Origin of the sequence: Actinoplanes sp. NPDC049316, assembly GCF_040677315.1 — a bacterium.
Taxonomy (GTDB): Bacteria; Actinomycetota; Actinomycetes; order Mycobacteriales; family Micromonosporaceae; genus Actinoplanes.
Genome location: NZ_JBFAQM010000011.1, coordinates 147,483 through 202,797, shown reverse-complemented (window position 1 = coordinate 202,797; position 55,315 = coordinate 147,483). Strand labels below are relative to the sequence as shown.

The 55,315-nt window shown below is 70.2% G+C and carries 58 protein-coding genes and 1 tRNA gene (2 of these 59 only partly in view); 25 read left to right on the top strand and 34 right to left on the bottom strand.

Translation table 11 applies throughout. The features are described from left to right. On the top strand, positions 1 to 47 hold the end of the coding sequence (locus AB0K03_RS19445; protein ID WP_364686781.1) for a cadmium resistance transporter. It extends 523 nt beyond the left edge of the window; 47 of the gene's 570 nt are visible here — the last part of the coding sequence; its start codon lies beyond the left edge, outside the window; it ends in the stop codon at positions 45 to 47. A gap of 48 nt (positions 48 to 95) precedes the next feature. Here AB0K03_RS19445 and AB0K03_RS19440 read toward each other — a convergent pair whose 3' ends face one another. Then, the gene (locus AB0K03_RS19440) at positions 96 to 668 is read right to left on the bottom strand and encodes a VOC family protein (protein ID WP_364686658.1); all 573 of its coding nucleotides are present in this window, start codon (positions 666 to 668) and stop codon (positions 96 to 98) included. Positions 669 to 683: 15 nt separating this feature from the next. Then, positions 684 to 1,073, bottom strand: a complete 390-nt coding sequence (locus AB0K03_RS19435) for a heavy metal-responsive transcriptional regulator (protein ID WP_364686655.1) — start codon at positions 1,071 to 1,073, stop codon at positions 684 to 686. An 89-nt stretch (positions 1,074 to 1,162) separates the two neighbouring features. Between AB0K03_RS19435 and merA the strand changes: the two genes are divergently transcribed. The 3 genes from merA to AB0K03_RS19420 are packed head-to-tail and all read left to right on the top strand — an operon-like array spanning position 1,163 to position 3,496. Next, positions 1,163 to 2,551 carry a mercury(II) reductase gene (gene merA / locus AB0K03_RS19430; RefSeq protein ID WP_364686652.1) on the top strand — a complete coding sequence of 463 codons (1,389 nt, stop codon included), beginning with the start codon at positions 1,163 to 1,165 and terminating at the stop codon, positions 2,549 to 2,551. Beyond that, a complete protein-coding gene (locus AB0K03_RS19425; protein ID WP_364686650.1) occupies positions 2,544 to 2,819 on the top strand; it encodes a hypothetical protein in 276 nt (91 codons plus the stop codon). Before merA ends, AB0K03_RS19425 begins: the two co-directional genes overlap by 8 nt. Next, positions 2,816 to 3,496 (top strand): alkylmercury lyase family protein, encoded by a 681-nt coding sequence (locus AB0K03_RS19420; protein ID WP_364686647.1) that lies wholly within the window; start codon positions 2,816 to 2,818, stop codon positions 3,494 to 3,496. Before AB0K03_RS19425 ends, AB0K03_RS19420 begins: the two co-directional genes overlap by 4 nt. Positions 3,497 to 3,693: 197 nt before the next feature. On the opposite strand, the gene AB0K03_RS19415 is transcribed toward AB0K03_RS19420, so the two are convergent. Together AB0K03_RS19415 and AB0K03_RS19410 are read right to left on the bottom strand one after the other, a co-directional pair. After that, positions 3,694 to 6,108 (bottom strand): tyrosine-type recombinase/integrase, encoded by a 2,415-nt coding sequence (locus AB0K03_RS19415; protein WP_364686644.1) that lies wholly within the window; start codon positions 6,106 to 6,108, stop codon positions 3,694 to 3,696. Beyond that, on the bottom strand, positions 6,105 to 7,304 hold the full coding sequence (locus tag AB0K03_RS19410; RefSeq protein WP_364686641.1) for a tyrosine-type recombinase/integrase: 1,200 nt from the start codon (positions 7,302 to 7,304) through the stop codon (positions 6,105 to 6,107). Before AB0K03_RS19410 ends, AB0K03_RS19415 begins: the two co-directional genes overlap by 4 nt. Positions 7,305 to 7,406: 102 nt before the next feature. Between AB0K03_RS19410 and AB0K03_RS19405 the strand changes: the two genes are divergently transcribed. The 3 genes from AB0K03_RS19405 to AB0K03_RS19395 all read left to right on the top strand — a co-directional run bounded on the left by AB0K03_RS19405 (position 7,407) and on the right by AB0K03_RS19395 (position 10,555). Continuing rightward, positions 7,407 to 8,294: an ATP-dependent DNA ligase gene (locus AB0K03_RS19405; RefSeq protein ID WP_364686638.1), complete on the top strand. Its 888-nt coding sequence runs from the start codon at positions 7,407 to 7,409 to the stop codon at positions 8,292 to 8,294. A gap of 445 nt (positions 8,295 to 8,739) precedes the next feature. Beyond that, complete coding sequence (locus AB0K03_RS19400; protein ID WP_364686778.1) at positions 8,740 to 10,137, top strand: O-antigen ligase family protein; 1,398 nt, start codon at positions 8,740 to 8,742, stop codon at positions 10,135 to 10,137. A 163-nt stretch (positions 10,138 to 10,300) separates the two neighbouring features. Beyond that, entirely contained in the window at positions 10,301 to 10,555 is a 255-nt protein-coding gene (locus AB0K03_RS19395; RefSeq protein WP_364686635.1) for a hypothetical protein, read from the top strand. A gap of 28 nt (positions 10,556 to 10,583) precedes the next feature. Here the strand turns inward: AB0K03_RS19395 and AB0K03_RS19390 are convergent, their stop codons facing one another. Together AB0K03_RS19390 and AB0K03_RS19385 are read right to left on the bottom strand one after the other, a co-directional pair. Next, on the bottom strand, positions 10,584 to 11,081 hold the full coding sequence (locus AB0K03_RS19390; protein WP_364686632.1) for a hypothetical protein: 498 nt from the start codon (positions 11,079 to 11,081) through the stop codon (positions 10,584 to 10,586). 260 nt (positions 11,082 to 11,341) lie between these two features. Then, complete coding sequence (locus tag AB0K03_RS19385) at positions 11,342 to 11,584, bottom strand: hypothetical protein (RefSeq protein WP_364686630.1); 243 nt, start codon at positions 11,582 to 11,584, stop codon at positions 11,342 to 11,344. 181 nt (positions 11,585 to 11,765) lie between these two features. Here AB0K03_RS19385 and AB0K03_RS19380 point away from each other — a divergent pair, with 181 nt between their 5' ends. Then, positions 11,766 to 12,095 (top strand): hypothetical protein, encoded by a 330-nt coding sequence (locus AB0K03_RS19380; RefSeq protein WP_364686627.1) that lies wholly within the window; start codon positions 11,766 to 11,768, stop codon positions 12,093 to 12,095. Between the two features lie 60 nt (positions 12,096 to 12,155). Here AB0K03_RS19380 and AB0K03_RS19375 read toward each other — a convergent pair whose 3' ends face one another. The 7 genes from AB0K03_RS19375 to AB0K03_RS19345 form a co-directional block, all read right to left on the bottom strand. Further along, positions 12,156 to 13,922 (bottom strand): S8 family serine peptidase, encoded by a 1,767-nt coding sequence (locus tag AB0K03_RS19375; RefSeq protein WP_364686624.1) that lies wholly within the window; start codon positions 13,920 to 13,922, stop codon positions 12,156 to 12,158. 246 nt (positions 13,923 to 14,168) lie between these two features. After that, the gene (locus AB0K03_RS19370; protein ID WP_364686621.1) at positions 14,169 to 15,389 is read right to left on the bottom strand and encodes a hypothetical protein; all 1,221 of its coding nucleotides are present in this window, start codon (positions 15,387 to 15,389) and stop codon (positions 14,169 to 14,171) included. A 1,166-nt stretch (positions 15,390 to 16,555) separates the two neighbouring features. After that, positions 16,556 to 16,882, bottom strand: coding sequence for a helix-turn-helix transcriptional regulator (locus tag AB0K03_RS19365; RefSeq protein WP_364686618.1), 327 nt, complete (start codon positions 16,880 to 16,882; stop codon positions 16,556 to 16,558). After that, complete coding sequence (locus AB0K03_RS19360) at positions 16,879 to 17,994, bottom strand: site-specific integrase (protein ID WP_364686615.1); 1,116 nt, start codon at positions 17,992 to 17,994, stop codon at positions 16,879 to 16,881. Before AB0K03_RS19360 ends, AB0K03_RS19365 begins: the two co-directional genes overlap by 4 nt. 108 nt (positions 17,995 to 18,102) lie before the next feature. After that, positions 18,103 to 18,888: a hypothetical protein gene (locus tag AB0K03_RS19355; RefSeq protein ID WP_364686612.1), complete on the bottom strand. Its 786-nt coding sequence runs from the start codon at positions 18,886 to 18,888 to the stop codon at positions 18,103 to 18,105. A gap of 520 nt (positions 18,889 to 19,408) precedes the next feature. Further along, on the bottom strand, positions 19,409 to 20,233 hold the full coding sequence (locus tag AB0K03_RS19350; protein WP_364686609.1) for a hypothetical protein: 825 nt from the start codon (positions 20,231 to 20,233) through the stop codon (positions 19,409 to 19,411). Between the two features lie 37 nt (positions 20,234 to 20,270). Beyond that, entirely contained in the window at positions 20,271 to 21,965 is a 1,695-nt protein-coding gene (locus AB0K03_RS19345) for a major capsid protein (RefSeq protein ID WP_364686606.1), read from the bottom strand. A gap of 377 nt (positions 21,966 to 22,342) precedes the next feature. Between AB0K03_RS19345 and AB0K03_RS19340 the strand changes: the two genes are divergently transcribed. Continuing rightward, a complete protein-coding gene (locus AB0K03_RS19340) occupies positions 22,343 to 23,230 on the top strand; it encodes a hypothetical protein (RefSeq protein WP_364686603.1) in 888 nt (295 codons plus the stop codon). Between the two features lie 79 nt (positions 23,231 to 23,309). After that, the gene (locus AB0K03_RS19335) at positions 23,310 to 23,459 is read left to right on the top strand and encodes a hypothetical protein (RefSeq protein WP_364686600.1); all 150 of its coding nucleotides are present in this window, start codon (positions 23,310 to 23,312) and stop codon (positions 23,457 to 23,459) included. A 116-nt stretch (positions 23,460 to 23,575) separates the two neighbouring features. Here AB0K03_RS19335 and AB0K03_RS19330 read toward each other — a convergent pair whose 3' ends face one another. The 6 genes from AB0K03_RS19330 to AB0K03_RS19305 form a co-directional block, all read right to left on the bottom strand. Then, a complete protein-coding gene (locus AB0K03_RS19330; RefSeq protein ID WP_364686597.1) occupies positions 23,576 to 24,283 on the bottom strand; it encodes a DUF981 family protein in 708 nt (235 codons plus the stop codon). A gap of 72 nt (positions 24,284 to 24,355) precedes the next feature. Then, positions 24,356 to 24,517, bottom strand: a complete 162-nt coding sequence (locus tag AB0K03_RS19325; RefSeq protein WP_364686594.1) for a hypothetical protein — start codon at positions 24,515 to 24,517, stop codon at positions 24,356 to 24,358. Beyond that, the gene (locus AB0K03_RS19320) at positions 24,517 to 26,718 is read right to left on the bottom strand and encodes a phage minor head protein (RefSeq protein WP_364686591.1); all 2,202 of its coding nucleotides are present in this window, start codon (positions 26,716 to 26,718) and stop codon (positions 24,517 to 24,519) included. The genes AB0K03_RS19325 and AB0K03_RS19320 overlap by 1 nt, the downstream gene beginning before the upstream one ends. Next, positions 26,715 to 28,559, bottom strand: coding sequence for a hypothetical protein (locus AB0K03_RS19315; protein ID WP_364686588.1), 1,845 nt, complete (start codon positions 28,557 to 28,559; stop codon positions 26,715 to 26,717). Before AB0K03_RS19315 ends, AB0K03_RS19320 begins: the two co-directional genes overlap by 4 nt. Positions 28,560 to 28,564: 5 nt before the next feature. Then, on the bottom strand, positions 28,565 to 28,879 hold the full coding sequence (locus tag AB0K03_RS19310; RefSeq protein ID WP_364686585.1) for a hypothetical protein: 315 nt from the start codon (positions 28,877 to 28,879) through the stop codon (positions 28,565 to 28,567). 105 nt (positions 28,880 to 28,984) lie between these two features. Beyond that, positions 28,985 to 31,108, bottom strand: a complete 2,124-nt coding sequence (locus AB0K03_RS19305) for a ParB N-terminal domain-containing protein (protein ID WP_364686582.1) — start codon at positions 31,106 to 31,108, stop codon at positions 28,985 to 28,987. A 426-nt stretch (positions 31,109 to 31,534) separates the two neighbouring features. Between AB0K03_RS19305 and AB0K03_RS19300 the strand changes: the two genes are divergently transcribed. Genes AB0K03_RS19300 through AB0K03_RS19290 form a run of 3 tightly spaced genes read left to right on the top strand, consistent with a single transcriptional unit; the run spans position 31,535 to position 34,465 of the window. Further along, positions 31,535 to 32,482 (top strand): ABC-three component system protein, encoded by a 948-nt coding sequence (locus tag AB0K03_RS19300; RefSeq protein ID WP_364686579.1) that lies wholly within the window; start codon positions 31,535 to 31,537, stop codon positions 32,480 to 32,482. Continuing rightward, a complete protein-coding gene (locus tag AB0K03_RS19295; protein ID WP_364686576.1) occupies positions 32,479 to 32,748 on the top strand; it encodes an ABC-three component system middle component 6 in 270 nt (89 codons plus the stop codon). Before AB0K03_RS19300 ends, AB0K03_RS19295 begins: the two co-directional genes overlap by 4 nt. Continuing rightward, complete coding sequence (locus AB0K03_RS19290) at positions 32,723 to 34,465, top strand: ABC-three component system protein (RefSeq protein WP_364686573.1); 1,743 nt, start codon at positions 32,723 to 32,725, stop codon at positions 34,463 to 34,465. Before AB0K03_RS19295 ends, AB0K03_RS19290 begins: the two co-directional genes overlap by 26 nt. Before the next feature lie 157 nt (positions 34,466 to 34,622). On the opposite strand, the gene AB0K03_RS19285 is transcribed toward AB0K03_RS19290, so the two are convergent. From AB0K03_RS19285 to AB0K03_RS19245, 9 genes are all read right to left on the bottom strand, one after another. Beyond that, positions 34,623 to 34,814 (bottom strand): hypothetical protein, encoded by a 192-nt coding sequence (locus AB0K03_RS19285; protein WP_364686570.1) that lies wholly within the window; start codon positions 34,812 to 34,814, stop codon positions 34,623 to 34,625. Positions 34,815 to 35,297: 483 nt separating this feature from the next. After that, the gene (locus tag AB0K03_RS19280; RefSeq protein ID WP_364686567.1) at positions 35,298 to 36,710 is read right to left on the bottom strand and encodes a terminase large subunit domain-containing protein; all 1,413 of its coding nucleotides are present in this window, start codon (positions 36,708 to 36,710) and stop codon (positions 35,298 to 35,300) included. A 17-nt stretch (positions 36,711 to 36,727) separates the two neighbouring features. Further along, complete coding sequence (locus AB0K03_RS19275; protein WP_364686564.1) at positions 36,728 to 37,036, bottom strand: hypothetical protein; 309 nt, start codon at positions 37,034 to 37,036, stop codon at positions 36,728 to 36,730. Positions 37,037 to 37,131: 95 nt separating this feature from the next. Further along, positions 37,132 to 37,275 (bottom strand): hypothetical protein, encoded by a 144-nt coding sequence (locus tag AB0K03_RS19270; RefSeq protein WP_364686561.1) that lies wholly within the window; start codon positions 37,273 to 37,275, stop codon positions 37,132 to 37,134. After that, positions 37,272 to 37,892, bottom strand: a complete 621-nt coding sequence (locus AB0K03_RS19265; protein ID WP_364686558.1) for a hypothetical protein — start codon at positions 37,890 to 37,892, stop codon at positions 37,272 to 37,274. The genes AB0K03_RS19270 and AB0K03_RS19265 overlap by 4 nt, the downstream gene beginning before the upstream one ends. Before the next feature lie 91 nt (positions 37,893 to 37,983). Further along, positions 37,984 to 38,262, bottom strand: a complete 279-nt coding sequence (locus AB0K03_RS19260; protein ID WP_364686556.1) for a DUF7681 family protein — start codon at positions 38,260 to 38,262, stop codon at positions 37,984 to 37,986. A gap of 69 nt (positions 38,263 to 38,331) precedes the next feature. Next, on the bottom strand, positions 38,332 to 39,249 hold the full coding sequence (locus AB0K03_RS19255) for a ParB N-terminal domain-containing protein (protein WP_364686553.1): 918 nt from the start codon (positions 39,247 to 39,249) through the stop codon (positions 38,332 to 38,334). Then, positions 39,239 to 40,591 carry a hypothetical protein gene (locus tag AB0K03_RS19250; RefSeq protein WP_364686550.1) on the bottom strand — a complete coding sequence of 451 codons (1,353 nt, stop codon included), beginning with the start codon at positions 40,589 to 40,591 and terminating at the stop codon, positions 39,239 to 39,241. The genes AB0K03_RS19255 and AB0K03_RS19250 overlap by 11 nt, the downstream gene beginning before the upstream one ends. A gap of 37 nt (positions 40,592 to 40,628) precedes the next feature. Continuing rightward, positions 40,629 to 40,700: transfer RNA gene (locus AB0K03_RS19245), tRNA-Gly, on the bottom strand. 503 nt (positions 40,701 to 41,203) lie between these two features. Here AB0K03_RS19245 and AB0K03_RS19240 point away from each other — a divergent pair. Next, positions 41,204 to 43,234 (top strand): heavy metal translocating P-type ATPase, encoded by a 2,031-nt coding sequence (locus AB0K03_RS19240; RefSeq protein WP_364686776.1) that lies wholly within the window; start codon positions 41,204 to 41,206, stop codon positions 43,232 to 43,234. Between the two features lie 76 nt (positions 43,235 to 43,310). Here the strand turns inward: AB0K03_RS19240 and AB0K03_RS19235 are convergent, their stop codons facing one another. Then, a complete protein-coding gene (locus AB0K03_RS19235; protein ID WP_364686547.1) occupies positions 43,311 to 43,850 on the bottom strand; it encodes a DUF2269 domain-containing protein in 540 nt (179 codons plus the stop codon). Next, positions 43,847 to 44,053, bottom strand: coding sequence for a hypothetical protein (locus AB0K03_RS19230; RefSeq protein ID WP_364686544.1), 207 nt, complete (start codon positions 44,051 to 44,053; stop codon positions 43,847 to 43,849). The genes AB0K03_RS19235 and AB0K03_RS19230 overlap by 4 nt, the downstream gene beginning before the upstream one ends. A 117-nt stretch (positions 44,054 to 44,170) precedes the next feature. Between AB0K03_RS19230 and AB0K03_RS19225 the strand changes: the two genes are divergently transcribed. The 6 genes from AB0K03_RS19225 to AB0K03_RS19200 all read left to right on the top strand — a co-directional run bounded on the left by AB0K03_RS19225 (position 44,171) and on the right by AB0K03_RS19200 (position 49,664). Further along, the gene (locus AB0K03_RS19225; RefSeq protein WP_364686541.1) at positions 44,171 to 44,731 is read left to right on the top strand and encodes a helix-turn-helix domain-containing protein; all 561 of its coding nucleotides are present in this window, start codon (positions 44,171 to 44,173) and stop codon (positions 44,729 to 44,731) included. A gap of 71 nt (positions 44,732 to 44,802) precedes the next feature. Beyond that, entirely contained in the window at positions 44,803 to 45,264 is a 462-nt protein-coding gene (locus AB0K03_RS19220) for a hypothetical protein (RefSeq protein WP_364686538.1), read from the top strand. Positions 45,265 to 45,350: 86 nt separating this feature from the next. Further along, positions 45,351 to 45,995: a DUF305 domain-containing protein gene (locus tag AB0K03_RS19215; protein ID WP_364686536.1), complete on the top strand. Its 645-nt coding sequence runs from the start codon at positions 45,351 to 45,353 to the stop codon at positions 45,993 to 45,995. A 206-nt stretch (positions 45,996 to 46,201) separates the two neighbouring features. Next, positions 46,202 to 46,408 (top strand): heavy-metal-associated domain-containing protein, encoded by a 207-nt coding sequence (locus AB0K03_RS19210; protein ID WP_364686533.1) that lies wholly within the window; start codon positions 46,202 to 46,204, stop codon positions 46,406 to 46,408. A gap of 2 nt (positions 46,409 to 46,410) precedes the next feature. Continuing rightward, the gene (locus AB0K03_RS19205) at positions 46,411 to 47,388 is read left to right on the top strand and encodes a hypothetical protein (protein WP_364686530.1); all 978 of its coding nucleotides are present in this window, start codon (positions 46,411 to 46,413) and stop codon (positions 47,386 to 47,388) included. A gap of 11 nt (positions 47,389 to 47,399) precedes the next feature. Next, a complete protein-coding gene (locus tag AB0K03_RS19200; RefSeq protein ID WP_364686527.1) occupies positions 47,400 to 49,664 on the top strand; it encodes a heavy metal translocating P-type ATPase in 2,265 nt (754 codons plus the stop codon). A 70-nt stretch (positions 49,665 to 49,734) separates the two neighbouring features. Here AB0K03_RS19200 and AB0K03_RS19195 read toward each other — a convergent pair whose 3' ends face one another. After that, positions 49,735 to 50,034, bottom strand: coding sequence for a metal-sensitive transcriptional regulator (locus AB0K03_RS19195; RefSeq protein WP_364686524.1), 300 nt, complete (start codon positions 50,032 to 50,034; stop codon positions 49,735 to 49,737). Positions 50,035 to 50,161: 127 nt separating this feature from the next. Here AB0K03_RS19195 and AB0K03_RS19190 point away from each other — a divergent pair, with 127 nt between their 5' ends. The 5 genes from AB0K03_RS19190 to AB0K03_RS19170 all read left to right on the top strand — a co-directional run bounded on the left by AB0K03_RS19190 (position 50,162) and on the right by AB0K03_RS19170 (position 54,215). After that, entirely contained in the window at positions 50,162 to 50,584 is a 423-nt protein-coding gene (locus tag AB0K03_RS19190) for a hypothetical protein (RefSeq protein WP_364686521.1), read from the top strand. 104 nt (positions 50,585 to 50,688) lie between these two features. Then, positions 50,689 to 51,783, top strand: coding sequence for a sulfite exporter TauE/SafE family protein (locus tag AB0K03_RS19185; RefSeq protein WP_364686518.1), 1,095 nt, complete (start codon positions 50,689 to 50,691; stop codon positions 51,781 to 51,783). 43 nt (positions 51,784 to 51,826) lie between these two features. Then, complete coding sequence (locus AB0K03_RS19180) at positions 51,827 to 52,558, top strand: alpha/beta hydrolase (RefSeq protein WP_364686516.1); 732 nt, start codon at positions 51,827 to 51,829, stop codon at positions 52,556 to 52,558. Positions 52,559 to 52,606: 48 nt separating this feature from the next. Continuing rightward, positions 52,607 to 52,834, top strand: coding sequence for a cation transporter (locus tag AB0K03_RS19175; protein ID WP_364686513.1), 228 nt, complete (start codon positions 52,607 to 52,609; stop codon positions 52,832 to 52,834). Positions 52,835 to 53,111: 277 nt separating this feature from the next. Continuing rightward, positions 53,112 to 54,215 (top strand): YibE/F family protein, encoded by a 1,104-nt coding sequence (locus AB0K03_RS19170; RefSeq protein WP_364686510.1) that lies wholly within the window; start codon positions 53,112 to 53,114, stop codon positions 54,213 to 54,215. A gap of 27 nt (positions 54,216 to 54,242) precedes the next feature. Here AB0K03_RS19170 and AB0K03_RS19165 read toward each other — a convergent pair whose 3' ends face one another. From AB0K03_RS19165 to AB0K03_RS19155, 3 genes are all read right to left on the bottom strand, one after another. Then, positions 54,243 to 54,662, bottom strand: coding sequence for a VOC family protein (locus AB0K03_RS19165; RefSeq protein ID WP_364686507.1), 420 nt, complete (start codon positions 54,660 to 54,662; stop codon positions 54,243 to 54,245). A gap of 104 nt (positions 54,663 to 54,766) precedes the next feature. Beyond that, a complete protein-coding gene (locus tag AB0K03_RS19160) occupies positions 54,767 to 54,961 on the bottom strand; it encodes a heavy-metal-associated domain-containing protein (protein ID WP_364686504.1) in 195 nt (64 codons plus the stop codon). Positions 54,962 to 55,087: 126 nt separating this feature from the next. Further along, positions 55,088 to 55,315: the 3' portion of a metal-sensitive transcriptional regulator gene (locus tag AB0K03_RS19155; protein ID WP_364686501.1), read on the bottom strand. It continues 57 nt past the right edge of the window; 228 of the gene's 285 nt are visible here — the last part of the coding sequence; the start codon falls outside the window, past its right edge — the gene reads right to left on this strand; its stop codon occupies positions 55,088 to 55,090.

Genomic DNA, 55,315 nt, shown 5'->3' with positions numbered 1-55,315 from the left:
GCATTGGCCTGCTCATCCTCATCGAGGGCGGCGCCTTCGGCCTGTAGCAGCCCGGCCGGATCCAACGAGGGGCCTACGCCCTTGATGGAGGTAGCTCAGCTGGCGGGGCTGCCGAACCTAATCCGGTTGCCGTCGGGGTCGCTCAGGACGAACTCGCGCAGGCCGTAGTCCTGCTCGGCGATCTCGCCCACGCCGGCGATGCCGCGCTCGCGCAGTTGCTTCCAGAGCTTCACCGCGTCGGCGACGTGGACGAAGCACTGGCCTGGCGTCGGGGTGGTCTCGTGGGTGAAGTGCAGCTCGACTCCGCTGTTGTGCAGCAGCAGGTAGCCGTCGTGACGTTCGGTCTCGCTGAACCCGGCGGCGGTGTAGAACGCGGCGGTGCGGTCCAGGTCGGCGCTGGGCAGGATCGGGATCGCCGCCACGGCCGAGCCCGGCGTGGTGCGGCCACCGGTGAGCCGGCGCGCCAACGCGCCGAGGGAGGTAAACCGCAGCTGCCGCAGCGCCGCGACAGGGCCGGCGCGGCGGGCGGCCCAGAGTGCGCAGCCGACGCAGATGAACACCCCGGGCGTGTTGCCCAGCTCGACGACCTCGCTTCTGGGGAGTTGGCGGCCGCAGCAGCCGCAGTGTTCGTGGTCGGATGTTCGGGCGGTCTCGGCGGCGGCGGTCACGTCGGTCTCCTCGGGTTACAGGTAGCGGCAGACCTGTTCGGCGCCGCAGGTGTCGGGGTCGCCGCCGCGGGCGGCGTCGTGCAGCTGCGCGACGGTGGCGCGCAGCTCTTGAAGGTCGGCGAGCTGGGCGTCGAGGGCGCGCAGGCGAGTGGCGAGCAGGTCCTCGACGTGCCGGCACGGTGCACGGCCTTGGTCGCGAACGTCGAGGACCTCGCGGATCTGGGCCAGGGTGAGCCCGGCGGCGCGGCCGCGGCGGATGAAGTCCAGCCGGGCGACCGCATCCGCGCCGTACTGGCGGTATCCGCTCGTGGTGCGCCCCTCGGGGTGCAGTAGGCCGGAGTCTTCGTAGAAGCGCAGCGTCTTGGTGGTCGCGCCGGTCACGGCCGCCAACTCTCCGATCCGCATTCCGGTCACCTCCACCGCTTGACCTTCCCCTGCACTGGAAGGTCCAGTCTGAACCCTGTACCCGGCCGATGACCAGTGAAAGGCAGCTCATGGATGAGGAATACGAGGTCGATCTCGCGGTGATCGGCACAGGTGGGGCGGCGATGGCCGCGGCGATCGCCGCCCGGCAGACCGGCGCTCTGGTGGTGCTGGTCGAGCGGGCGACCCTTGGCGGGACGTGCGTGAACATCGGTTGTGTGCCGTCGAAGACGCTGCTGGCGGCGGCCGGCACCCGGCACACCGCGCTGGCCAATCCGTTCCCCGGGGCGCCGACGTCGGCTGGCGGGGTCGACTTGGGCGCGTTGGTCGGGCAGAAGGACGACCTGGTCGATCAGCTGCGGCAGGCGAAGTACGCCGACGTCGCCGCCGCCTACGGCTTCGAGATCCGCCCCGGGCAGGCGACGTTCGTCGACGGTGGCACCCTCGCCGTCGACGGGCAGCTGTTGCACGCCCGGGCGTACGTGGTGGCGACCGGCGCCGAACCCGACCGCCCGGACCTGCCCGGCCTGGAGCACGTCGACTATCTGACGTCGACCACGGCGATGGAGCAGCACGTGCTGCCCACCTCGTTGGTGGTGATCGGCGGCGGGTACGTCGGCATGGAGCAGGCGCAGCTGTTCGCCCACCTCGGCACCCGAGTCACCCTGGTCGGCCGGTTGGCGCCGCGGGCCGAGCCGGAACTCGCTGCAGCGCTGGCAGACGTGTTCGCCGGCGACGGGATCACTGTGCTGCAAGAACACGCCACCGCTGTGGAGGCCGTCGACGGCGGGGTGCAGGTCGTCACCGCGTCCGGGCGTCGGGTGCACGGGCGGCGGCTGCTGGTGGCCACCGGTCGTCGGGCCCGCACCGACGGCCTGGGCCTGGCCGCCGCCGGGGTGAAGACCGACGACCGTGGCTTCGTGACAGTCGACGACGGGCAGCGCACCGCCAACCCGCGGGTGTACGCCGCGGGAGATGTCACTGGCGCGCCGCAGTACGTCTACGTCGCCGCCGCGACCGGCCGGGTAGCGGCGGTCAACGCCCTGGCCGACGCCGGGGCGCGTCCGGTCCGGGTGGACTACACCGGGCTGCCGTCGGTGGTGTTCACCCGCCCGCAACTGGCCTCGGCCGGGCTCACCGAAGCTGACGCCCTCGCGGCCGGGCACGACTGCACCTGCCGGGTCCTGGACCTAAAAGATGTGCCGCGTGCGCTGGTCAACCGCGACACCCGCGGCGCGGTCAAGCTCGTCGCCGACGCGGGCACCGGCCGGGTCCTCGGGGTGCACGCCCTGGCCGAAGGGGCCGGGGAGATGATGCTCGCCGCCACGTACGCCATCAAGGCCCAGATGAGCGTCGACGACGTCGCCGACACCTGGGCGCCGTATCTGACCATGGCGGAGAGCCTGCGCATCGTCGCCGGTACGTTCCGCAACGAGCTGCCGACCTCCTGCTGTGCCTGACACCCCACGCGGCGGACGCGGTGTTCTGTGGGCGGCCGGCGGCCTGGCCGTGTGCTGCACCGTGCATGCCCTACTGCTCACCGGCGGCCTCGCCGGCATCGGTGCCGCCCTGAGCGTGGCCGCCGGTAACACGGTGCTGGCCGCCGCAGCCGGTGCGGTTCTCGCCACGCTCGCCGGTGCCGTCCTCGCCCGGCATCTGCGCCGCCCCACCCCACCCCGGCGGTCCCACCGGCCGCCCACCGACCCGCAACGACAGGAGCGACTGTGACCAGCAGCGATAGCCCCGGCGACCTCGCCACGGTCCTGGCCCGTGCCGGGCTGCCCGCCGACAACCTGCTCGCGCGTCGCGCCGTACTGCCCGCGCACCTACGCGATCTGCACCAGCTGGTTCTGGCCGGGTTCGCCGCCACCGGCGCGCCGCCTGCCGCTGCGGAACTGGCCGCCTGGGCCCGCGCCCATGGCGTAGATCTGCGACACGCGCTGCGCGAGCTCGGGGACACCGAGTTGGTGTTCACCGGCCCGGGCGCCACTGCGGTCACCGGCGCGGTGCCGTTCGCCGCCGGCACCTCGGCCCATCGGGTCGGTATCGCCGGCGGGCCGCAGGCCTTCGCCAACTGCGCCATCGACGCCCTCGGCATCGCCGTGATGCTCGACCGCGACATCGACGTCGCCTCCACCGATCCGCACAGCGGTGAACCGGTCACCGCCACCAGCCGGGCCGGTCAATGGAGTTGGCAACCACCCGACGCGGTCGTGTTCGTCGGCTCACGCGGGACCGGGCCGATCACCCAGTGCTGCTGCCCCGTCATCAATTTCTTCACCAGCGCCGAGCACACCACCGCCCACCAGCAGCGGCACAACCTGGCCGGCGTCGTGTTGAGCATGACTCAAGCCGCCCACGCGGGCGCTCTGATCTTCGGCGACCTCATGCGCGAGCCCACCTGACCGTCGCGTCGGCAGGGGTGCGGGCAGGTCGGCTCGCCACACCGACGGCAGAGGCGCGCGGCATCCGCACACGTCTACCGCCGACGGCGAGGCTCAGCCGGCGGCGGTAGACGTGGTAACCCACCGGGCGGCGAATCTTCTCCCTGGTCGCCACGCTGCTCGGCGGTAGGCCGGTCCGGCACTCCTCCATCAACTGCCTAGCGTTGTTCTGATCCAGAAACCACGGGCGGCCCCAGCTGCGAACGCTTGTCGCGGATGTGTCGCAGGCTCTCCTCGAGCGCGGCCACTTCACCGAGCCACTGGTGTCCGCGGGCCTCGACGAGCCGGTCCTTCGTATTGGCCTCGATGGTGTCCAGTCGCGGTACCTGGGCAGGATCCAACCGCAGGAACGGGCAACGAGTGCAGGCGTGCTCGTGAATGCAGGGCGTGCCGTAGGGACGGAAACAGTCTCCGAGCGCGACCCGGCGGAGCTGAAAGTGTTGCTCGAACTCGGCCCACTCACCGGGCGCGACGGTGCGGTACTCGTGAGAGTCCCGCAGGCCGCGCCGGTGTTCAACCATCTTGCGGTGGGCTTCGATGACCTGCTCGGGGAAGACGGCGGTGTAGCCGCGAGTGGTGTCAAGGTCGAGGTGGCCGAGCAGGGTCGCAGCGATGTGGATGGGCAGCCCGGCACCGACGAGCTCGGTGGTGAACAGCCGCCGGAAGTCATGCGGGGTGAACCGGATCGGCTCACCGTTATCGGTCAGGCCGGCGGCGTCGGCGGTGACGTTGAGGATGGTCCTGACGTAGTGGTTCGAGAGGACCTCGTGGCGGGCGCCGACGGGGCGGGAGAACAGGTGCGGCAGTGGTGCGCCGTGGATGCGGTCGTGCGGGTCGTAGCGGATCGACAGCGGGATGCGCTCGTCGTCGCCGCGAGCGCGCCGCACGACGGCGAGCAGGACGCTAACCAGCTCAGGAGTCATCGGCACGAGGCGTTCGGTGTCGAGCTTGGACGGCGTGATGTGCAGCAACGGCACCACCGCGCCGGTGGTCGGTGGGGTGTAGTGGCGCAGCGAGAGCTGGCTCAGTTCGAGGACTTCCTCGATGCGGCAGCCGGTCAGGCGCAGCGTCTCGATCAGCGCCCAGGCCCAGAAGCAGTCCGCCTCGGTGGCGCCGACGTCGAAGCGGCTGCCGTCCGAACGCAACAGCCAGGTCCGGCAGCGGGCGAGTCGCACGGTTCGAGCCGGCGGGTCGAACCGGCGGTAGTTCACCCCGTCGAGGTCGATCGTCTGGTCGTGTCCGGCGGCTTCGGCGGCGGCCAGTAGCCGTATCGACCAGTCGCGGCGGGCGGTTGCGGTGGCCAGAAGGGTCGGCAGCAGCGGGGTCAGCACGCGAGTGCGTTGTTGGGTGCGGGCTTGCTGATGCCGCTTGGCCTTCTTCAGCCCGCGGGCGTCGGCAGCGCGCACCGGCGATGGCACGGCCCAGATGCCCCAGCGGGCGGGATCGTCGAGCGCCCACTGCTGCAGGTCACGGTAGAAGGCACGGACTCGAAACAGCAGGCTGTGCACGTCACGACGCGGTCCACCGGCGGCGGTCACGGCGAGGCGCTCGCGCCACTGGACGACGACGTGCGGCGCCAGCCGCAGATCGCTCTGCCCGGGGTTGATCTGCAGGATCTCCCACCAGAACGCGCGGCCGAGCGTGTGCACGTGGTGCACCCAGCTGCCGTAGTCCAGGCCGGGCCGGATCTCGGTCAGGTAGTCGATCATCACGTCGCGGACCGGGCTCGGCGGCAGACCGTAGCGGTCGAGGACGTGCGCGGCGTCGTGCTGGCGGCTGTTGCCCTTCGCCGTCCACACAGCCCGTAGGGTCGTCGGCTCGCCGGCGAGCGGCCCGGCTTTCACCAGCAGTTCCCAGAGCAGATGCTCGCGGCGAGGCCGGCCCGAGGTCTTCACCAGATCGGCGTAGGTGAGCAGGTCATCAGCGGTGATCTCACCGAAGCGTTTCCCGGTGCGGACAAGCACCCGGATCAGGCCCGCCTCGGCATCGATTTGCGCCCGCGTCACCGCCCGCTGGTAAGGCGCCAGGGTTCGCAGCTGGGCGAACTCTTCGCTGTCGTGCAGCAGGGGGAACCGCTTGAACAGCTCCCCGAACTTGACGTTGAGCTGGAACGAGTACGACGGGCGCAGCACCCGGCTCAGCAACAGCAAAGCCAAGGCCTGCGAGAACAGCCGTGGCGAACCGCCAACATCTTCGGTCACCCGCATGGTCCAGGACCTTGGTGCACAGTCTGCCCCGCTGGCCAGCCAGCGCTGCTCCCAGTCCGCGCCGGGGAACCGGGGCAACCAGCCGAGTAGGACACGCGTGTGCCGCAGGAGGGCTCGCCGCGAGTTTGGATGTTGCGGCAGAAGAGCGTCGTGCTGCCGCGCTACCGCGGTCATTACCGCGTCGATGTCGGCCGCCATCAGGTCAGCGCCGGGGCCGCCGCCCGGGCGTGGCGCGGCGGGGCGGCCTGCGTCGTAGGCGGCCAAGTGCCGGACCCGGCCGTCGGCGGCGAAGCGACCGTCAGCCGTCACCGGCTGCAACGTCGCCCCGGCAGTATCCGGTCCGATGGTCTGCAGCGTGTCGGTCACCGGCCGAGCCCCAGCAGCTCGGCCAGATCGCCTGCGTCGTAGCCGTCCGGAATCTTCGGTCCCACGCCCGCGGCAGCAGCGCGACGCTCGTGCAACTCGGCCACCTTGGCGACCAGGTCATCCAGGCGCGGCTGCAGGTAGATTTGGGTGCTGGTGATCGATGCGTGCCGCAAGATGGTCTGGACCTCCACCAGAGTGAAGTTGTCGTCAGCGGCCATCCTGGCCGCCGCCGTGTGCCGCAGGTCGTGCAGCGAGTAATTCGTGCCCAGCAGCGCGTTCGCTCGGCCCAGCACCGCCCGCGCGGCGTGGTAGGTCAACGGCCGGCGCGGGGAGCGGCGTGTCCACCACACCGGCCCTTCGACCGCCGGCGGACCGCCCAGCTCAGCCAGGTAGAGCGCCAGCCACACGAACGCGTCCGCCGACGCGGGAACCTCGTCGAGCGACCGGCTGCCCTTCGACACCACCGTGATCGTCCGGCGGCCGTAGTCGATGCGCTCCAAGCGCAGCCCCAGCAGCTCCGACGCCCGAACACCGCTGGACAGGTAGAACGCCACCAGCGCCCGATCGCGATTACACGTCAACGCGGCGAACAACCGATCCACTGCGTCATCCGGGATGCTGCGCGGCGCCGTCCTCGGCACCCGCTGCCGATAGGCCGCCCGCGGCAACAATCGCACCGGCTCCAGCGGACTTAGATGAGCATGAGGGCGTCCACCGTCGCGGGCCCGCTGCGCCGGGACCGGGTTGACCAGGGGTCCGAGATCGAAGTCGACCGCGAACGCGTAGAAGCCGTGCAACACCGTCAGCTGGTGATTGATCGTCCTTGGCGCATACCGTGCACCCGGATACGCCTTACCCGTGACCGGGTTCAGCGACCCCAGCGCCGGCGCACTCGGTGACCGACCGGTCCGTGCCGGATTGGGTGTCTCCCGCAAGAACTCGACCAGCGCTCGGACGTGTATGCGCTCTGCCCGCTCCCACGGCACCCCGCTGACGTGTAGGAACCGCAGCCAGCGCAGCAGGTCGTAGCCGTAACTGCGCAGCGTCCCCTGGCTGACATCGCACGCCGCGAGATCCCGTAGCCACGCCAGCGTCGGCTCATGCACCTCCGCTGGGAAACGGACCGACCACCACGGCGCTTCCGCCGTCGACACCACCGCACCTATTCGAGGCAGCACCCGCACGACAGCAGACAAGATCCACCTTCCGACTCAGGAGAGATCGACGACCCTTCCTGAGCCGGCTTAGTTCAGTCAACATGCCGGTGCCTCGCCTTCACCCGTCCCAGCGGCGCCTACTTGCAGAGCCGCCAGGCGAAGGACTTGACGCCGTACGCCCCGGAGGTCGCCGCGGCGGTCCAGCAGGCGCTGCCGCCGGACACCGTCGTCGACGGCGAGCTGGTCGTCCTCGATCAAGCGGCAGGCCGGACGTCGTTCTCGGCGCTGCTCGGCCGGATCACCGCCGGGCGCCGGCTGCCCGCCGAGATTGCCCGGCGTCCGGCGAACCTGGTGCTGTTCGACGTGCTCGCCGCCGCCGGCGAAGACCTGACCGCCCGGCCGCTGCGGGAACGCCGGGCCCGGCTCGAAGCCTTGCTCATGGACGCACCGCCAACGTTGGTGCTGTGCCCGCAAACCACCGACGTGGAGGTCGCCCGTACGTGGTTCGACGAGTACCACGTCACCGGCGCCGAGGGCCTGGTCGTGAAAGACCTGGCCTCTCCGTACCGGGTCGGGCGGACCGGAGCCTGGTGGAAGGTGAAGCGGCGGGTGACCGCCGAGGCGATCGTCGGCGGGGTGATCGGTACTGCCGACGACCCGCGGGTGCTGCTGCTCGGCCGTCTCGACGCCCACAGCCAACGACTGAGGTATGTGGGCCGCACCGTGCCGCTGGCGTTGAGCCAGCGCCAGGAAGCCGGGCGGCTACTGACCCCGGCCGGCGGTTCGCATCCGTGGCCGCATCCGCTGCCCGCCGCCTGGATCGGGCAACTCGACCAGCGCGAACCGCAACCGTACGCGCAAGTCGAGCCGCTGCTCGTCGCCGAGGTCGTCGTGGACCAGGCGTACGAGTACGGACGTTTCCGCCACGCCGTACGGTACCTGCGTCTGCGCGCCGACCTCGGCCCTGACGACATCGAACGCTGGCAACCCGGACCGCCGGACCCGGGCGGCCGACGGTCTGCGGACTGACCCGGGTCACCGGGTACGCCGCTTGGTGTTTCGCCGTGCAACGCTGGGCGGCACGAGGTCCGCCCACGGGTCGACCGGCCGAGATGCCAGCCGTCCCGCCTCGGCGGCCCTCTGCATGCCCGGACCGATGTCCGGAAGCGCGTTCCTGCGCGCGGACTGTTCGGAATGCGGCGCCGGAGCCGACTGCACCTGGTACGGATCGGGTCCGGTGAGCGACTCAGCCGGTGCAGGGTCGGTATTCGATGGGTGCGATATTCGGTGGACTGGATCAGTGGTCCTGACGGTCTGACGTGGTCCCACACGGAATTGGGTCTTAAGTGGCCACCACGAGGTCGGCCGACCCATGTCCCGGAATGCACCTCTTGCGGTCGTTACGCCAGGTCACCGTCATCGTTTCCCTCATCGCAGTCGCCAGCCGGGTCGGGTAGATTCGTGCGCCGTGTCGATGACGCCGAGCAACGCTGCAGGGCTGGCGATCGGCCGGGTGCGTGTCGCTGCCTTGCGAGCGCGCCGGTGGATCGGCGTCGCGCCGGTACCCGCGCGGCGTACGGGCCGTCCCGCCGGTTTCCGGACGCGGTTGCCCCTGTGGCCGCTGTACGCGCTGTTCGGCTTGATGCCGCTGTGGTGGCTGCTCGGCGGCCTGCATCTGTTATGGCCTGGGGGCGGGCTGCTCCTGGGCGTGGTGCTGCTCAGCCGCGGCCGGGTTCGGTTACCGGTCGGTGCCGGTCTCTGGCTCGTGCTGCTGTCGATCGTGGTCATTAGCGTGGTGCGGCTGGACCGGGTCAGCGGGCTGCCGATGTTCGTCCTGCGGTTCGGGTTTCTGGCCACCGCCTTGATCGTCTATCTGTACGTGTACACCGCTGCCCGCGACGGCGTCGCCTGGCGGCGGCTGTGCGCACCGCTGGCGCTGTACTGGCTCGGCATGATCGCGGTGGGTTGGATCGGTGTGGTCAAGCCGACATTCGCGATCACCACGCCGACCGAGATCGCGCTGCCCGATGCCATTGTCGGCAACCGTGGCCTGCGGGCTCTGGTGCACAGCCATGCCACCGAGTACAACCCGCTCAGCCGCAGCCCGTACTACCGGACCGCGGCCCCGTACCCGTACACCAACAACTGGGGCACCGCGTTCGCAGTCCTGACGCCGTGCATGATGGCCTACCTCAGCTCGGTGCGCACCGGGGCGCTGCGCACCGCGGTGCTCGTCTCGCTGCCGTTCGCGCTGGTACCGGCGTTCATGACCCTCAACCGGGGCATGTTCATCGGTCTCGGCGCCGGGCTGCTCTACCTCGCTCTGCGCGCGCTGTTGCGCGGCGATGTGCGGCTGATCCTGTCTCTTGCCGCGGTCGCGGTCCTGATTTGGATTGCCACCCTGCTCATCCCGGTCGGCGAGCTGATCTCGAATCGGGTGAACAACACTGACTCCACCACCGACCGGGCCGACCTCTACGTGCAGACCCTGCAGGCGGTCTGGCGCTCACCGCTGCTCGGCTACGGCGGACCCCGCATGGTCGACACCACCCACGCCACCGAGCCGCTCGGCACCCAGGGCCAGCTGTGGCTGATCATCTACAGCTACGGCATCCCCGCGCTGCTAATCCTGATCGCCTTCCTCGCGCTGGTCGCCTGGCGCAGCGCCGCCGCGGTCAGCGCCCCCGGCAAGTGGCTCAGCGCCGTCCCCGTGATCGCGCTGGTGATCACCCCGTTCTACGGCTACACCGATGTCAACCTGTCCCTGATGTTCTTCGCCTTCGCCCTGGCCGTCGCCGCCCTCGACGGCCCCATCAACAGACCACCGGCTCTGAGCCGACGATCGGTCTCGCGGGCTACCGCCGTCGGGTGACGCTCTCGCAGGGCGCCTGGCCATTGGGCCGCCCGCAGCTTTCGGCCCGCTCCTCGTGGCGCTGCTCAGCTACGTGCCCCGAGGTGGTGGCGGCCGGCCGCGACGCTCGCCGCGGCGTTGAGAACGCCCACTCGTCGCCCCCGGTGCGGTTTACGGTCGGTGGATGGGCGGTGCGGCGTCGTTCACGATGGTGGTTGAGGAACTGGCGGAGCTGCTGGATGAGCATCTGACGATCACCGCGGAAGTGTTGGCGGACCTCGGGGCGCAGGGCGTCGACGCCGTTCTGCTGGCGGCGATCGGTGCCGACTTGGCGGACCTGGGTGAGCAGGTACAGCGCGACCTTGCACCGCTGACGACAGCGGCCGGGGCGCGCCCGGTGCGGGCCGGGTTGCGGCTGTGGCCACCGGAACCGCAGTAGTCCCGCGTCCCGGTGGCGGGGTCCGGCGTCAGCGGCGGGGCCGCACGTACAGCTGCGCGTGGGTGGTGCGCTCGGCGCGTTTGCCGGTGCAGGCGCTGTAGGCCGCGTGCTGCCTGGCGCCGGGCAGCTTGGTGTAGGCGACCGCGAGGTCCAGGGTGATCCACCCGGCCGCGTCCGCGGTGGTGGTGAGCTTCATCGCGGTGTAGTCGACCTGGCCGCGGGCCAGGTCCGCACTGCGGAAGAACGAGGTGTAGGTGCCGGTGTTGCTCGGATACGTCACCGCGGCGATGTCCGGTCCACCGGTCACGGTGACCCGCACGTCGCAGATGTCCGATCGGGTGGTCCACCAGGTCTTGACCCAGGCCGGCGTAGCGGCCTTCACCATCGGCACAGCGATCTTCACCAGCAGCCGTGGTCCGTACTTGCCGCCGGCCTGCACCGGCGTGACCGGCGTTGCCGCGGCGAGAGCCGCGAGCGTCAGCGTGGCCGCCGTAGCGATGATCCGCCGCGTCACCTGTGGCCTCATGCCCTCGTCCCCTCACCGGCCGGGCCCGCACCGTGCGCCCGGCTGGTTGCGACGCTAGAGCGGTGACGGGTCGCTGGTGCGCAGGCCGGGGGTGTGGCACCCGTACGGAGGACGTCGAACGCGAGGGCCGGGAAGTCGCGACCGGATTCGTTCGGCGACCACCGCGCTGTATCGCACTATTCGAAGGTGGTGTTCGCGTTGCCGCTGAGCCGTCCCTTTGAGCCCTTTAGGGCTCTCCCGGTTGTGAGGCTGTTTCCAGCCTATGAGGAGCGGCGGGCGAACGGGTTGCGGCCCGTGGCAGTCAGGTACAGCGGGACGAAAACGACCACGAGCAGCAGACAGCCAAGAAACCATGCCTCGGGCGTCTCGACGCGCAGCGAGCCCACCGCGACGGTGGCGGGGTTCCCGCGCCGTTGCCGATTTCGGGCGTCGCGGTAAACCCACAGATCAACGGTCACGACCACGAGGAAGGCGGTGATCGGCAGCGCCGCGGACGGATTCAAGGGATTCCCCCCTCACGGCTCATACCTGAACGACGGCGGGCCGAACTGCGTTCGCATCCGCGTCACGGTGACGCCCAAACGGGCGCACTGAGCTTCACCATAACCAGCGGGGCGCTGAGCTGCGGAAGCCCTGAGAGTGAGTCACCCTGGCCGTAGCCATGGTGCCTGCGAGGTGAGGGTGATGTTGACCGACGGGTGCGCGACGTGGCTGTGGCCGTCGTGCGCCGCGGCGACCACGCTCACCGGCCGCGAGCTGTCGGTGCTGCGTGCGCTGGAGTGTCCGCCGAGCAGTCGGCTCGCGTGCGAGCTGTCCGCCGGCCACGACGACGCGCATGCCGCCTTCGTCGCGGCCGCTCACGGCGGTGACCGCTGGTGGTGGCTGCGCTGGGACGTGCGCCGTCGTGAGCTGCTGCTGCGGGAACCCTGCGACCGTAGCGACGAAGACACCGCCGACGACTGCCTGCTTCCGGAAGCGCATCCCGGTCGGCACAGTTTCGAATTCGAGAAGTAGCACGCGCCTGGACAGCCTCGTTGCTCAGATGCGGGTGGTGCCGTATCGCCGCGGTGGGTGTCAGACCCAGCTGCGGCTGGTCCAGGAGCGGCCGCACCAGGTGCCGCTGGTCCAGGAGCGTCCGGTCCAGGCGCCGGCGGTCCAGGACCGTCCGGTCCACGCCGAGCCGGTCCACGACCGCCCGGCCCAGTTCTGCGCGGTCCACGCCGCTGGCGCCCAGGTCTTGGTAGTCCAGGAGGTGCCGGTGAAGGCGGTGCCGGTCCAGACGGTGCCGTTCCAGGAGCCGCCCGTCCAGGCTTTGCCGTCCTTGGCCGCGGCAGTCCAGGTCTTGGGGTTCCAGGTGGCGCCGAAGATGTCCTTCTCGCCGCGCAGGTCGATGCCGGTGGTGTCGTCGGTGACGTGGCTGGTGCCGCGGGCGCCCTCGAGGGTGCCCAGGCCGGTGGCGGCCGGGAAGTTCTGGGTGGCGTCCTTGTCCTTGGGCGGTGTCAGGGTCGCGGCCTCGGCGATGTCGAGCTGTCCCGCGCCGGCCGCGACCGCGTCCGCGCCGGCGATCGGGTCCGCGGTGCTGATGAGCAGCTTCTTGACCTGGTCCGGGGTGAGCGTGGGGCGCTGCTGCAGCAGCAGCGCCACCGATCCGGAGACCACGGCGGCGGCCTGGGAGGTGCCGCTGCCGCGGAAGAACCGTTGCTGACCGGCCGCGTCGGCGACCCGCGCGCCCGGGTACAGGGTGTCGATGTACGAGCCGGGATTGCGCAGTGACACCACCGAGCGTCCGGTGGCCAGCAGGTCGGCGTGCCGGGCGGTGCTGCCGCGGGTGCTGAAGCCGGCGACGGTGTCGTCGGTGCGCGCTTCGGTGCCGGCCGCGTCGGCGGCGCCGACCGCGATGACGTACGGGTTGGCTGCCGGCATCGTCACCCGGGTCGCCGTCGGCCCGTCGTTGCCGACCGAGACCACCACGACGATGCCCTTGCGCCACGCCGCCTCGACGGCGTACGAGAGCGGGTCCAGCGCCGCGCTCTGGGTGGAGTCGGTGCCGAAGGACAGGTTCAGGACCCGGATGTTGAGCCCGGCGTCGTTGCGGTGCGCGACGACCCAGTCGATGCCCGCGATCACCTGGGAGACGTCGCTGGCGCCGTCGGCGGCGGCGACCTTCAGGCTGATCAGGTGGGCGCCGGGAGCCAGTCCGTCGTAGCGGGGCGTGCCCGCCGCGGTGGCGGGGTCGCTGCCGGCGATGATGCCGGCCATGTGGGTGCCGTGCCCGTACGTGTCGATGTTGGTCAGGCCGGGGACCTGCGACTCGAAGGACAGGTCGGGCCCGTTGATGACCTTGCCCGGCTGGTCCAGGCCCGGGACCGGGGCGATGCCGGAGTCGATGAGCGCCACGCCGACGCCGGCGCCGGTCAGCGACGCCGTGTCGACGCTCTTGTCCTTCTTCTTGCCGCCCGCCGATTTCTTGATCGTCTCGACCGGCGCGTTCTTTCCGCCGTCGTCGAGCCACTTGTCCGCCTTGAGGCGCACCGACTGGTCGGTGGTCACCGCCGTCACGCCGGGCGTGGTCCGCAGGGCCGTCAGCGCTGCCGGTGGCACGTGGCCGGCGAAGCCGGAGATGAGGGCGAGGGGCCGGTCGACCGTGCCCCCGGCGGCGCGGACGGCCGCCTGGACCCGGGCCGAGTCCTGCGCCGATCCGGTACGCACGATGACCGAGACCGGCGCGGCCGACCCGCCAGCTGCGTGAGCCGGTGTTCCGGCGCCGATCAGCCCCACGGCGGCCAGAGGACCGACCAACGCCGCCACCGCGCGCCGCGTTGTCGTTGACTGCCTCACCATGTCGTTCCTTCCGGCACAGGCTCCCTGCAGCGCGGTGCTGCGGGCCTCGCTCGGTTCATCGGCCGGGGGTGCAGAGACCCTCATCAGATTGAGTTCTTCTTGAGCCCATCTGCACAGACCGCTGAAGCAGCGGAGCGGCTCGCCGGGTCCGTTGCGGCGTGCATGCACGCGTGGTGCACGTCGCCGGCGGACAGCATCGGCAAGTCCTCCGCGACACAGCACGGCCCGGAACTTGCACAGAACGCCCTACTCGGGGATGGCGTCTCGGGCGGCGAGGTAGCTGCCCCAGTCGACTTGGGCCCAGCGGCTCCAGTCGTCGGCGGTGGCGGGTGCGACGCCGATCAGGCTGGCGAGGACGGGTGCGGGCAGGTCGGCGGCGAGTGTGATCAGCGCGGTGTTGCGGCTGGCTCTGGCCGGGATGCCGTAGCGACCCAGCAGCGCCGAGAGTGATGCGGGGTTGATCGGGCGCGTCGGTGGCTGTCCTGGGAGCAGGTAGCGAGGTTGGCGGACGGCGGCGGCAAATCGGTGAGGTTGTGCCGCTAGGTCGTTGATCAGCTCGGCGAGAGTGGGCGGCAATAGGGCGGGGGTGTCGCCGAGGCTGAGGTAGGCGCCGCGGGAGCCGGTGGACAGATGCTCGGTGGTGAGCGCGGCGACGGTGGTGGCCCGCGCGCCGTAGAGCAGGATCAACGCGCCGGCGACCCGGACGGTCAGCGGTAGAGAGGTGTCGGTGAGACAGCGGCGCAGCAGGTTCAGGTGCTGGTCCTCGTCGAGGAACCAGGTGGGGATGTCGCTGCGTTGTCGGGCGACGGTCAGCTTCGGGGTGAGCCGCCGGGCGGCGGTCCAGGCGAGGAACGACGCGACATCGCGCCGGGTGTAGTGGGATCCCTCGGTGAGCCACTGGTCCAGGTCTGCTTGGGTGAGCTCGGCGATGCTGCGCTGCTGAGCGGTGAGCCAGTCGAGCAGGTGCAGGGCTTGGCGCAGGCGTCCTCGGCTGTTGCCGGCGGAGCCGTAGGTGAATCGGCCGTGCCGGTGCGCGTTTCGGGCGCGGCGCAGGACGATCCATTGGGCGAAGGGGCGGATCAGCAGGTCATGGCTGCGGGGCCGGGCGGTTAGTTGCCGGTCCAGCCAGGGTTCGAGCAGGGCGAGCGGCTCGAAGCGGCGTGGTAGGACGTCCGCGGCGATCAGCAGTTGCCGTAGATGGATCACTTCCTGGCTCTGGGGCAACTGGTCGAGGGCGTGGTGGTCGATGGGAGCCGTGCTGGTGGCGAGTTGTGCGATCAAGCGGGCGCCGGCGCTGCGGTGCAGCCAGGACCAGAGGTATTGCGGTGTGGAGGTGGCCAGCAGGAACCCGGCGAACGGCATCAGTTGCGGGGAGATGGTGCCGTTGGCGTCGCTGAGGAGTTCGGTGACCCGATCGGTGAGCGCGCAGTGGGTGCAGCGCCCGACGGTCTGGGCGTACCCGGTCATGCCGCATGAACCGCAGACATAGTCGCGATGCTCCGAGGCCGGCGTAGACGCCGGCTGGATGGCGGCGGCGTGGGCGCGAGCCTGCTCTCGCAGGCGTTGCTGCTGCCGGTGGCGGGCGATGGTGCAGGGTCCGCACTCGGTCTCCCCGCTCGGCCCTACCCCGGTCAGGGCGCGGACTTGTGAGCACTTTGGGCAGGCGTCGGGCTTGGCGAGGACTTGGTCGTGGCAGGCCGTGCAAACCGGCCCGCAGGGCCAGAACGCGCGGGTGTATCGGCGGCGCTGGCAGCGGCTGCATCGCCGTGTCGGTTGCGGGTGGCAGCTGTCGCAGTGGAACCGCCGGTCCGGGCTGAACCGGCCGCGGCGGGTCCGGCCGCAGACCACGCACGGGGCTTGCAGGCGCACGAGGCAGCGATGGCACAGATCCGGCAGATTTTCACGGGCGCGCTGATAGATCGGGCGGAGCTCACCGCAGTGGCCGCAGGTGCGCGGCGCGGGTGTGTAACAGCGTGCACAGACGCGACCCTGGTCGGTGATCGCTTTCGTCGCCGCCTCGCGGCCGCAGACGCTGCAGGAGTGCATGGTTTGGGGCAGGCAGCTTCGGCAAAGCGGTTCGCCGTCCGGGGTGCGGCCGTTCGGTGCGGTGACGCGGCCGCAGCCGGCGCACGGCTGCTGCCGGTCGGGCTCATCCTTGTAGCAGCGGCGGCAGATGATCCCTTCAGGGCGCCGCGCGACGCGGGCACCGAGCACGCCGCAGCGGGCGCACGGCACTGCCCGTAGCCGGGTGCGGCAGGCCGAGCAGCACCGCCCTGAGCCGTCTGGGTGCGGCTCGCTGAAGTCGCCGAGATCGGGCTTGGCCTGGCCACAGACCACGCAGGCCGGTGCGGTTACCACCGCTGCGTATCCGGCGGCGATCAGCGCGTGCGCGAGACGGGCGACCGACCGCGGGGCGTGCGGGTCCGGAGCGCTCAACGCGTGCGGGAAGGCGTTGAGGTGGCGATCCAGTTCCCGCAACGATCTCGGTGTCCAGCTTCGAGCGGCCTGCAGCACCTGCCGGGCGGCGTCGCGAGTCAATGTCGCTCCGGTAATGGTGACCACATGGTCGATCAGCCGCTGCTGAACCGCCGTGATCGGGTTGCCGGCATAAGACGGACGTGGATTGCGGCTGCTCACTCGAACGTCGGTCGCCGGATCGTGCTGCGCTGCGCCGACGGCGCGGTCGGCCGGGCACCGCCGACAGCCTCTTTGCGCACCGTCGTGTTGACCACCTTCGGCTCGATCAGGTCGTTCGGCGTGCAGGCGAGGATGTCGCATAGCGCAACGAGGGTGTCCATGGACAACCGCTGCGGCGGTTGGGTGACCAGCCGGAACACCTGCTCGCGCGACAGCGTGATGCCGCGCTCGGCCAGCAGGGGCACCAGGTCGCTGGTCTGGTACCAGCCCTTCGCGGCCATCAGCTGGCGCAGGTGCCAGTCGTAGCCCATCTTCTTGATCACAGCGGATCGCCCCACATTCGTCCGAGACGCCCTTGCAGCGACTGCTGCAACAGCTGGTTGCGGTACTCATCCGACACGCTGGTGTAGATCGACGTCGTGCTGGCGTGTTTGTGACCGACCTGGTCCTGCACGAACTTCACCGGATAGCCGAACTCGATCAGATGCGTCACGTAGGAGTGCCGCAAGCAGTGCAAATCAAGCGCAGAGTCCAGTCCCGCCGCATTCCGCGCCGCGGTGAACGCCGCGTTGACCGAGCGCAGCGACACCCGGCCGCGGCGTTCGGTAATCCACAGCGCCGGGTGCCGGCCCGGCCGCAGCGTCGGACGAATCTCGCGCAGCCAATGCTCGATCACCGGCATCACCCAGTCCATCTCCGGCACCAGCAGCACGGTGCGCCGCTGCGGCGGTCCACCCCGGGCGGCTTTGCCGTGCCGCACCGCCAGCACTCCACATCGCCCGAATCGCGGCGCCTTGGCGTTCGTGCGCAGGTCCGCCAGGTCCAGCCGGGCCACCTCCTGCCGCCGCAGACCATAGGCGTAGGTCACCTTCAGCAATGCCGCGTCCCGCAACGCCGTCAAGCTGCCCTTGCGGCCGTGCGAACGAATCGTCTCTACCAGCCCGTCCGCCGCGTCGAACAGCGCCTGCACCTCGTCGTAGGTGAACGGCCGCCGCCGCGGGTCACCCTCGTAGTCCTCGACGTGCAGCACCGAGTTGTCCTCGTGCACCACCTGCTGCGGCGCCTCACCGAAACGCTGCACACACAGCGCCGGCCAGCCGTACCGGGCGTCGGTCAGGTACTCACAGAACAACCGAATCGACAGCCCGTACCCACGCGCCGTCGACAGCGCCAACGGCCGCGATCCCGACCGCAGATGCACGATGAACGCCTCGAACTCCGCCGGTGTCCACTGCCACGGGTACAGGTTCGAGAACTCCACCAGCCTACGTATTAGCCGCAGCCGAGGACGCACCGTTGACTCAGTCAGAAAGCGCGCCCGCTGCTGAGTGTCCCAACCACGCAACATCGCCTCGAACACCGCGGGCGCCGGGTCCAGATGCACCACGTTCGCCGCGAGCACCAGACCCGCCGAGCCGGGGACGTCACGCTGCACCCGACGGTTGTATCAGACGCAACATCGTTGCAGCGAATCCCCGACCCCAGACCGCGGCTCATCGGCTGCCATCCCGTACGTGAGCCATACTGCCCCTGAGCAGCGCATCTACGAATGCCGACGTTCGGTCGAGTGTTGCAACAAATGCAATTCCGCCTGGTGGGGCGGCAGGGTCACCGCGGCGGTCCGCGGCCGGGCCGCGCGCCCCTTCCCCGCCGCCTGCACGGTGAGCTGCTGCCGTTTCAGGCGGCCTCGTCCGACACCGAGGCCGGACCAGGACCGGGCGGTGACCTCGATCGCCAGGTCGCTGCCGGGCCAGGGTGCCCCGACCGGCAGCAGCACGCAGTCCTTCTGCCGGGCCCGGGCCATCAGCGACCGCGCCGTACTGTCGGCGACCGGCCCGGGCGCGGAAACCACGACGGCGTCGAGGCCGTCAATCAGCGCGGAGACCACCGCCGGCCAGTCCGGTCCTGGCGCCGGGACCAGGGCGAGCCGGGCCAGGTCCAGGCGATAGTCCTCCCCGGCGGCGAGCAGACCGAGGTTCGGCATACCGCACACTGCCGCCCATGAACCCTGACGCATCGCCTCGGACAGCAGAGCCAGCACCAGCGAGGTCGAGCCACGCACGGACACGGTCGCGCCGCGGCGGATGCCACCGGGCCAGGGAAGCAACCCGGCGGCCAGCTCGGCCATGACCGGCAGCACCCGGGCGGCATCCGGCGTCTCCAAGGCCGCGGTGTCGACGGTCTGCACGAGCCGGTGCGCCAACGCGGTGTTCCCGCGGTGCAGGCCGGCGTTCGTGACCTCCGCCAGGATCCGTTGGACGTCCTCGCGTCCGGCCACGCGCCGCGGGCCGTCCCAGGCTGACGGCGAGTTCGAGGGCCCGGCGCGCATCGACTCTCCTCCTCCAACAGGCACGCAGAAGCGACACCGCGGGGGAAGACGCGTAAAACCGAGTCGCACATATGTTCTAAGACAGGGAGCTTAGCCCCTGGTAGAAGCGTTGTCTCGCTGATGTGAGTTCGGCGCTGTTGATTCAGCGGCTGCGTGGCCGACGGTTCCCCGTCCTGCCGGAACCCCGGCCCACGCCGGAGGCAGGCGGGGGCGCTTCTTCGCCGGTGTCACCGGTCGCCTCCACGCTCGACGCTGCTGTGGTCTCGGACTCCTCCGGAGTAGGCGGTTCAGCAGGCCCTCTACGGGGAGTCTCAGCGCTAGCGGGAACCTCTCCGAGCCCGAACACCCGATCCGCCAGGTCGGCCGGTACATCGAATGCCAGGTCGCCGGCGCCGCCGGTCGTCGTGCGGACCTCGTGGTGCCGCTCCGGGCCTGCCGCCTTCAGCAGCCGTCGGGCCAGCCGGCGCGCGTCATCGCCATCCGTAGGGTGGATGGTCACCGTCATGTCGTCCCCTTCCGCTCACGCCGCCTGCGGCAGCCGCACCTTCACCGCCGCCTGCGCGCAACCCCACCCGACTAGGTAGGGGCGCTGCGCGACGGCGAACACCTCGTTGTTGACCGTCGACAGGGCCTGCGGCAGCGTCGGCAACGACACCGGCCCGCGCCGCACCATCACCGGCCCCGTGGCGTACAGCCACGCTTCGCCGCTCGCCGGGACCTGGCCGTCGGGGCCGACCCCGCTGGTGTGCGCGAATACGATCGGGTTGCCCAGCGGCGCCACCGTCCGCGGCCCCTCGACCCGGGTCAGCTGTGCACCGGTCAGCTGTGACGCGGTGAATCGCGGCGCCCAGAGCACCCCGATCGAGCCGGTGCGATCGGAGATGAACGCCTCCAGCAATCCCACCCCGGTCAGCACATCCCTCGGCTGCGCCGAGCCGCCCAACACCTCGGTCGACGGGTCCGCCAGGCGCGGCCGGTTGCCGGCCTCGCCGGTCCACGCGTAGTGCTCCACCGACTGCTGCTCGATTAACGTCAGCTTCTGCCGTGCCTGCTCGATGAGGTCCTCACGGCCCGGCAGCGCCGACACGAGACCGGTGTAGAGCCGGATCGGTGGTCCGGCATGCGCCATCTCCACGTCGGCTTCGAGCTCCATCGGTGGCCGCGGCCCGGGCACGTCGGGCGCGAGCGCCGCGGCGGGCGCGTCGAGGCACAGTTGCTCCCACTGCACGCCGGCCACAAACTCGCGGGTGTCGACCGGGTCGAGTACAGCTGCGGCGGAGAACAGCCCGTACCGGTACGGCACCGAGGCCGGCGCGGTGACCGTCACCCACGGCTGCGTCACCACGACGACCACGCCCTTGCCCGCCCGATGCGCGCGGCGCTCACGCGGCGACGCAGTCGAACGCGATGGGCTGCCCGGTCACCCCGGACGGGCACAGCGGCACCGTCAGCTTGTACGAGGCGTAGCACCGCTTGACCAGCAGCGTCGCCTCCTCCGACCACAACGCGATGTACTCGTTGTCGCGCAGCTTCGTCGAGTCGTACACCGCCGCCAGCTCGATGATCCCGCGGGTGCCCTTCACCCACGTGCCCGGCGCGTACAGCAGCAGGTCCACCGAGCCCGGCCACTGCTGCGGCGTGGCCGCCCCGCCGAACCCGGCACCGGCCGGGTTGACGTAGCCGTCCTGCCAGTCGTACACCCACCGCGGCAGCACATTGCGGCGCGTGAACCAGGCGGTGATCTGCTCGTCGGTGATGTCGAAGAAGTTCTGCCCCGCCCGGCGGGCCATGTCCGCGCGGATCCAGTCCAGCAGCCACGACGGCGCCGGCATCTCCAGCGTCGCGCGCCGGCCCATCCGGTAGCGGTGGCGGTAGTCCGTCGCCGCCATCGCGACGGCGCCGAGCACACCGGTGGTCGTCTGGTCGCCGTCGATGTCGGAGCCCAGCGCCAAGGTGAATGCCGTGGACGCGGTCGCCGCGGCCATCTTCGCGATCAACCGGGCGTTGATCTTGTGGTCGTGGGCGACCAGCGCCCGCCGTACCACCTCGCGGGTGTTCTCCGGCCACACCGCGTTCTGCACGATGTCGTGCTCCAGGCAGATCCCGTCGACCTCCAGGCGGGTCTCGTCCCACCCGGGCGTCGGCACCCGGTAGCAGCTCTTGTCGTTACCGGCGATCGAGTCCGCCTCGGTCTGCACGAACCCGATTGCGCTGAACAGCTCCCGGAAGTCCAGGCCCGTCGGGTACCGCAGACCGCCCCGGGTCACCGTCACCGTCGGCAGATCCAGGATCCCTTCCGAGGTCTCCAGGCCGGGGCACAAGTCCCACAGCGTCTCTGACGGTGCACCCCAGCCACCGGCCGCGACAAGGTTCCCGCCGGACAGCCGCGACTGCGACGCCGCCGCCTCGACCACGTCGAAGTCGTCACCGGTCGACGCGACCAGGCCGTGCTCCGTGGGCAGTTCGATCCGTGCCACGCCCTGCTTGATCCGGGTCCGTACCGTCGCGCCGCGGGGCATCGCCGCGAACCGCTCATCCACCGCCGACGCCAGGTCCTCGACGGAGGAGAAGAGGTGTCCGTTGGGCACGTTAGGCACGTCGGGCGCGGCCTTCACCCTTGCCGAGCGCGCCGACACCGCCGTGCGCGGCTTCGGCTGCCGGGCGGCCGCACGCCGGGCCAACGAGGCGAGAACCGGCGTCCGCTCCGGCTCGGCCGGCTCGACCGGGATCTCGCCGGCAGCCGGCGGCGCCGGCTCGCCCTGCGATTGCCGGGCGCCGTCGGCCGGGTCGGCTTCGTCATCGTCGCCAGCATCGTCGTCGCTGTCGTCGTCGCCGTGGACCTGCCCGGCGAGGTCGTCCAGCTCGGCGGCGACCTGCGCCGCAGCGGCCATGATCTCGCCCTCACGGGCTCGGACCTGCCGCACGAAGCCGGCCAGCTCGCGCAGCCGCGCGAGACCGTCGCCCGTCAGCTCCGGATCGTCGCGCAGCGCGTCGAACGCGGCGACCGCATCGTTCTCCAGGGCGGTCAACGCGTCCAGGTCGAGACCGTCGAGGGTCTCGGGAATCTCGAACTCCACCGGTGGCTCTCCTCGGCACGGTAGGGACAACAGTCCCGACCGGCCCGCAGCCAGCATCGGCGGTTATCGCTGATGATACGGGATTGTCCTCGTCTACCTTCGGCGGCGGGCCGTGGGTGCCTCCTGAAGACCCCGGCATGAAGACTGGAGCGTCAGCGTCTGAGGTCGTGTGGAAATCCGCTGTCGCGGACGCCCGCTCTCCCGGAGATGCCGTACTTCGGCCGACTAGCGGTTCCCGGGTTTCCGGCTTCTCAGCGTCTTCGCATCTGGCTTCGCATGTGGCGTCACACGGCTTCTCATAGTGGCACCCGGAAACACGGTCTCGATCGACTTACCAAGCTTGTTCGCGCCCGCCCAGGAATCTAGTGTCTTGCCCCATGGAGAACCCCTTCGCGCACATCCACGACGAGGCCGAGGCCGATGGCCTCGACTTTCGGCGAGAGTTGATGGCCGACGCGAAACGCGGGTTCGCCAAGATTAGGAAGGCGTTCGTGCAGAAGGCCGACGACGCGACCGGCTCCCGCGCCTCGCTTCTCGCCGCCATGGTCAAGGGCCGACAGGAGCGAGCATTCGACGCATTCCTCCTGCTCCACGCGTTGGAGCCGGTACTCACGGGAACTCCGCTCCCGCTGGCGACCTGGGCCAAGATGCTCGGTTCCCCGAAGAAGCCGTGCTCGACGCAGTCGGCGTCATTGGCCTTCGACACGCTCGTCAAAAACAAGCTTGCAGTCCGCCAGAACAGCGGCCGAAAGATCATCGTTGCGCCGCTACGAGAGGACGGCAGCGGCGCTACCTGGGACAACCCTGGCAGCGACCGGACGACGGTCGGCAAGGGCTTCCTCACGATCCCGTACGAATACTGGACGACCGGACTCGTCGACAACCTCACGTTCCCGGGCAAAGCACTGTTCCTCATCATGTTGTCCGAGACCACCCAGGAACAGAGCTTCGCCATGGCCGTCGAGCGGGCGCCCGCCTGGTACGGCATCTCCGAGCGGACAGCCGAGAGGGGCTACCGAGAACTCCGGGAGCAGAAGACCCCGGACGGGGCACCTTTGCTCCTCGAGCACCCCCAGTACAAACGCGATGCGCGTTCCCCGACCGGCTACCGGACAGTCGTCCACCGAGCGCTATCTGCGCCGTACAGCCAAGCGGCACGGGCGGCACTTCAACTCACGGCCAAGAAGGCCGTGCGGCGACACGCGGCAGCAAGTACCGCCGTGGACCCGCCGGCAGAGAACAAGGCGGAGGTCGGCTCCGCATGAGAGGAAAGGAGCAGGAGCAGTGCCACGACGCGACTCGCCCGACGACGAAGAAGGGCCTGCACCGCGAAAGGACCACAGCATGTGGTCCACGGTGCAGGCCGCAATCACAGGGGGATGGGCCGAGACCCTCCGCCTGCTGACGATCCTGACGGGGTTCGCCGTCCTGATCGTCGTGCTGAGGTCATGGGCTGGCACCCAGATCTCGCCGTTGTTGCAGGTCATGCAGTAACGAGGGTACGAGCAGACGAGGCCGGCCGTCTACTGGACGGCCGGCCTCGGTCCGTGACACGCAGAGCGGCAGCGATGGTCATGTACCCGATCATCTCGTTGTTCGGCGGAAGTCGATCACCACCGGAAGTCAGCGCCGTCTGTTCCAAGGTTAATGAGCAGGCCGGTATGCGTGTAGAAGTTCATCGCCGAGAACAACGCGAACGCGATGCCGGACACGGTGAACGCCCAGTACATGAGCGGCCAGGCGATGCGGCTGTTCGCGCGGATCGCGAACGGGAAGGCGAGGCAGCCGACGGCGGCGAGGCCGTACAGGACGATGGCGAAGAACAGGTTCTCGATCATCGGCCAGTCGTGCAGCAGCCCGGTGATGGGTTCCTCGGCCGGCGCCGACGACACCACATTGAACCGGGCGATCGCGGCGGCGCACCAGGCGAGGACGATGCCGAGCCAGAACACCACCCAGCTCGCCGGGCCGAGTGCGGCGCGCAGCCGGTCTTCGTCGAGGGAGTCGCCGTGGCGGGCGAGGTACCAGGCGGCGGCGAGCAGCAGGACGCCGAGGATCAGGGTCGGCTCGCCGAAGATCGTGTCGATGTAGTCCTTGGCGGGGGCCAGGGGATGCCACACCGTCATGACGAATCCGAGGCTGGTGAGGATCGTCCCAAGCAGGCCGAACGTTGCGGCCCAGCCGCCGGCGGCACGGTCGCGGTTGACGAGTAGCAGCGGCGGGCGGGCGTCGCTGGCGACCGCCCAGAAGCGGGGGACGAGCATGAGGGCGAGGCCGGCGGCCACGCCCATGGTGGTGTTGAACATGATCAGTCGCATCGGTGCTCCCCAGGTGGTGCGCGGCTGTTCGAGTCGGGAGCGGGTCGAGCTGACCGTCACCAGGCGGGGGACCTACTTGGAGATGGGACGGATGGTGCCGCCGCCGCCGTTGCGGGCGTCGGCGATCTCCGCGTCGGTCTTCGTCGCGTGTTGGGTGGCGGCCCGGCTGGTGTTCTCGTACTCGAGCAGCCACACGGTGGTGGTTCGGCGGTTTCCGCAGCCGCATCCGGCCATCAGCTCATCTCCTTCGATAGGTGGGTGGTTACGTGCTGGGTTGGGTGAACTTCGGCGGCGAGGGCATCGACGAGGCGCCGGTCCCGGCCGATCGTCTCGGCGATGGCGTCGGCCTGCTGGCGCCGTTCGGCGGCTTGGCGTTCGGCGGCGAAGCCGGCGGCGACGGCGCGGCGTACGGCGGCGTCGAGGGTGGCGGAGTCGGCCATGACGAGCCCGGTCCGCCGCCGGGCGGTGGTAGTGGAGGGTTGCCAACCGGTCCAGCCGGACGCGAGCAGGGACACCGAGCGGCCGCCGGCGGAGCGGCCCCGCACGACGGGGAACCCGCCGACGTTGACGCATAGCGCGGCGACAAGCTGGCGCTGGCCGCCGATGACGCGCCAGTCGCCGGACAGTGGGGAGCGGCGCAGCAGCTGCACCTGCGCCGGGGTGGCCTCGGGTACGAGGGAGCCGGCGATGTAGATGCCGTGCGGGTCGCGGCCGGCGCGAACCACGGCGACTTGGGTGCCGGTGTGGTCGTAGTGCTCGACTGCGGCGGCGGCGCTGGCGGACAGGTCGGCGTGGCCGGTGCCGGCGGTGAGGTGCCCGACCGCGATCAGGTCGCCTTCGGCGGTCTGGATTTCGGGGCGGTGGAACCAGTCGAAGCCGCCCTCGTCCGGCGGTAGGACGCATTGTCCGCCGGGCAGGAACGACAGGTGGCAGTCGTTGTCGGCCAAGTGGCCGTAGACGCGACCGTCGGCGGTGACGGTGACCGGGGTCAGCTCGGCCAGGCCGGGGTCGTCGAACCAGGCCCGGGGCGGGTACAGCGGCGCCGCCGCCTGTACGGGCGGCCCGGCCGCGGTCACCGCATCGTCCTCGGGTTCGGCGGCCGCGGTGTCGCCGTCGGTGAGGGCGATGCCGGCCTGCGGGAACGCCTGGGTGCCGACCAGGGTGACGGCCATGACCCGGCCGCGGGTGACCAGCACCGTCGGTTCCTCGCCGGAGTCGATGAACGCCTCGAACTGCTCGTCGGTCATGTCCTCGATCAGCACCCCGGCGGCGTCGGTGAGGGTCCACTCGAAATCATCCAGATCGACCGACGGGTACAGCACCCCGGCGCGCAGCAGCTCCAGCGCCTCGCCGAGCTCCGGGATGGCGGCGATGAAGTCACCGCTGCCGGTAATCTGCCCTTCTTCGACAGTTCCGTCGGTGATCCGGCCGATCGTGACCGCGCCTTCGTGCCCGGGGGCGTCTTCGCGGGCCCACCGCAGCGGCAGCGGGAACTCCCGGAACGACCAGGTGCCGTCGGCGTCGAACACCCGCCGATCCCCCGATACTTCGCCGAGCGGGGCGAGGGTTCCTTCCCATCTGGCCATGCCAGCTCCACCTTCCGCGGCCGCGGCCGCTGTCACCGTTGTGCCGCCCGTACGGCCGGTCCAGGGATGCTTCGGGATGTCGGGCAGCGGCTCACCGGCGGGGATCTCGACCATGGTGCAGCGGCACGCCACCGTGAGGTGTGGCGGTGCGGCCGGGTCACCGGGGTAGCGCAGCGGCACCCCGTCCGCGTGGAACACCCCGTCCAGGGGTGCGCGTTGTCCGTCGAGGGCGCGGTGGGCGTCGCGGGTGCGGCCGTCGTGGGTGGCCACCCATACCTTGTCCAGCTTCTCGCCGGTCACGGCGGCGGAGGTGAGCCAGCCGGTCAGGGTGCCGGCGTTGTACGCGCCGATCGTCTCGGTGCGGGCGATCGTGGTCGCGCGGCCGTCCCATGCGGCCGGGCCGAGGATGTCGGCGATGGCGTCCCGGATGCGCGGTATCGAGGCGCCCTGCCCGGCGAGTTCGGCGATGGTGGCGGTGACCTGCGCCCAGGCGTCGTCCGGGATACCGGCGAGCCGGTTCGGCAGCTGGTCGAGGTACTCGGCGACCGCATCCGCCACGGCGAGCAGGTCGACGTCGGCGCCGGCGTCGACGACCCCGGTCCGGAAGATGTCGGCGGCGGCGGGCAGCAGGTGCACGGTCATCGCGTCCAGCCACGCCTGGCCGGCGCCGGCCAGCGCCGAGGGGTCCGGCGGCAGCGCGGCCGCCGTCAACGTGGGCAGCGTCAGGCGGCGTGCGGTGGTGAGCCAGGCGGTGAGGGCGGCCCGGACGGCGGCGTGCATGCGCTGCTCGCACGCTGCGACCTGGGCGGCGTGCGCCAGGCGCAGCGGCTTCCACGCGTCGCCGGTCATGCTGGCACCAGCTCACCGCCGACCGCTGCGGCGAGGTGCTCGCGCAGCGCGTCGGGGTCGTGGCGGGCGCCGCTGATGAGCAGCCCACCGACGTACGCCGACAGCTGCGTGGTCAGGGCGTCCGCGTCGACGCCGAGGCGGGGTGCGACGGTCGGCACGGTGGCGAACGCACCTGTCAGCAGGCGCGGGACCGCGTCGGCCGATGCCGGCCGTACGGTGTGGTATTCCCAGGCCGGCAGGTCCCGGTGCTGATAGCGCTGCCGTCCCAGGATCCGCTTGCCGGCCAGTTCGAGGGCCTTGAGCACCAGCGCTTCGCACGCGGCGACCACCGGCTCCACCCGGGCAGCCGACGCCGTGATGCCAGCCTGGTCACGGTCGGGCGGCGCCCGATCCGGATCCTCCTGGACCGGCGCCGGCTCGTCCGCCGAGCCGTCGCCAGGGGCGTCGGGCGCGGTGAGGAGCAGTTGCACGTCGACGTCCGCGCTCACCCCGGCGAGTTCCAGCAGCCGGGTCACCAGCGCCGGACCGGCCGCGGGCACGGTCCGCAGGATCTCCAAGAGCCGGCGCAGCTCCCGCTCGCCCGGTTCCGGGGCGTCATTGTCGGAGAATCCGGTCTCGCGGCGCAGCGCCTTGCCGGACAGCTCCCCGCGGTCGAACAGGTCCTTCGCGTCACTACCCCGGTCGGGGGCCTGGGTGAGCTCGCTGGTGTCGTACCAGACCACCCACGAACGCGGGTCGTCGACGACACCGTCCAGGGCGGGCCACAGCATCTGCTGCGTCAACGCCGCGCACAGCAGCTCCAGCTTGGACTCGACGTGGTACTTGATGGTCGCCTCGTCGAGCTGCCACGCCGACCAGTGGTTCGTCTCGGCCATCCCGAGCAGCACTTCCGGCGGCACGTCCAGGCCGAGCGCGAGCCGGCGGATCGCCCCGTCCAGCAGGCCCGGCACCGAGGCGGACAGCTCGGTGGCGAACGAAAGCAGCCGGGCCTTCTCCAGATGCTCGGCCGGGCCCTGCACCACGATCGGCACCAGCGCGGCCACGGAGTCGCGGTCACGGACCGCGGTGGTCATCGCCTCGGTCAGCGCGGCCAGGAACGACGACACCCCGCCCTCGGGCTCGTCCTGCTGATCGGAGGGCACGAACGACAGCTCGTTGGGCAGCAGCAGGATCCCGGCGCCAGCGAGCCGGGAGTCGATCTGCGACTGCACGTACTGCGACAGCCGTTCGATCAGGCGCAGCACCCGCCGGTTCGCCTGCACCTGCGACTTCGGCAGCAGGTGCTTGCGCGGCGACGGCACCCAGATCCGCACGATCACCGTCTCGTCCGCGACCAGTTCCCGGGCACCGTCACCCTGATCGAGCAGGTACTGCCCGGAGCGTTCCTGCAGTTCGTCGTTCGAGGCGATCAGCCACCGCTCGCGCTCGCCCGCGCGGCCGCCGCTGTCGCGTTCGGGCTCGCCGATCAGGTAGCACTCGCCGGGCACACCGAGCTGCACCCCGACCTCGTGCAGCAGCTCGGACTGGCGGGCCGGGCCGCCGAGGAACGTGTCGTTGATGTCGCCCGGGGCGGCGTCCGGTGACTCGACCGGGTCGCCGTGCTCGTCGAGCTGGGTGATGTACAGCCGGGCCCGCGACATCGCCTTGGCGACCAGGTCGACGATGTACGCCAGCTCGCCGCACTCCTCGTAGTGCCGCCACGCCTCGTCCTGCCACTCCTGCCGGCCGACCCTGCGCACGGAGCCGGCGGAGTCGTAACGCATCCGCGCCGCCGACGCGACGACCGCCGTCGCGCGTCCGACCGGGGTCTCGTCGCTGGGCCGTCGTCCCCACCAGGCCATCGTGGTCAGGCCTCCGGCTCGGCGCGCACCAGCAGCCCGGTCGCGTACGACAAGGCGAGGGCGGTCGTCGGGATGTCGAGCCACCAGTGCCCCGACCAGCGCGATGCCGGGGATGCCGCCCACCAGATCGCGGCGGCGGGCACGGCGATCCACACGGACACGCACCAGCGGCAGTACAGCAGGTAGGTCCACATGCTGCCGGGCTTCAAGCGCTGCGCAGCCGCGGTACGGAACGGGTCGGTGATCTTGTCTGCGCAGATGAGCCGCGTCAGCCGGGCCACGGCGAGCAGGACGATGGCCATCTCGATCCACAACACCATGAATGCCAGCGTAGCAGTGACACTGCGGCCGTATATATGACGGAGACTCCCCGCCCTGATCGGGAGGGGAGTCCCCACGTTCAAGCCGCGGCGCGGCCGCAATACCTAGATGGTTTCGCCCTCGGCCGTGTCATCAGCGGCCGAGCCGGCCTGCGCGGGCAGGTCGTCCTGCTCGTCGCCCCACACCGCAAGGTAGTGATCCGGCACCAGGTCGGTGCGGCCCACAAGGCGCCAGCCGGCGATCGGCATTTGCATCCTCGCCAGCACGTCGGCTGCCCACTCCTGTGCCTTGCCCACCTCGTCTGGTCCGGCGTCCAGGTCAGCGATCGCTGTGCCGAAGTCGTCGTCGGTCAGCCACCACTGCGGCTTGCCGCCCGCGTCGACCGCGAACAACGCGAACACCGGTTCTCCCTGATCGTCACCGCCGTCTGCCGCGGACACGTCCGGCTCGCCGTCGGCCGCTTCGGGCTCCCCGTTGACCGGAGCCGGTTCCTCGGCGCACCCGTCGCCCTCCTCGAGGTCGATCACGTAATAGGTGGTCGACGACGCCTCGTCGTGCCTCTGCTGCCACGCCGTGGCGACGAAGCCCATCTCGTCGAGCACCCCCGCCGCCCACTGCTGCACCTGGGCCACGTCATCGCCGGGCAGCTCGTCGATGTGTTCGCCGTCGCCAGCGACCAGCTGCCAGTTCACGATGTCGCCCTCGGGAACAGGCCACAGCATGAACACCACCGTGTCGCCGCCTCCGACCTCTGTGGCCTTACGCAGCTGGGCCTCGCGTTCCGCCGCTGCCTGCTGCTGCGTCTCCACCGCTGCCTGCGCCACCCGCTCGGTCAGTCTCTCGCACAAGTCCGCCTCCGCCGGGGACAGGCCGTAGCCCTTGGCGACCAGCTTGTCGAACCACGCAATCGCCTGCTCGGGGCGGTTCTTGAACTCCCAGCCCAGCCGGCCGACGTCGATGAGGTGCTGCTCCTGCGCAGCGATCCACCGGCATGCGAACACGCGCTGCAACCGGTCCAGGCGCGCCGACTGAAGGTTGTCGAGCGACCCGCCCGCCAGCGCCGCCAGGAAGTCCTGCACGTCGCGGGCCGTCAGGTCGGACGGACGGATCGCCGCCGTCCGCGTCGCCTCCTCCAGCAGTTCCTTGACCGCCTTGGCGCTACCCCACGTCTCCTTGATGAACTTGCGCCGCACCGACGCAGCCACGTTCAGGGCGGCCCACCGCTTCTCATCGGCTTCCCGCTTCTCGCTGGCCCGCCTCTGCTCTTCCGGGGAGCGGTAGGAGCTGCCGGTCGGCCGCGTGTAGCCCATGCCCTCCGGGTCCAGGCACACGTACACGAGCTCCACCGGGCTGGACTGCATGTCCACGAACGCGGCGAAGCCCTCCGTGGTCTTGACCGCCTCCACCTCCAGCGGCTTGCCGTCGACGTCGACGAGCCTGTGGACCGCGACTGCCTTCGACTCGTACGGCCATGCCTTCGGCCGCGCGACCTCGCGCACCCCGGCCGCCTTCAGTTCCGCCTTCAGCTCGGCCGCCCGCTCATTGTCCTTTCGCTTCTTACGCTCCACCGCCATCTCGTGTCGCGCACCCCACGATGTGCCCGCGGCAGCGATGATCCGCTGCTCCACCTCCGGATCGTCCTCGAACTCCTTCAGCGCCAGGATGTCGTCGAGGTTCAGCTGCCCTGCATCGGCCTTGGCCTTCACGTCGTTGCTCATGGCATCGAGCCGAATCGACGCCTTCACGTGCTCGACCTTGATGCCGGTGCGGCGGGCGATCTCCGCCGGTGGCACGTCGAAGGCCGCCAGCTGGGCGTAACCCCGGCTGCGCTCGCTCACCGTCAGGTCGACGCGTGGCCCATTCTCACCCAGCATTGCGAAGACCTGCTCCGCGGGATGATCCGCCAGATCCGGGCGCACCAGGCATGGCACCGTCGGGGCGATCGCCGGGTTCCATTCGCCGGCGTCCAGGACGGCGGACGCGGCCGCGGTACGGCGGTGCCCGGCCACTACCCGGAATCGACCCCCGTCCGCAGGGATCACGGTAAGTGCTTGCAGGACGCCTTCCCCCGCGATGCTGGCCTGCAGCTCGGTCAGGTCGCCGAGGTCGCTCCTCAGGTTGCCCCGGTGGCCCAGCAGATCACGAGGGTCCAGGTACAGCAGGTAGCCCTCGGGCTCGGTGGCGCCCGCCCCGTCAGGCTCGGATTGTGTGGTGTCGCCGGGCTCCACGAGCCTCAGTTCGGGACGGCTGTCCGTCGTCGTTGCCACGATGTGGTCCTCCCCTTTTAGCAGCCCAGGAAGTCTGAGCTGTATATATTCATTGTATCAAACGGCTACCCTGCGTAACATCGATCGAGCCGGAGAAGACCGCCAGCCCGGCCACCTCATCAATGCCGGACCGGACCGCCTGTCCGACGTTGATGACGGGCGCCTGGGCAAGATCCGTCCAACGGCGGCCGGATTCGCGAGCCAGCCGGCTCGCGTACCGAATTCACCCGGGAACCTGAACCTGAGGATCGGAAATCCGACTGCCGGCGACTCGACTCGCCTGCTCGGTGTTGTCTAGATCGGACTCGGCGTGGCGACCGATCTTCACAGCGTCAGCTGTACCGGTTACGTTGTGTAGGCGAGATTTCACGGAGAGATGGAGGGTACGTGGCGCTGAGCATTGAGGATCAGTGCTTCGTACGAGCCATCCTGCGCCGCAAGCTGGAGGAGCTCTTCGAGAACGCGTTCGAGCAGTTCTTCCAGAGCATCATGTGTGCCCGGTACCCCGACTTCATCAACGTCAGGACTCACGGCAACATCGGGGACATCGGAGCAGACGGCCTCAGCCTTCATGACCGGAAGCTGTACGCCTGTTACGGCCCACAGGTGCCGGATGCCAAAGAAGTCCGCCGCAAGTTCCGCAGCGACCTGCAGAAGGGCATCGATAAGCGCGGCGGGCAATTCAACACCTTCGTGTTCGTGCATAACGACCTACGGGGCGTGCACCCCGAAGTGTCCATCGCCCTCAACGAGGCGGCGGTCGCCTATTCCAAGCTGCGGTTCCAGCAGATGGGGCCCCCACAGATCCACCGGGAGTTGTGCCGGCTGGAACGTGACGTGATCGCCGACGTACTGTGCTGCGAGTTTCCTGCAGTGGACCGCGTGTGGCGCGTCGGGCCCAACGACCTCGAGCCGCTGCTGGCCCACCTTGTAGCGCAGCGACGAAACGCCTCTGCTCAGCCGCTCGCGCGGGAGGTACCTCCGGACAAGCTGGACTACAACAGGCTCGGTCCGGAGGATCGCGATGAGATCGTCCAGGCGATGCGCTACACCCCCCTGCTCGAGGACTACTACCAGAGCCGGACCGACGTCACGGAACGTGATGAGGTGGCCCAGGGCTTCAACTCCTACTATCGGGAGGTCAAGGCTGAGTACGACGATCCAGGCGATGTGCTTTGGAAGCTGCAGGAGTACGTAGCCGGCAACGCACGAAGGTCGCGCGAGCAGGAAAGGGCCGTCATGGTGGTGCTCGCGTACTTCTTCGAGACATGCGACATCTTCGAGGAGCCGCCTGCGAACTGGACGACAAGCGCCGTTCAAGGAGTCTCCGGATGATCACCCCGACGAAGGGCATCGCGCCCCAACGGTCGCTTGTCGTGGTCGGCGCCCAAATCCTGCAGCTGCTCGATCGGCCCATGACGGTCAGCCAGACATGGACCAGACTACGGGAGTGGCGACTGCGTAACGGCCACCGTGCGCCGTTACCTTTCTGGTGGTTCGTCCTGTCCCTGGACGTCCTCTACGCACTCGGAGTCGTGGAGATCGACCGCGAACTGCTGACAAGGAGGCCGGCAGATGCTGCGCCAGCTGGGGGCGAATGACCCTCGCTTCCGCACGCTCGACTTCCATCGAGGCCTCAACATCCTGGTCGCCGACAAGACGCCGGGGTCCCGCGACACCGACAGTCGGAACGGCGCAGGCAAGTCCAGCACCATCGAACTGCTTCATTTCCTCCTGGGCGAGCGCGCGGACACCACGTCGCTACCGCGTCGGCCGGAGTTGAAGAAGATCGAGTTCAGTCTCAGCATCGACTGGCCTCGACTGGGTGAGCCTCTCACCGTGTACCGCTCCGGCGACCGTCCATCGTGGGTTCGGCTTCAGCCCCTTCCACCGGGCACTGACCGAGAACAACTGGAGATCAACACCGGGCACGTACGGCTTGCCGAATGGCAGCGGCTCATCGAACGTGACTTGTTCGGCCTCCCGGACGACCACGACGGGGTCAGCGGCCGCAACCTGCTGTCCTTTCTCATCCGCCGGGTCAGCTCGAGTGGTTACGAGAAGGCCACTCGCAGCCACGGCCGTCAGGCTGACTCCGATGCCGCCACCAACTTGGCTTACCTGTTCGGCCTCGACTTCCACCTCGCAGACCGCTATCGGCTACTGAAGGCACGCGAGAACGCCCGACAGCAGATGCAAAAGGCGGCCGCGGATCCGGTCCTGGGCCGCATCATCGGTAAGGTTGCCGACCTGCGAAGCGAGATCGCACTCGCGGAACAGCGCGTCGCCGAGGTCGCAGCCCAAGTCGACTCCTTCCGCGTGGTTCCCGAGTACGAGAACCTGCGCCAGCAAGCTGACGACCTCGACCAAACAATCCGGCAGTTGCTCAGCCGCGATACCGCTGACCGGCGCAACCTGGAAGACGTCGAGCGTGCACTTGAGGAAGCAACTGAGCCCGACATCAGCTACCTCGAACCGGTCTATGCCGAGCTCGGGATCCTGCTGACCGACCAGGTGCGGCGCCGGTTCGACGAGGTGGAAGCGTTCCACCACTCGATCGTGCGCAACCGTCGCCAATACCTCGAGGAAGAAAGAGACACCATCCGGCAGCGTCTGGCCGATAGCGAAGCGGAACGGAGCAGGCTCGGCGAACAGCTGGCCTCCACGCTGCGAAGCTTGGAGGAAGGCGGCGCACTTACCGCTCTCACGGCTCTCCAGCAGGTACTCGGAGAACGTCAAGCTACGCTCGCCGCTCTCCGCCACCGCTACGAGGCCGCACAAGCCTTAGAAGCCACGAAACGCGAGATCACGCAGGCCCGCTTGACGCTGCAGCAGGAGATGGACCGCGACATCGACGACCGGCGTGGCTTCATCGACGAAGCCACGGTCCTGTTCTCCCGGTTCGCCCGGACCCTGTACGGCGCTGACCGCACCGCGTACCTGCGGTTCGAAGCAGGGCCTACCAGCCTGCGCATCGAGCCTCACATCCAGAGCGATAACAGCGGCGGCATCAGCAGCATGGTCATCTTCTGCTTCGACCTGACCCTTGCCGTGCTCGCTCATCGCGCAGGGCGCGCCCCGGACTTCCTGGTCCACGACAGCCACTTGTTCGACGGCGTCGACGAGCGGCAGCTCGCAGCGGCACTCACGCTGGCCGCCAATGTGACCGAGGAGGAAGGTATGCAGTACCTCGTCTCCCTGAACTCAGACGATCTTGACAAGGCGGTCCGGCGCAACTTCGTCGCCGATCCCTATCTGCTTCCACAGCGCCTAACCGACCGCTACGAGGACGGCGGCATCTTCGGCTTCCGGTTCTGAGCCGTCGGCGCCCGATCGCTAGGCTGCACGACAGCCCTCACGCCGGAGGCCAGCTCGAACGACGCTCAAGTCGTGCCGACCGGCCCCCGACAGGCGAGGCGCGAATCCCGATTGACGACCTCTTCCAGGCAGTCGCCGCAGACCACCGAGTCCCGCTTCATGGGTTCCCGCACCGCTCGCAGTGGTCGTGCCACGTCTCGCCGCACCCGAAGCAGACTCCGCGCGGGCCGAGGACCTCGGGCTGGAACGCATCCCACACCACCGCGTCCGCACCGCAGGCCGGGCAGTCCCGGGTGGCGAAGGCTCCGCCGTCCTTGATCGCTGTGTAGTTGTCGAGTCCGAGGATCACCGACGCATACTCTTCGGCGGCGGCTGAGCCGTCAGGCCAGCGTGCATCACAGTCGGTGCAGGATGGCCTTTCATCCTCGCCCAGCTCCTGACCGAGGATCAGGTTGCCCGCACGGCATGCGGGGCACCGGACCTCGAAGTGTCGGGATGCGGCGGCATCGATTCACCGGCGTCAACTGCGCGGGCTGCGACGGTGTGTGGTTCGCCGGTCCGTCGCATGCGTTCCTTGATCGAACGGTCTCGGCGGCGGTTGCTCGGCTTGTTTGCGGTCATCTCTGATCCTCTCCGAAGGCCCACGCCTTCGTGAGGTCATGAGTGACCGAACGAGGTTATCCACGCTGCGTCGGAGACTGCTTGTCCTCGGTCGTTCGACGAGTGGGCGACGTGGGCACCCGGGTCGAACTCGGAGTCCGGCAGGCGTGGCTGCCGGACTCCGTGTAGCTCCGCCAGGCTGGAACCCTGCCACCTTTTCCCGTACCGCAGATCAGAGCCGCGGGTTTCGCCGGGCGCCCGACAAGCTAGGGGCGCTGCCAAGGGGAGACGCGACCACTGCCCGGCGAGCCTCCTTCACTCGCAAGTACGCGATTCCGTGTACGAGCGCGTCGAGCCGATCCGGTGAGTGTCCGGACTCCGGGGTCCAGGTGGTGAGTTGATCCTCCAGCTTCGCCATGGTTCCGACGTGGTGCACCCGCGGCGGGTCGACCTCGTATCGCGCTGCGACCGGCTCTGCCCGTACCCGCTTGGACACCCGCGCCTGAACGACATCGAGGGGCGCGTCACCGGCGGGCAGCAGCCCTTCGACCTGCATCGCCGCCCAGGCGTCGACGAGGATGTCGCGCATCCACGCCGATGAGCCTTCGTAGATGACGAGGTCGGCGTCGACGTCGACGTAGCACTGCCAGATCCGGCGGGCCGCCGCCATGCCGGCGATGCGCATGCTGCGGTCGGCCAGCACGTAGTGGTCGCCGTCGACGCCGCGGCCGACCGCGACGATGCCGGTCTCGTCGGAGGTCTCCGATACGGTGTCGGCCGGGTCGACCGACACGACCGTGCGGGTCAGCTCCGGCACGTCGTCGGCGTCGACCCGGCCGGCCTCGATCCACGCCGCCTTCCACAGCGCGCCCTCGACGTCGGTGAGCAGCTCGGCCTCGAGTTCCTGCCGGCCGAGGCGGGTGCCCTCGTACTGTTCCAGCAGTTCCTCGAGGGCGTCCTCGGACAGGTTCGCCGCGTTGTCCAGCGTCCGGCCGCGGGTTACCACGATCCGGCGCCGGCGGCCGGTCTTCTGCTTCGCGAAGCGGGTCAGCAGCTTCTTGACGTGCGGCAACGGCTTCGGCGTCGTCGAAATGATCATGTGCGGTGCGGTGGCCTCGCGCATGCAGAACCACGCCATGTCGTACACGCCCTGCGCGGTCTGCACCGGCCAGGCCGCGTACTCGTCGCACCACACCCCGTCGAACGCGTACCCGCGCAGCGTGTCCGGGTCCTGCGCGCCGAACCCCCGGATGATCGTGCCGTTGGTCAAACGCAGCAGGATCGACCCGGAGCCGCGGTTGAACTGCGCCACCTCCTTCGGAGGGATCACCGCGACCAGCCCAGCCCGGGGCGCCTCGAAGCAGATGTTGAGCACCTCGCGTTCGGTCTTCGCGATGACCGCGAAGTGCCCGCGCGGCCGGCGGGCCCACGACCGCATCGTCTCGGCGCCGGTGCGGGTCTTGCCGAAACCGCGCCCGGCGAGCAGCAGCCACACCCGATAGGCGGCGTCCGGCTCCAACTGCTCCGGCCGAGCGTGCCGCGGCCAGTCGAAGCGGATCGCCTCCTGCGCGTCGGTGACCGCGCGCAGGTAGGCGGCGAGCTCGGCGTCGCTCATCATCGCCGGATCCGGGAACGCCGCCGCCATACGCAGCTACTCCACGATCAGGGGCGGGCGTCGGCGCGCAGGCGGGCCAGCCAGCGGCGCTCCACCCGCACCACGTGCAGCAGCGCAATCAGGAACACCGCCATCGGGGTGTGCGTGAACACAGCCGTCGGCCAGCCGCACCAGGTGACGACCAGCCACATCGTGACCGCACTCCCGACCATCCACGCCACGGCGAGGATCCGCAGCGCCCACAGCCGGCGCCGCACCACGCCGACCTCGGCGCTGCGGCGCTGAGCCCGGCCGTACCGGCTCGTCGCGTACAGGGAGCTGGCGGGCTGCTGCGGCAGGCCGAGGATGGCGGTCATGAGTGGGTCGCCAGCCGGGCGGCCCGACCGGGGCGCGGGCACCGGGAGACGGCGCCCGTCGTGGACGAGCCGGGCCGTCGACCGCGGCTGGGCACTCACCGCATCACCGTCAGCACGCCGAGGCCGAGCGCCGATACGGCGAACAGTGTCGTGCCGATGCGCAGGCACAGCACCGCCCAGCGCGGGCTCGGCGCGGAGACCCGCACGGTGTCGGGCGGCGTGAGGGGCTGGGGTGTCATTGCTGATCTCCTTGATCGTCGACGCTCGCAGCGTCGTCTTCGTCGATGTCGGTGTCGGTGTCGTCGTCTGGGTCGCCGGGCAGGTCGCCGCCGGCGCGGGCGCTGGCCTCGGCGACCAGGGCGCGGAAGAACGCCGACCGGTCCGCCTCACCCATGCCGGAGACCTCCACCTCGATCGGTGCGCCGTCCGGCCCTGATACCGCGGTCGCCGAGTCCGGCAGGCCGAGCGCCAGGCGCTCGAGGCGGGTGGTGACCTCGAGCCAGCGGGCGATGTCCGTCGGGGTGAGCTTCGAGGCGTCCAGGGACTGGAGGCGGGTGACGACCTTCGACTGCAGCGCGGAGGCGAGGCGGGCGTGCCGCTCGGCCATCTCCCGACGCCGCTCGGCCAGGGCCTCGCTGTAGACCCGGTCCTGCTCGCGGTCGAACGTCTGGGCGCGTTGCACCCACCGCCACGTCGCGGCGATCTTGTGGAGGTAATCCCGGGATTTGTTGACCTCGTCGGCGACCTTCGCCACCGTGCGGGTCCGCCCCAGGTCCCGGTACACGGCGAAGTACGCGTACGCCGCCTCGGGTTCTTGCTTCTGCCGGTCCCACGCCAGGACGGCCGCCTCGCTCACGATCGCCTCCTGCCTTCGCTGGTCACGGGTCGGTGGGGGAAGGGGCGGCCCGGCCGGGTCCACGGGGGAAGACGCCGGCCGGGCCGCCGGCTCATGCGGCGGGGCGTGCGCCGCGCATCGGCGGGCGGGCGATCGCGGCGGTGCCGCACCACAGCACGTCGTCCAGGGCGGTCAGCACCAGCGACGTCTCCCGCCCGCTGGGCAACTCCCGCAGCGCGACCGCGGCCAGGTGCTTCACCTCAGCCCGCCACCGGGCGTGCCGCGCGGCGGTCTCCTCGTCCGCGGGCGGATGGTGGTCGAAGCGGCGGTCCAGCTCGATGCGCTGCGCCTCAGTGAGCTGCGCGTACACGTCCTCAGTGGTGGCATCCATGCCAGTCCTCCTCTCACCGGCCGCCAAGATAACTGCGGCCGTATCGTTCTCGGGCATGAGTCGGCCAGTTCAGGCGCCGGCCAGGTAGTCCGCGGCGAACAGCTCCAACGCCCGCCAGCGCTGCTCGGCCGGGACATCGCCGCGGCGTACCGCCGTGTCCACGGCTCGGGCGAACACCGCCGCGGCGTCCGCCGGCATCGACCGGGTTTCCAGCACCGTCTCGATCGGGACGAGCTGGCGGGCGTTGACCAGCGGCTCCCCCGCCTCCGGGTCGTACCAGACGCCGTCGCGCAGCTCGCCGAGGTGGCGCTCGAACACGGCGAGGATGATGCCGAGCGCGGTGGCCACGTTGCCGACGTTGTGAGCGCCGTGGGCCGTCGCGAGCGCGTCCAGGGTGGCTTCGTAGTCGCCGTAGGCGGCGAGCCAGCGGGCGTCGGCCTGCGTCAATCCCCGCGCCTCGTCGAAGGCGGCCCGGGCGGCGTCGAGCTCCTGGGGTAGGAACACCAGCTGCACAGAGGCGAAGTCGAGGTTCGCCTCGGACAGGCCCTCCAGGTCCAGATCGGCGAGCAGGCCGAGCTGCTTGTCGTCCAGGCCCGAGTAGGCGCGCCAGTCCACGTCGTCAAGCTCGTCGTACAGGTGCTTGAGCGTGGCCGGGTCGTCTTCGCCCTCGATGGCGTTGTGCGACAGCTGCAGCGCGACCTGCCGTGCCCTCGACAGCGGCTGGTCGACCACCATGATGTCGATCGCCTCAACGCCGGCCTCGATCGCGGCCATCACCCGGTGGTTGCCGGACAGGACCACGCGGCGGCCGCCGGCGGTGTCGTCCCAGACCAGCGGCACGCTGGTCAGCCCGCCGTCGCGGCGCACGTTGGCCACGAGCCGGTCGAAGGTTTCCTTGCGCATGAACCGGGCGTTGACCTCCAGCAGCGTCAACGACTTCGGGTCTACCGTCTCGATGCGCCGGGCCAGCGGCTCCTCATCCGTCACGGCCTTGGTCCTTCCCGTGCTTACGCATCCACTCGGCCAGGGCCTCATCGCACGACCAGCGGCCGATCGGGCCGCCATACTGCAGCTGGTAGCGGTGCACCCCGTCCCCGGCCGGCTCCGAGCGTTTCTGCAGCTTGACGCCCGGGATGCCGCGGCCGTACTTCGCCGAGTTCGGGTGGTTGGTGAACGCGGTCGTCGACCAGCCGGTGATCCGCTTCGACAGCGAGCGCTGCAACAGCAGCTGCGCCTCGCGGGTCATCGCAGCCATCACGATCAGCTTCGACAGGCGCCGGTACCGCGACCACGACACGGGGAAGTCCGACATCAGGTACGCGCATGCCGGGTCGAACTTCGGCGGCAGGAACGCGAACGCCCCGATCAGCTTGCCGTCAACGGCGACACCGCAGGCCAGTAGCGGCGAACCGGGCCGGATCGTCTTGGACATGAACTGCGAGCGGACCTGCGCGAACTGGCCGCCGGTCAGCGGATGCACGCTCATCCGCGAGCCCAGCTCGTCGGTGGGACTGATCTTCGGCATCGGGATCGGCGCGGTCTGCTGCACCGGGCGCACGACCCGGCGAGGCCCGGACGAGGCGTACACGTAAATCGGCAGACCACGGTTGGACGTCTGCACCACCCCGCGCAACTGCGCCCGCAGCTCGGGACGTTCGATGTGCAGGCCGAGGATCCAGTGCGGCCGGTCCAGCACCGCGCCGATGATCTGCTCCTTGCCGTCCTCGTCGAGCATGTCGTACGTCGGGGCGGGCCAGTCGAAGAACTCGTCGATCGCGGCGAACTGCGACTCGTAGTCACCGGCGTAGAACGGCGGGAACATCGCCACCGGCGCACCCGCCGGCACGACGTCGCGCAGGTAGGCGCGCACGTCGCCGCAGTAGTACGACGCCAGCCGCACCGTCAGCGCGGTCAGCTTCGCGACCGTCTTGGCGTGCATCGCCGGAAACTGGCCGATCGTCGCGGCGACCATCCGCTCGTAGTACAGCCCGGAGCGGCCGACGAACTGCAGGAAGCGGGTGCCGAGCATCAGCGACGCGAGGGTGTCCGTTGACGTCGTGAGGTACGGCTCCAGCCAGGACAGCTCCTCGCGGTGCTCGTCGCGCAGCGCGTACGGCAGCGGCTGTCCAGCCAGCCACCAGCCGATCGCCGACGAGTACGCCTGCACGTCGTTGCCGTGGATCGGGCGCTGCTCACCCGGGCGGGCGTGCAGTACCCGCTCGATGGTGAAGTTGCCCGAACAGCCCACGAACAGATCCGTCGCCGGCCAGCCGGCCGCGTGCTCGTAGATGATCGCCCGCAGGTCCGCGGGTATCGAGCCATGGAACATCGCGCCTACCCCGTCCCCCTCGGCGTCGGCCTACTTGAGCGCCGGCCCGGAGTCGAACCAGGTCCTCCACCGTGGAACGGCGGCGTGCCACCCAAAGCACTTCCAGCGCAATATCTGCCACGATACACCACCGTGGCCGTATAGATCACCGCGGCAACTGGTCGGGAGAATCGACGCGGGACAACGGGCAACAAGAGGGTTCAGCCCTGTCTCAGTTGGCCGAGATCAGGTCGATAAGCAGCTCCTCAAGTGCAGACCCCTTGATCTCACGCGGATCGGCCGAGCTGGCTCGACACCCTGGCGCTGCGCCCCATGGACGTCCGTCGCGCGATGCCGCATCTCGCGTGAGCACGGGGGGCGGCCGAAGCGAGAGCTCTCAAGCCTTGCAACATACCCCTAGGGGGTATATGTTGGGTGTCGAGAGAGGTGATGGGAATGAGTTCCAACAACGGCGAGGACAGGTTCCGTCCGCCTGTGACGGGGCACCCGCACCACAGCGCTACAAGCACCCGGGTCGGCGGCTCGGGAGTCGAGCACGCAGCCCACGCCGCCGGGGTGATTACCGGCCACGATCACGCTGATCATGGTGGCGCGGCGTCCGGCCACGGGCGCATGGATCACGCGGCGCACGGCGGCCATGACAAGCATGCGGGTCATGACCCGGAGATGTTCCGGCGCAAGTTCTGGCTGAGTCTGGTGCTGACGGTGCCGATCGTGCTGACCAGTCACATGGTGATGGACTGGTTGGGCTACTCGATCGATTTTCCCGGCATGAGCCTCGTCGGACCGCTCCTCGGCACGGTCGTCTTCGCCTACGGTGGCTGGCCGTTCCTGGTCGGCGGCGTGCGCGAGGTGCGCGACCGTGCTCCGGGCATGATGCTGCTGATCTCGATGGCGATCACAGTCGCCTATGTAGCGTCGATGGCCACCAGCCTCGGCGCGTTCGATCTTGACTTCTGGTGGGAGCTGGCTGCGCTGGTGACCATCATGCTGCTGGGTCACTGGCAGGAGATGAAGGCGATCGGCCAGGCCCAAGGGGCACTCGCCGCGCTGGCGGCCCTGCTGCCAGATGACGCCGAGCGAGTCACCGGCGAGGGTGAGGTCGAACGTGTGCCGGTCGCGGAGTTGCGCGTCGGCGACGTCGTGCTGGTGCGTTCCGGCGGCCGGGTCCCCGCCGACGGCCACATCGTCGACGGTTCTGCCGAGCTCGACGAGTCGATGATCACCGGCGAGTCCCGGCCGGTGGCGCGCTCCGTGGGTGACCGCGTGGTCGCCGGTACGGTGGCGACCGATTCGGCGCTGCGCGTTCAGGTTGACGCGGTGGGGGAGGACACCGCTCTGGCCGGCATCGGGCGGCTCGTCGCCCAGGCTCAGGCCTCCAGTGGACGGGCGCAGGTGCTGGCGGACCGGTTCGCCGCGATGTTGTTCTACATTGCGACGGCTGCGGCCGTGGTGACCTTCGTTGTGTGGTGGGCGCTTGGCGACGTCGACCAGTCGGTGGTGCGTACCGTGACGGTCTTGGTGATCGCCTGCCCCCATGCGCTGGGCCTGGCCATTCCTCTGGTGATCGCGCTATCCACCGCCTTGTCGGCCAAGGCCGGCATCCTGGTCAAGGACCGGCTCGCCCTGGAACGCATGCGTACCGTCGATGCGGTGCTGTTCGACAAGACCGGCACCCTGACCAAGGGAGCCCACACCGTGACCGCCGTGGCGGCCGCCGACGGCAACACCGAGGACGACGTGTTGCGCATCGCCGGCGCGGTCGAGGCCGACAGCGAACACCCCCTGGCCCGGGCACTCGTCGCGGTCGCCCGCGAGCGCGGCCTTTCCGCGACGGCAACCGGTTTCCGCTCTCTGACCGGCAGAGGAGTGCAGGCCGTCGTGGACGGTACGACCTATGCGGTGGGCGGTCCGGCCTTGCTGCGGGAGCTCGACGCCACCGTGCCAGACGATCTCGCGCAGACCACGGCGCAGTGGTCGGCTCGTGGCGCTGCCGTGCTGCATCTGCTGCGGCTGCCCGGCACGGGCGGGCCGGAGGTGATCGGTGCGTTCGCGCTGGAGGACGAGGTCCGGCCGGAGGCGCGGCAGGCGATCGAGCAGCTGCGCCGTCAGGGCGTGAAGAAGATCGTGATGATCACCGGCGATGCCCGACCGGTCGCCGAGGCCGTGGCCGCCGATCTCGGGTTCCGGCCCGGTGTGGACGAGGTCTTCGCCGAGGTGCTGCCGGCGGACAAGGACCGGGCGGTCGCGGACCTGCAGGCGCGCGGGCTGACCGTGGCCATGGTCGGCGACGGGGTCAACGACGCTCCGGCGCTCGCCCGGGCCGACGTCGGTCTGGCCATCGGTGCCGGCACCGACGTGGCGATCGAGTCGGCGGGCGTGGTGCTGGCCTCGTCGGATCCGCGCGGGGTCACCAGTGTGATCCGGTTGTCGAAGGCCTCATACCGCAAGATGGTCCAGAACCTCGCCTGGGCGGCCGGCTACAACGTGGTGGCCATCCCTCTCGCGGCGGGCGTGCTGGCCTGGGCCGGCATCACGCTGAGCCCGGCGATCGGCGCGGTGCTCATGTCGGCCTCAACGATCGTCGTCGCGCTCAACGCGCAGCTGCTGCGCCGAGTGCACCTCAATCCGCAACAGCAGTAACCGACGGGTGCTGGGGGCGCGGTTCTTTGGGAGCTGCGCCCCGCAGGCCACCCTGATCGGCTCGGCGGGGTCCGCGTCAGGTCTGACCGGCCGCCGCGCGCTGCGTGGCGGCCGCCTTCGTGTGTCGGCGACCGTGTGCCGTCATTCCCCGAGGCTTGTAGACGGCGAGAACGGTCGCTACCAGCAGCACGACGAGACCGCCGCTGGCATGCACCACCAAGGACAGCCGCGCCTCGGTCAACTGTCCGGGCGCGATACCGGTGCCGACGGCCACGTCAGCGAGATACCCGATCGGCGTCAGCTGCAGCAGCAGCACGACGGTGGCGACCACGATCAAGAGGAACTTGACGAGGACCCAGTAGTGACGAAACAGGCCCCACGCGGTGCCCAGGGACGAGACCAGCCCTGTGATCAGTGCGGCGAAGGCCAGCGGAACGATGGCGTAGCGCATCGACAGGTCCATGGCCACGTACGCGGCGCGGATGGTGCTCTGGTCGCGGCCGCGCATGCCGGCGATCGCGAATACGAGAAAGACGATGACCGCTCCGAACCATCCCAGCGAGGACAGGACATGGGTGGTCAGCGCCGCGCGGCGCCCGGCCGGCGGCAGCTTCATCCGCGCCACTCCAGCCGCGGGACGTCTCCGAGCCCACCTGCCGGCACATGCCGGTTGGGTCCGTGCTGACCGCCGCCGATGAACTGATGCGCGACGACGGCAAGCGCCAGAATGCCCACCACGACCAGCATGATCTTGACCCATCTCGGCATCCGCTCGGGGGGCGGTCCGGCATCACGATGGTCGTCCGAACGCTTGATCATGACCTTCTCCGTGCCTCGTAGCGGTACCTGCGGTGTCACAGCCAGCTTTATCGAGACAGAGTGTCTATGTCAATGACGGCGAGTTCTGACGGTGGCGTCGCGTCGTAAGGTGGTTGGGTGCCGCGGTTGTGGAACGCCACCATCGAGGCGCACCGGCAGGCGGTGCGCGACGCGACGCTGGACGCCGCGCAGCAGCTCGTCGCCGAGCGAGGACTCGCGTCGGTGACCATGTCGCAGATCGCGGAGGCGACCGGGATCGGGCGGGCGACGCTCTACAAGTACTTCGCGGACGTCGACGCTGTGCTGACCGCCTGGCATGAGCGGCAGATCCACCGGCACCTGCACCAGCTGGCCCAGGCCCGCGCCGGCGGTGAGGACGCCGCCGGCAGGCTGCGCGCCGTTCTCGAAACGTACGCGCTGCTGTGCCGCACCCATCCGGTCGGCGACCTGGTCGCCGGGCTGCACCGCGGCAACCACGTGGCTCAGGCTCATCAGCATCTGCACGACTTCGTCACTGAACTGATCGCCGACGCCGCGCGTACTGCAGGTGTGCGTACCGATGTGCCCGCCGACGAACTCGCCGCCTACTGCCTGCACGCTCTCGGCGCGTGCACCGGCATGGCCGAAGAGGCGGTCCATCGCCTGGTCACCGTGACGTTGGCCGGCCTGCGACCGTGATCACGACCGCCCGGCGCGCCGGGCCGGGGATGCCGGCGGCACCGGCATTCCAGCGCGCTAGCGTGGAAGCCGTGACCATCACGCAGGCAGCAAGCGTCGGACGTGCGGTCCGGTGGATCTTGCTGTTCTGCACGGTGTTCGGCCTCGCCACCATGCACACTCTGGGCCACACCGGCGTGCACCTCGACCCGCACGGGTCTTCGGCCGTCATGGCCGACGCCCCGCCGGCCACCGCGACCGGTGCCGCGCCGCCGGATGTCACCGCCATGGCAGCCGCCGCGACCGGCGGGCACTGCCCGGACGATCACTGCGGGGGTCAGCGCGACCACGGCGGGATGAGCGGGTGGGCGATCTGCTTGGCCGTCCTCGGCGGCCTCGCGGTGGCTGTGCTGCTGGCCGCGCTGCTGCTGATGCCGGCGACTGGCCTTCTCGCAGCGAGCCGCGCACGACGGTCGTCGCTGCGCGCGCCGCGACCACCGCCGCGACAGCGGATGGGATTGACCGTGGCATCGGTGGCGGTGCTGCGCATATAGAACGCCCTCCTCGGAGCGCGGCCGCGAAGGTCGGGCCCGGAGACGTTCCTGCGCACCCCCGTCACCAGATTCGAAAGGTCACACCCATGATGAAAAGCTCCGCTCTGCCCTCTGGCGTCCTGCGACGCGGCCTGCTCGCGGGCGCTGCCGTCACCGCCACCCTGGTCCTGTCCGCCTGCGGCGGGGACAACTCGTCGTCCGGCTCCGGGATGAATCACGGCGGCATGACCGCGACCAGCGGTGCACCGGCGAGCGCGGCGACGTTCAACGACGCCGACGTGACGTTCGCCCAGTCGATGATCGAGCACCACAAGCAGGCGATCGAGATGGCCGCCATGGCCGACGGTCGCGCCGCCGACGCCGAGGTCAAGGAGCTCGCGACCAAGGTCCAGGCCGCTCAGCAGCCCGAGATCGACACCATGAACCAGTGGCTGACCGCCTGGGGTAAACCCGCCGTCATGCCGAGCATGAGCGGGCACGGCACGGACCACGCATCGATGCCCGGCATGATGTCCGAGCAGGACATGGCCAAGCTGATGGATGCCAAGGGCGCGTCGTTCGACAAGCAGTTCCTCACCATGATGATCGCCCACCACGAGGGCGCCATCGAGATGGCTCAGCAGGAGGTGGCGCAGGGCTCGAACCCTGACGCCAAGACCCTCGCTCAAAAGATCGTCGCGGATCAGCAGGCCGAGATCGCCACGATGAAGAAGATCCTCGAGCGGCTCTAACCGTTGCGCGCGTGCTGGGCGCCGACGGCGCCCAGCACGCGCCGGCGAGCCCGACGGCGATCTTCGGCCCTCCCGTCGAGGCGAGCAGCACCCAGCCCCGAGTCGTAGCTCACTCCACCCTCACTTGATACCCCTAGGGGGTATGGGTAAAGTGTGAGTGGTAGGGCGGTGCAGCCGTCCCTCGAGGCGCGAGGAAGGGAATCGTCATGGAAACGAAGACGTACACGGTCACCGGCATGACCTGCTCGCACTGCGTGAACTCGGTCGGCTCTGAGATCAAGCAGATCCCCGGCGTCGTCGATGTCCAGGTCGACCTGGGCAGCGGCGCCGTCACCGTCACCAGTGAGCAGCCCGTCGACGACGCCGCGGTGGCGGCAGCGGTCGACGAGGCCGGCTACGAACTTGCGAGGTAGTCATGCGTACCACCGTTAAGGTGGGCGGTTTCGCGCTCGGGCTGGCGGCCGTGTTCACGGCCGCCCTCGGGCTCGGACACGCGGTCGGCCCCACCCGGGTCACGACCGCCGCCCACACCGCCGGCAACGGCGGCCACGACAACAGCAACGGGCACACCCCCGGCGCATCCGCGCACCTGCCTGCGGGCCTTCAGGTCGCCCAGGACGGCTACCGGCTCACCCCGCTGACCGCCACCCTGGCCATCGGAGAACCGCAGCCGTTCCGCTTCCAGATCACCGGACCGGACGGCACCCCGGTGACCCGCTACACCTCCAGTCACGACAAGGATCTGCACCTGATCGTGGTGCGCCGGGACCTGTCCGGCTTCCAGCACGTGCACCCCACCCTCGGCCCGGACGGCACCTGGAGCATCCCGCTCGCCGTGAGCGCGGCAGGGCAGTACCGGGCGTTCGCCGACTTCCAACCGGCCGCACGCCCCGACGGGCTGACGTTGGGCGTCGACGTTGCCGCACCCGGCGACTACCGGCCCGCCGCGTTGCCCGCCCCGGCGGCGACCGCGACGGTCGACGGCTACACCGTCACCCTCGACGGCGCCCTCGTCCCGGGCAACTCCTCCAAGCTGACCCTGTCGGTCAGCAAGGACGGCGCCCCGGTCACCGATCTGCAACCGTATCTGGGCGCCTACGGGCACCTGGTGGCGCTGCGCGACGGGGACCTGGCTTACCTGCACGTGCACCCGGACGGCGCACCCGGCGACGGGCGCACCCCGGCCGGGCCGCAGATCAGCTTCTACGCCGAAGTGCCCTCAGCCGGCACGTACCGGCTGTACCTGGACTTCCAGCACGCCGGGAAGGTGCGCACCGCCGCATTCACCGCCACGGCGGGGACGTCCGCCCCGCAGCCGCCCGCGCCGTCGCCGACGGCCGCTTCGCCGCAACTGTCGCCGGGTCACGGCGCTGACGGCCACACCCACGGGTAAGGAGAGCAGTCATGGCATCTGTCGCCAAGCCGTTGCCGACGGCGCCGAACCAGATCGAGCTGTCGATCGGCGGGATGACCTGTGCCTCCTGCGCGTCGCGGATCGAGAAGAAACTCAACCGCATGGACGGCGTGACGGCCACGGTCAACTACGCCACCGAGAAGGCCACCGTCAGCTACGCCGACGCGGTCACCGCGGATGATCTGATCGCCACGGTGGAGAAGACCGGCTACACCGCCGCCGTCCCCCCGCCGCCGCGCCCGGCCGGCGACGACCCGGCCGAGCAGGCGCAACCGGTCGACGAGTTGCGCAGCTTGCGGACCCGGTTATGGGTCTCGATCCTGCTCAGCGTCCCGGTGGTCGCCCTGGCGATGGTCCCGGCCTGGCAGTTCACCTCCTGGCAGTGGCTGTCGCTGACCTTGGCCGCCCCGGTCGTGGTGTACGGCGGGCTGCCGTTCCACAAGGCGGCCTGGACGAACCTGCGCCACGGCGCCGCGACCATGGACACGCTCATCTCGATGGGCACCCTGGCCGCGTTCGGCTGGTCGCTGTGGGCGCTGTTCTTCGGCACCGCCGGCACGCCCGGCATGACACACCCGTTCGAGCTGGCGATCGGGCGCACCGACGGCTCCGGCGCCATCTACCTCGAAGCCGCCGCCGGAGTCACCACGTTCATCCTCGCCGGGCGCTACTTCGAGGCCCGCTCCAAGCGCCGCGCCGGCGCCGCCCTGCGGGCCCTGCTCGAGCTCGGCGCGAAGGACGTGACCGTGCTGCGCGACGGCGCCGAGCGGCGCATCCCGATCGCCGAGCTGGTCGTGGGCGACCGGTTCGTGGTGCGGCCGGGAGAGAAGATCGCCACCGACGGCATCGTCGAGGACGGCAGCTCCGCGGTCGACGCCAGCATGCTGACCGGTGAATCCGTGCCGGTCGAGGTACGCCCCGGCGACGCCGTCACCGGCGCCACGGTCAACGCCGGCGGCCGGCTTATCGTGCAGGCCACCCGCGTCGGCGCCGACACCCAGCTCGCGCAGATGGCCAAGCTCGTCGAGCAGGCCCAGACCGGCAAGGCCGCCGTGCAACGCCTGGCCGACCGCATCTCCGGCGTCTTCGTGCCGATCGTCATCGCGCTCGCCGTGGCGACACTGGGCTGGTGGGTCGGCACCGGCAGCGGCTGGACCGCCGCGTTCACCGCCGCCGTCGCCGTACTGATCATCGCCTGCCCGTGCGCGCTCGGCCTGGCCACCCCGACCGCTCTGCTGGTCGGCACCGGCCGCGGCGCCCAGCTCGGCATCCTCATCAAGGGGCCCGAGGTGCTCGAGTCGACCCGCACCGTCGACACGGTCGTGCTGGACAAGACCGGCACGGTGACCACCGGCCGCATGACCCTGGTCGACGTCATCGCGGCCGACGGTCAGGACCGTGAGGTGCTGCTGCGGCTGGCCGGCGCGGTCGAGGCCGCCTCCGAGCACCCGATCGCGCAGGCTGTCGCTCGCGCCGCCGCCGACACCGTCGGCGAGCTGCCGCCGGTGACCGGCTTCGCCAACACCGAAGGGCTCGGCGTACGCGGCACCGTCGACGGCCACGACGTGCTCGTCGGGCGTCCCGCGCTGCTCAAGCAAGCCGGTCTCGACGTGCCCGCGCAGATCGAGCAGGCGATCACCGCGGCGCAGGCCGCCGGCCAGACCGCAATCGTCGCCGGCTGGGACGGCGCCGCCCGAGGGGTGCTCGCAGTCGCCGACGTCGTCAAGGCGACCAGCCGCGACGCGGTGGCGGCGCTGCGCCGTCTCGGGCTCACCCCGGTGCTGCTGACCGGCGACAACGCCACCGTGGCCCGGGCCGTGGCCGACGAGGTCGGCATCGACGAGGTCATCGCCGACGTACTGCCCGCCGACAAGGTGGACGTGGTCAAGCGGCTGCAGGCCGCCGGCAAGACGGTCGCGATGGTCGGCGACGGCGTCAACGACGCGGCCGCCCTCGCTCAGGCCGACCTGGGCCTGGCCATGGGAACCGGCACCGACGTCGCCATCGAGGCCTCGGATCTAACCCTGGTCCGCGGTGACCTGATGGCCGCCGTCGACGCGATCCGCCTGTCGCGGCGGACGCTGCGGATCATCAAGAGCAACCTGTTCTGGGCGTTCGCCTACAACGTCGCCGCGCTGCCGCTGGCCGCGGCGGGCATGCTGAACCCGATGATTGCCGGGGCCGCGATGGCGTTCTCCTCGGTGTTCGTGGTAGCCAACAGCCTGCGGCTGCGCCGGTTCACCGCAGTCCAGTGACTCAAGGCCCGCCCGAGTCAGCTCGGGCGGGCCGCCGGGTCCCGGTGGCGGCCGGGGACCCGGCAAAGTTTCAGGAGCGCACCAGCCGCGCGATCGCCGCGGTCGCCTCTTTGACCTTCGCGTCCGCGTTGCCATCGGCGGCGGCCTGCACCACGCAATGGCGCAGATGATCCTCCAGCAGCCCGACCGCGACGGCCTGCAGGGCCTTGGTCGCCGCGGAGATCTGAGTCAGCACGTCGATGCAGTACGTGTCCTCATCAACCATCCGTTGCAACCCGCGGATCTGTCCCTCGACCCGGCGCAGCCGCGCCATCAGGGCCTGCTTGTCGGCCGAGTACCCGTGGGGGCCGGCTGAAGTCGTCTCCGCCATGACTACGACCATACCCCGTACCCGTATCGGCGACGGCCGATGATCAGGATGTGGCCGCAGATCGGCGGCCGCATCAAGCCCGGACGGTCGTGACCGGGCAAGCGGGGCGATGTCGTAGCCTGACCAGGTGAGCCGGCAGCCCGCGTCGACAGCCCAGCCATGGCTGCTGCGCTGGCTGCTGGTCGTAGCAACTCTGGCCGGGCTGGGGATCTGGCAGGGCGGGCACTGCGCCGACGACATGTCCCCCGAGCCGGCAGGGCGCCGCACCGTGGCCGCCACCGCCGTCATCGGCGACACCGCGGCGCCTCAGATCGCCGCCGCCGCTGACCGCCACGATGAGCGGCAAAGCCCCAGCCGACACGACCAGCCGGGCACAACCGCAGACCCCTGCCAGGACCTGACGGCCGCCGTGGCCTGCGCTGCGTTCACCGCCGCGCTCCCGCAGCCGGACGGTATCCGCACCGCCATCGCCGCACCGCGCGGCCCCGCGGTCAAACAGCGCCCGATATCGGCAGTCATTCTGGCGCACATCGGCGTCAGCCGCACGTAGGACACCCATACCCGCGGACCCGTCCGCTGGTGTTGCCGCAGTCGGGTCACCGCGCCCGCAGCGTGTCCCCGTTCGTCCGGAACGTCGAAGGTTGAACTCTGCCCATGAACCTGTACGCCATCCTGCTCACCGGCCTGCTGGCCGGTGGCGTGTCCTGCGCCGCCGTTCAAGGAGGCCTGCTCGCCGGTCTCGTGATGCGCCAGCGTCAACACGCCGGCTCGCCCGACGCGGCCATCAGCGATCCGCCCGGTCCCCCGGCACGCTTCACCGCCGGTCTGGCCGACGATCTGACTCCCGTGGCCGGGTTCCTCGGCGGCAAACTGCTCTCCCACACCCTGCTCGGCGCACTGCTGGGCGCCGTAGGCGCCACCATCCAACTGTCCGTACCCGTACGCACCATGATCCAGATCGGCGCCGGTGTGCTGGTCATAGCCTTCGCTCTCGCCCAGCTGGGGGTCCCGGGATTCCGCGGCATGATCGTCGAACCGCCCGCGTCCTGGTCGCGCCTGGTCCGCGGCCGCGCCCGTTCCACCAGCGCCATCGCCCCCGCCGTGCTCGGCGTGGCCAGCGTCCTGGTGCCCTGCGGCGTGACCCTCTCGGTCGAAGCGCTGGCGCTGACCTCCGGCTCACCGCTCACCGGCGCCGCCATCATGGCCGTATTCGTCGCCGGGACCGCCCCGCTGTTCACCGTCCTGGGCTACCTGGCCCGCAAGGCCGCCGGCGCCTGGCGCGGCCGCCTGGCCACCGCCACCGGCCTGGTCGTACTGGCCATGGGCCTCTACACCCTCAACGGCGGCCTGGAACTGTCCGGCTCACCGCTGGCCGCCTCCCGCATCGCCGAAAGCATGGGCTTCGGGCCCGCGCCGGTGACCACGCGCGCCGTCCCCGACGACGCCCCACCGGTGTCCACCGCCGCCGACGGCACTCAGCTCGTGGTCGTCACCGCCGTGACCGGCGCCTACCGGCCCAGCAACATCCGCGTCGCCGCCGGCACGCCGACCCGGCTGGTCGTGCGCTCCCGCTCCGCGGACGGCTGCGTGCGCGCCTTCGTCATCGCGTCGCGCGACATTCAGCGCATCCTGCCCGTCGACGGCGACACCGTCATCGACCTGGGCGTGCTCAAGCCCGGCCGGCTCGACTACTCCTGCGGCATGGGCATGTACACCGGCCACCTCACCGTGACCAGCGTGCCCGCATGAGCCGCCCCGTCCCCACGGCGGCCCGCACCAGGCAGGTGGTGCCGTGGTGAACAGCGAAACCCTGCCACCGGTGCGCACCACCCACCTGTGGCGCGCACCCGGCGGTCTGTGGTGCTACGACATGTGGGGCCGCCACGGCCGCCCCGTGTTGTTCCTGCCCGCGGTCATGTTCGACCGGGTCATGTGGTGGCCCGCCGCCGCTGACCTGCGCGCGCACGCCACCGTGATCGCCGTGGACCTACCCGGGCACGGCGCCTCCACCGGCCGCGACCGTTACGACCCGTACGAACTCGTGGACGACCTGGCTCAACTGCTGCACAGCGTGGGTACCCATCGGGCACCCGTCGTCGTGGGTCATGCCTCGTCCGCACCCTTGGCGGTGCTGTTCGCCGCCAGCTACGCCACCCACGCCGTGGTGACCGTCGACGCACCGCAATCCACGAACTGCCCCACCGATCTGGCTCAGTACCTCGACGACATGCAGCTCGAGGCTGTCGCGGCGCCGTACCGAGACATGCTGACACCCGGACGCGACCCACGCCTGCTGGCCGCCTACGCCCCCTGCCGGACCGCCGGCGATCCGCCCGCGGTCGGTGCTGACACAGCGACGGCCCCGCATCGACTTGCCGTGCACAGCCAGGCACCGCCGCGACGCCACCCCGACCCGGGGACACCACCGGACCCATGGCGCCACGAGGTGTACGACGTGCCGGGCCGCTTCGCCCACCTCGCCGACGTACCCCGTTTCGTCCGCGACATCCGGGCGGTGCTGTGAGCGCACCGGCCAGTGCCGCGGCGGCCGGCGACCAAGAAGGACATGAGGATGAACGGAACAAGCACCTACAGCTTCACCGTGACCGGCATGCACTGCAGCAGCTGCGCCATGCGCATCGACGACGCGCTCGAGGAAACCGCCGGCGTACACCGCTCCCAAACCTCGGTCCGCGCCGGTCGCACCGTCGTGGACGTCGACGCAGCCGTCGCCGACCCTGAAACGCTGGCGGCCGTCATCGGCTCCCTCGGCTACACCGCCCGCCTCGACCCGCCCTGACCCGTTCGCCGTGCCACCCGCCGCACCGCCCCCTCCTGCCTTGCCCTGAGGAGACTCGATGAGCCCCGCCCACCACCACCCTGACGGCCAGCCCCCACTCAGCCCTGCCCTGGGGAAACGGCTGACCTTGGCGCTGCTCATCCCGGCTCTGCTAGTCACGATCGCCGGGATGGTGCTGTTGTGGCCGCACGACACCCCGGGCACATCGGCGCCACCCGATGGCCCTGTGCAGGTCAACGGCGAGGTCCTTACCGTCGCTCCCCGACCATGCCCCGAAGTGCCGGAGACCGAAGACGAGCTGCCCGCCGCCCCGGACGCGATTTGTGGCACGGTCACCGTCAAGCTGACCAGCGGCGCGGACAACGGCACGACCGTCACCACCGACATACCCGCCGGCCCCGGCGCTATCGAGGTCGGCCCCGGCGACGACATCGTCCTGCTGGTGCTGCAGGACGGCGAGGGTGGGGGAGTCAGCTACTCGATCTCGGACTTCCAGCGGTCGACGCAGCTGTGGCTGCTGGCAGCGGCGTTCGCCCTCGCCGTCATCGCGTTCGGCCGGTGGCGTGGTCTGACAGCGTTGGCGGGACTCGCCGTGACGTTCGCGGTGCTGCTGATGTTCATCGTCCCGGCGATCCTCGACGGCCGCTCACCGATTTTGGTCGCCATCGTCGGCGCCGCCGCGATCATGTTGACCGTGCTCTACCTGACTCACGGCTTCAACCCGACGACCTCCATCGCCGTGGCGGGAACTCTGGTCAGCCTGGTCATCACCGCCGCGTTGTCCGCGGCCGCGACCGCCGCCACCCACCTGTCCGGGGTCGCCGACGAGACCTCGAACTTCCTCACCATCACCCAAGGCGATGTCAACATGCGGGGCCTGCTGCTGGCCGGCATCGTCATCGGCTCCCTCGGTGTCCTCGACGATGTCACCGTCACCCAGTCCGCGACCGTCAGCGAACTGGCCCGCGCCAACCCGATGTACGGATTCCGGCAGCTCTACGGCGCGGCGACGCGCATCGGCCGCGCCCACATCGCCTCGGTCATCAACACCATCGTGCTGGCCTACGCCGGCGCGTCCCTGCCGCTGATGCTGCTGTTCGCCGCAGGCAACACCCCCGCCCGCGAGTTGCTCACCGGCGAACTCATCGCCCAGGAACTCGTCCGCAGCGCCGTGGGCACCATCGGACTGATCGCCGCCGTACCCATCACCACCGCCCTCGCCGCGATCGTCGCCGCGCGCAGCCTCCACCATGAAAGCCGCGCGCGCGCCGATACCGTCGACGCCGCCCGATCCGCCGAAACCGGCGAAGCGAGCAGTCGCCCGGCCGAGGATCCCTGGGCGGCGTTCGTGGACCGGCACCCCGGCTGGCCGCAGAAGTGAACGGCTGTACTGCTTGGTGTCGCAATGTCAGCCGGGAAGGCCGGGGGCGGGTGCGGCGGCGTTGCCATCGGTGATGCGCAGGTAGTAGCCATCGGGGTCGCTGACCCGGAAGTCGTGCAAACCCCACGGCCGCAGCTGAAGTGCTTCGACCACCAACCCGAGATCCCGGCAGCGATCATGCAGGGCCGTCACCTGGCTGAGGTGATCCAGTTCCAGCACGATCTCCACGCCCGCACCCCGGCACGCGGCGAGCCGATGCCGGGTGAAACCGGGGCCAGCGCCGTCCTCGGGCAACTTCGCCACCGGCCCCAGGCCGAGCACGACCGAACCGCGGCGCAGACTGACGTAGTCGTCGCTGCGGCGGGTGACCTCGAAGCCGAGCGCGCCGGTGTAGAACGCGATGCTGATGTCGAGGTCGTCGACGAACAGTTCCATCCGCAGGCGCATCCGTCGATGATGCGCCGCCCAGACAAGGCTTGCCGACCAGACGTATCCGGACGCCCGGTTGCGGGTCGCCTCGGACAGTATCCGCCTCGAGGCGACCCGGCCGGTCAGCCAACGAGGCGGTAGCCGGCCTCGCTCACCGCGGCTCCGACGACGTCGTCGTCGAGCGCACCGCCACTGGTGACCATGACCGCGCCGGTGGCGACATCGACGCTGACGTCACTGACCCCAGTGATGCCGGCGATCTGCTTGCTGACCCGCGAGGCGCAACCGCCACACGTCATGCCTTCGACCTGATACACCCTCCGCACGCCCTCGGCTGCCGTGGGAGCCGGTGCGGACGCGGCGGGGGAGCAAGCACAAACGGTGTCACTGCTGCACATCGAACGATCCTTCCTTCGGTGGGTGAGGTCGTGACGAGTACCGGTTCAGGAGCGCACGAGCCGGGCGATCGCGTCGGATGCTTCCTTCAGCTTGATCTCGGCATCCGGGCCGCCGTCGCGGGCCGCGTCGACGACGCAGTGCGCCAGGTGGTCGTCGAGTAGCCCCAGCGCCACCGTCTCCAGTGCTTTGGTCGCCGCGGAGACCTGCGTGAGGATGTCGATGCAGTAGACCTCCTCGTCGACCATGCGCTGCAGTCCACGGATCTGGCCTTC

Excerpts from the sequence above, each read along its gene's own strand:
- AB0K03_RS19435 (WP_364686655.1), bottom strand. The coding sequence starts at position 1,073 with ATGCGGATCGGAGAGTTGGCGGCCGTGACCGGCGCGACCACCAAGACG.
- merA (WP_364686652.1), top strand. The coding sequence starts at position 1,163 with ATGGATGAGGAATACGAGGTCGATCTCGCGGTGATCGGCACAGGTGGG.
- AB0K03_RS19400 (WP_364686778.1), top strand. The coding sequence starts at position 8,740 with ATGACGCCGAGCAACGCTGCAGGGCTGGCGATCGGCCGGGTGCGTGTC.
- AB0K03_RS19395 (WP_364686635.1), top strand. The coding sequence starts at position 10,301 with ATGGGCGGTGCGGCGTCGTTCACGATGGTGGTTGAGGAACTGGCGGAG.
- AB0K03_RS19390 (WP_364686632.1), bottom strand. The coding sequence starts at position 11,081 with ATGAGGCCACAGGTGACGCGGCGGATCATCGCTACGGCGGCCACGCTG.
- AB0K03_RS19380 (WP_364686627.1), top strand. The coding sequence starts at position 11,766 with ATGTTGACCGACGGGTGCGCGACGTGGCTGTGGCCGTCGTGCGCCGCG.
- AB0K03_RS19375 (WP_364686624.1), bottom strand. The coding sequence starts at position 13,922 with ATGGTGAGGCAGTCAACGACAACGCGGCGCGCGGTGGCGGCGTTGGTC.
- AB0K03_RS19370 (WP_364686621.1), bottom strand. The coding sequence starts at position 15,389 with ATGACCGGGTACGCCCAGACCGTCGGGCGCTGCACCCACTGCGCGCTC.
- AB0K03_RS19355 (WP_364686612.1), bottom strand. The coding sequence starts at position 18,888 with ATGCGCGCCGGGCCCTCGAACTCGCCGTCAGCCTGGGACGGCCCGCGG.
- AB0K03_RS19340 (WP_364686603.1), top strand. The coding sequence starts at position 22,343 with ATGGAGAACCCCTTCGCGCACATCCACGACGAGGCCGAGGCCGATGGC.
- AB0K03_RS19335 (WP_364686600.1), top strand. The coding sequence starts at position 23,310 with ATGTGGTCCACGGTGCAGGCCGCAATCACAGGGGGATGGGCCGAGACC.
- AB0K03_RS19330 (WP_364686597.1), bottom strand. The coding sequence starts at position 24,283 with ATGCGACTGATCATGTTCAACACCACCATGGGCGTGGCCGCCGGCCTC.
- AB0K03_RS19325 (WP_364686594.1), bottom strand. The coding sequence starts at position 24,517 with ATGGCCGGATGCGGCTGCGGAAACCGCCGAACCACCACCGTGTGGCTG.
- AB0K03_RS19320 (WP_364686591.1), bottom strand. The coding sequence starts at position 26,718 with ATGACCGGCGACGCGTGGAAGCCGCTGCGCCTGGCGCACGCCGCCCAG.
- AB0K03_RS19315 (WP_364686588.1), bottom strand. The coding sequence starts at position 28,559 with ATGGCCTGGTGGGGACGACGGCCCAGCGACGAGACCCCGGTCGGACGC.
- AB0K03_RS19310 (WP_364686585.1), bottom strand. The coding sequence starts at position 28,879 with ATGGTGTTGTGGATCGAGATGGCCATCGTCCTGCTCGCCGTGGCCCGG.
- AB0K03_RS19295 (WP_364686576.1), top strand. The coding sequence starts at position 32,479 with ATGATCACCCCGACGAAGGGCATCGCGCCCCAACGGTCGCTTGTCGTG.
- AB0K03_RS19290 (WP_364686573.1), top strand. The coding sequence starts at position 32,723 with ATGCTGCGCCAGCTGGGGGCGAATGACCCTCGCTTCCGCACGCTCGAC.
- AB0K03_RS19280 (WP_364686567.1), bottom strand. The coding sequence starts at position 36,710 with ATGGCGGCGGCGTTCCCGGATCCGGCGATGATGAGCGACGCCGAGCTC.
- AB0K03_RS19275 (WP_364686564.1), bottom strand. The coding sequence starts at position 37,036 with ATGACCGCCATCCTCGGCCTGCCGCAGCAGCCCGCCAGCTCCCTGTAC.
- AB0K03_RS19270 (WP_364686561.1), bottom strand. The coding sequence starts at position 37,275 with ATGACACCCCAGCCCCTCACGCCGCCCGACACCGTGCGGGTCTCCGCG.
- AB0K03_RS19260 (WP_364686556.1), bottom strand. The coding sequence starts at position 38,262 with ATGGATGCCACCACTGAGGACGTGTACGCGCAGCTCACTGAGGCGCAG.
- AB0K03_RS19250 (WP_364686550.1), bottom strand. The coding sequence starts at position 40,591 with ATGTTCCATGGCTCGATACCCGCGGACCTGCGGGCGATCATCTACGAG.
- AB0K03_RS19240 (WP_364686776.1), top strand. The coding sequence starts at position 41,204 with ATGGATCACGCGGCGCACGGCGGCCATGACAAGCATGCGGGTCATGAC.
- AB0K03_RS19235 (WP_364686547.1), bottom strand. The coding sequence starts at position 43,850 with ATGAAGCTGCCGCCGGCCGGGCGCCGCGCGGCGCTGACCACCCATGTC.
- AB0K03_RS19230 (WP_364686544.1), bottom strand. The coding sequence starts at position 44,053 with ATGATCAAGCGTTCGGACGACCATCGTGATGCCGGACCGCCCCCCGAG.
- AB0K03_RS19215 (WP_364686536.1), top strand. The coding sequence starts at position 45,351 with ATGATGAAAAGCTCCGCTCTGCCCTCTGGCGTCCTGCGACGCGGCCTG.
- AB0K03_RS19210 (WP_364686533.1), top strand. The coding sequence starts at position 46,202 with ATGGAAACGAAGACGTACACGGTCACCGGCATGACCTGCTCGCACTGC.
- AB0K03_RS19205 (WP_364686530.1), top strand. The coding sequence starts at position 46,411 with ATGCGTACCACCGTTAAGGTGGGCGGTTTCGCGCTCGGGCTGGCGGCC.
- AB0K03_RS19200 (WP_364686527.1), top strand. The coding sequence starts at position 47,400 with ATGGCATCTGTCGCCAAGCCGTTGCCGACGGCGCCGAACCAGATCGAG.
- AB0K03_RS19195 (WP_364686524.1), bottom strand. The coding sequence starts at position 50,034 with ATGGCGGAGACGACTTCAGCCGGCCCCCACGGGTACTCGGCCGACAAG.
- AB0K03_RS19185 (WP_364686518.1), top strand. The coding sequence starts at position 50,689 with ATGAACCTGTACGCCATCCTGCTCACCGGCCTGCTGGCCGGTGGCGTG.
- AB0K03_RS19175 (WP_364686513.1), top strand. The coding sequence starts at position 52,607 with ATGAACGGAACAAGCACCTACAGCTTCACCGTGACCGGCATGCACTGC.
- AB0K03_RS19165 (WP_364686507.1), bottom strand. The coding sequence starts at position 54,662 with ATGCGCCTGCGGATGGAACTGTTCGTCGACGACCTCGACATCAGCATC.